We start from the raw sequence: 55,884 nt of genomic DNA, 5'->3' as shown, positions 1-55,884 counted from the left end.
GATGTCCCGTTCCACGACGTGCGCGGGCACCCCGCTCACCTCGATGAGCAGGTCGACCAGGGACCGCACGGGGACGGCCTCGCCGCGGCCGATGCCGATGATCTCGGCGGAGACACCGGAGTGCGCGGCGGCGACGGCAGCGGACGCCACGTCGCGCACGTCGACGTAGTCGCGAAAAGCCGACAGGGGCGCCAGTTCGACGTCGCGGCCTGCCAGCAGCGCGGAGGCGACCTGGCCGAGCAGGCTCGTCTCGGGCAGACCCGGTCCGACCGCGTTCGCCACCCGCAACACGACGCCGCCGGAGGCGACCACAAGGCGGGCGGCGGCGAGTTTCGCGACGCCGTAGGAGGTGTCGGGCCGCTCCGGCGTCGAACGGCCAGCGGACTCCCCGTGCGGAATCGGGCCGTACTCCAGCACGGAGCCGAGGTGCACCAGCCGTGGCCGCACGGGCAGCAGCGACAGGGCGGCCTGGAGGTTCTCGGTCAGCGCGAGACAGCGGGTCGCCATGTCCTCTTCGGACAGTCCCCAGCTGCTCCCCGTCGCGTCCACGACCACCGCGCACGAACCGAGGACCCCGGCGAGTGTCTCCGCCGAGGTCCTGGACAGGTCGAGCGCGCGAAAACGAGGTGCCGGCGGTGGCTTTCGCGCCACCGCCAGCACCTCGTGTCCCGCGGCCGTGAACGCATCGCACACATGGCGGCCCACGAAACCCGTGCCGCCGAGCACGATCACGTCCGGCATGGTCAGCCCGCCGCGCGGGCGACCCAGAGACCCCACGGGAAGCCGTCGATCTCCTGGTGTTCCGCGACCGCACCCGCCGCCGCGAACCCCGCGGCCAGCTGCTCGCGGGTGAACAGGGTCAGCTGGACCTTCTCGGTGAAGTCGCGCAGGCCGGCGCCGGAGTCGGCGACGGCGTAGTGCACGACCATCTCGATGCGGTCGTCGGCGATGCGGCGGGCGTGCGACAGGCGGACGATCGCGCCGTCCTCCTTCGTCATCAGGTCGCTCGCCACGTGGCCGTCGTTGAACCCGTCACCGTCGTACCAGGGTTCGATCACGAGCACGCCGCCGGGGTTGAGGTGCTTGAGCAGACCCCTGATCAGCGCCTCGAACTCGTCCGCCGACTCCAGGTGCGGGATCGCGCACAGGCTGGTGATCGCGTCGAACTTGCGGCCGAGATCGATCTCCTCGCGGAAGTCGACCCGCAGCGTTTTCAGGCCCTCGATGCGGCCGGCGGCGAAGGCGAGCATCTCCTCCGAGTAGTCCGCGCCGACCACGTCGTCGAACTGCTCGGCCAGGAACTGCAGGTGCAGTCCGGTTCCCGTGCCGAGGTCCAGCAGGGACTCCGCGTCCGGCGCGTGCTCGCGGACCACCCGCGCCACGTCGAGCGCCTGCGTCTTGAAGTCCTTGCCCCTGCTCTGCATGAGCAGGTCGTAGGTCTCGACGTAGTCGTCCTTGTACATGTGTCACACCGCTTTCGTTGGGTTCGGCTTCGTTTTCGTCACGCCGCCGCGCGTGCGACCCAGAGGCCCCAGGCGAAGCTGTCGCGCTCGACGTGCTCGGCCACGGCGCCCGCGGACGCGAAGCAGGCAGCCAGCTGCTCGCGGGTGAAGAGCGACAACCGGACCTGTTCGGTGAACTCGCGCAGGCCCTCGCCGGGGTCGGCGACGGCGTGGTGCACGACCATCTCGATGCGGGCGGCACCGATCCGGCGCGCGTGGGACAACCGGACGATCGCGCCGCCGTTCTCCTTGCTCATCCGGTCGCCGGCCACGTAGCCGTCGTGGAACTCGTCCGGCCCGTACCAGGGTTCGATCACCAGCACGCCGCCGGGGTTGAGGTGCTTGAGCAGTCCTGCGATCAGCGCCTCGAACTCGTCGGCCGACTCCAGGTGCGGGATGACCCACAGGCAGGAGATGGCGTCGAACGTGCGGCCCAGGTCGATCTCCGCGCGAGCGTCCACGCGCAACGTCGCCATCCCGGGAACACGCTTGGCCGCCAAGGCCATCATGTCCGCGGAGATGTCCGCGCCCACCAGGTCGTCGAACTCCTCGGCGAAGAACTGCGCGTGCAGGCCGGTTCCGGTGCCGAGGTCCAGCAACGACGCCGCCTCCGGCAACCGTTCGCGGATCTCCCGCACCACACCGAGCGCCTGGGTCCGGTAGGCCTTGCCCCGGCTGCGCATCAGCAGGTCGTACGTCTCGACGTAGTCGTCGTTGTACATGTCTCACACCGCTTTCAGACGACGTGGACCTCGGGCACGTACAGGATCCACTTGCCGCCGTTGGCGCGGAACTCCTTCTCCTTGGCCATGATCTCCTCGGCGTGGTTCCACGCGAAGAGCAGCGCGTAGTCCGGATAGGACCGTGCGAACACCTCGGCGGGCTCGACCGGGATGTGCGTGCCCGGCGAGAGCCGGTGCTGCTTGGCGGGCGTCGTGTCGCACACGTACGAGACGAGCTCGGGGCCGATGCCGCAGAAGTTCGTGACGGTGGCGCTCTTGGCCGTGGCACCGTAGGCGGCGACGGTCTTGCCCTCGTCCTTCAGCTTGCGCAGCAACGCGATCAGGTCGGTCCGGATCTTCGCGACGTTCGCCGCGAACCGTTCCAGCGTCGCGAGGTCCGACAGGCCGTCCTCCTCCGCGACCAGCGCGGCGACGGCGGGGCTCGGCGTGCGGGCACCGGCGCGGGCGAGGGTGTAGCGCACCTCGCCGCCGTGCACGGGCAGCCGGGTGACGTCGACCAGCTCCAGCCCGAACCGCTCGGCCATCGCCTGCACCGACCGCGCGGTGAAGAAGAAAAAGTGCTCGTCGTAGATCTGGTCGAACGACGTCTTCGCGACGATGTCACCGAGGTACGGGTCCTCGAACACGAACACGCCGTTCGGGCCGAGCAACGCGTCGACACCGCGCAGGATCGAGTCCATGTAAGGGATGTGGCACAGCGTGTTCGCCGCGTAGATCACGTCCGCGGGCCCGTCCGCCTCGTGGATCCCGATCGCGGTCTCCTCCTCGAAGAACGCGTTGAGCACCCGGATACCCTGCGCCGCCGCGATCTTCGCCACGCCACCGGACGGCTCGACGCCGAGGTGACGCACGCCAGCGTCCTTGACGGTGCCGAGCATGATGCCGTCGTTGCAGCCGAGTTCGACGACGAACGGGTCGGCGGAGGTCAGCTCGCGCTCCAGGAAACCGCGTGCGGTGGCGGCGAAGTGCTCGCGCATCACCGACGAACCCGAGGAGTGGTACGGGTAGTCCTCGTGGAACATGCGGTCGCGCGGCACCTCCTCGACCAGCTGCACCATCGTGCACGACTCGCACACGCCGACGGCGAGCCGGTAGAAGAACTCCCCGTCGGTGTCCTGCGGCCTGAGGAAGGCGTCGGACAGCGGCTGCCTGCCGAGGTCGAGGAACTCCGTCACGGCGCTCTCGCAGATCCGGCACTTGCTCATCGTCGTGCTCCTTCGCATTCCCCTGACAACTTCGCAGGTGGCACCGTGTCACCGTGCGCTTGAACCAGGCTCGTGCCGCGACCGCCGGCGCTCGCGATGAACGGCGCATTTGTTCACCTCAGGTGGACGAATGCGCCGTTCATCGGGTGCTCGTGCGCCACGACACCCGCGCTGGAGACCGGTGCAGCGAGGTTTGAGCGAGTCGCGATCGCGGCCCGACAGCATGAGGTCCATGACCACGTATGTCTGGGACTATCTGCGGGAGTACGAGAGCGAGCGCAAAGACCTGCTCGACGCCGTCGAGACGGTCTTCGGTTCCGGGCAGCTGGTGCTCGGTGACAGCGTTCGCGGCTTCGAGGAGGAGTACGCCGCCTGGCACGGCGTGCGGCACTGCACCGGTGTCGACAACGGCACGAACGCGCTCAAGCTCGCACTGGAGGCGCTCGGCGTGGGACCGGGCGACGAGGTGATCACCGTGTCCAACACGGCGGCGCCGACCGTGCTCGCCATCGTCGGCGCCGGTGCCACACCGGTGTTCGTCGACGTGCGCGAGTCGGACTTCCTGATGGACACCGACCAGGTCGCGGCCGCGATCACGCCGCGCACCAAGGCGTTGCTGCCGGTGCATCTGTACGGCCAGTGCGTCGACATGACGCCGTTGCAGCGGCTGGCGAGCAAGCACGGCCTGAAGATCCTCGAGGACTGCGCACAGGCGCACGGCGCACGCCACCACGGCGAGCTCGCCGGCACGATCGGGGACGCGGCCGCGTTCTCCTTCTACCCCACCAAGGTGCTCGGCGCGTACGGCGACGGCGGTGCCGTCATCACCGACGACGCGCAGGTCGACGCGAACATGCGCAGGCTGCGCTACTACGGCATGGACAAGGTCTACTACGTCGTGCAGACGCCCGGCCACAACAGCAGGCTGGACGAGGTGCAGGCGGAGATCCTGCGCCGCAAGCTCGTCCGGCTCGACGAGTACGTCGCGGGCAGGCAGCGCATCGCGCAGCGGTACGCCGAGGCGTTGGGCGACGTCCTCACGCTGCCGCAGGTGACGCCGGGCAACGAGCACGTCTACTACGTCTACGTCGCGCGCCACCCCGACCGGGACCGGATCATCGAGGAGCTGAAGAAGCACGACATCGCGCTCAACATCAGCTACCCGTGGCCGGTGCACACGATGACCGGGTTCGCGCACCTCGGCTGGGCCGAGGGCTCGCTGCCGGTGACCGAGAAGCTCGCCGGGGAGATCTTCTCCCTGCCCATGTACCCGTCGCTGCCGACCGACGTGCAGGACAGGGTGATCGACGCGGTGCGGAAGGTGCTCGCATGAGTCTGTTGTGGACGGTCATCGACGGCGTCGAGCACACGACGCTCCAGGTGCCCCTGGACTACGCCGAGCCACACGGCGAGCAGATCACCCTCGCACTCACCCGGCGGCGCGCCGCGGACCCGGCCCGTCGGCGCGGCGTCCTGCTGTCGGTCAACGGCGGTCCCGGCGGCGACTCCGGTCTCGGCCGCGACCTGCCGTCGGTGTTCGAGGGCACGCCGGTGCACGAGGTCTACGACCTGATCGGCTTCGACCCCCGCGGCACGGGCGCCTCCACACGGCTGTACGCCGACGTCGTGATCCCCAAGGCGCCCTTCGACTCCCGGCCGCCGGACAGCGCGTTCCCCGTGCTGGCCGAGGACATGCGCGTGCGCGAGCTCGCCTGCCAGCGGGCCGGTGCGGACATGCGGCCGCACGTCAGCACCCGCAACACCGCTCGGGACATGGGCTCGATCCGCGTCGCGCTCGGCGAGGAGAAGATCTCCTTCGTCGGCTACGCCTACGGTTCCTACGTCGGCGCCGTGTACGGCAGCATGTTCCCGTCCGGCCTCGACCGCAGCGTGCTGGACTCGTGCGTCAACCCCGAGTGGACGTGGCACGAACAGTTCCTCTCGCAGGGCGATGCGATCCAGCGCAACGTGGACCAGTGGGCGGCCTGGACCTCGCAGCGCCACCGGCACTTCGGCCTCGGCACGTCACCGGCCCAGGTGCTCACGCGCGTCGAGGAAGCCGTCACGAACCTGGAGTCGTACGGCATCCGCCTGCGCACCCTGTTCGACGGCGCGGTCGGTGTTCAGGCCGGCGACCGCAGCAGGTGGGAGAACCTCGCGGTCCTGGTGAAGGAGCTGCGGAACGCGACGGAGGACCAGGCCCAGCGGCTGCTGGCCGCTCAGGGCACCTGGCGCTCCTTCGACGCGGAGGGCGAGCTGCGCATTGCCGTGCTGGAGGCCGTCACGCTGGAACACGCGTGGCCGTCGGACATCGAGGTCTACTACGCGCAGATGCGCGACTTCCGCAAACGCTTCCCCTACGGCTACGGCGTCCTGCGCGCACAACCGTGGGTCGGGGCCTTCCGCACGTTCGAGCTGCGGGAAGACCCCGCCGAGATCACCCGCGACGGCTACCCGGTCGGCCTGGTCGTCCAGGCCGACGGCGACGCGATGGACCACTACGAGGGCGGCGTCGCCATGGCGGAACGCCTCGGCAGCCACCTGATCACCGTCGAGGACTCCGGCGACCACGAGGTCTACGCGTTGTGCGCCAACCCTCACGTGGACACGCTGGTGAACCGCTACCTGGTCGACGGTGAGCTGCCGGCGCCGCGCACGGTCGTGCCCGGCACAACGCCCCGGCCGGACGTCCCCGCCGACGCCTGAACCCCCTCCCCCGCCGGGCGCCGCCTACCCCTCAGGCGGCGCCCGGCATCTTTTCAGGCCTGGCGGTAGCGCTTGAGGTGCTTGCCGGTCAACGAGGTGCGCGACTTGAGCAGCTGGGCGGGCGTGCCCGTGAACACGACCTCACCACCGTCACGACCACCGCCGGGACCGAGGTCGACGACCCAGTCGGCCTGCTGCACGACGTCCAGGTTGTGCTCGATCACGATCACCGTGTTGCCCTTGTCCACCAGCCCGTTCAACAGACCGAGCAGAGTGTCCACATCGGACATGTGCAGGCCGGTGGTCGGCTCGTCCAGCACGTAGATTCCCGCCGTCCGGTTGAGCTGGATGGCGAGCTTGATGCGCTGGCGCTCACCGCCGGACAGCGTGCTGAGCGGCTGGCCGAGCGTGAGGTAGGGCAGGCCGACGGAGACGAGCGACCGCAGCTTCGCGGCGAGATCCCGTTCCGGGAAGAACTCCAGCGCCTCCTCGGCGGGCAGCTCCAGCACGTCCGCGATCGACAGCCCGCGCAACCGGTGCGCCAACACCTCCTCCTTGAACCGCCGGCCGTCACAGGTCGCGCAGTGGGTGGTCACCGGGTCCATGTAGGCGAGCTCGGTGATGATCACGCCCCGGCCCTTGCAGTCCGGGCAGGCGCCCTCGGAGTTGAAGCTGAACAACGAGGCCGGTGCGCCACTCGCCTTGGCGAACAGCTTGCGGATCGAGTCCATCATCCCGAGGTACGTCGTGGGCGTGGACCGCGAGGACGCCGTGATGGCGGACTGGTCCACGAAGATCGCGTCGGGGTAGGTGTTCATGAACACGTCACCGATGAGCGTGCTCTTGCCGGACCCCGCGACACCGGTCACCACCGTCAGCACACCGGTCGGAATGCTGACCGAGACGTTCTTCAGGTTGTGCAGGTTCGCTCCCACCACAGGCAGCTCGCCGGTGGGCTGGCGGAACGACGACTTGATCGCGGTGGACCTGCGCAGCCCTTCCCCGGTGGGCGTCTTCGCCTTGCGCAGCCCCGCGAACGTGCCCTCGAAGACGATCTGGCCGCCGTGCACGCCCGCGCCGGGACCGACGTCGACGACGTGGTCGGCGATCTCGATGACGTCCGGGTCGTGCTCGACCACCAGCACCGTGTTCCCCTTGTCCCGCAACGCGCGCAGCAGGTCGTTCAGCATGCCGACGTCACGGGGGTGCAGCCCGGTGCTGGGCTCGTCGAAGATGTAGGTGAGACCGGTGAGGCTGCTGCCGAGGTGCCGCACCATCTTCAGCCGCTGCCCCTCACCGCCGGACAGCGTGCCGGTGGACCGGTCGAGGCTCAGGTAACCGAGCCCGATCTCCTCGATCCGTTCCAGCGCGGCGCGAACGGTGTCGACGAGAGAACGCACCGCCGGGTCGGTGATGGCGGACACGGCCTTGATCAGTTCGCTGATCTCCATGCGCGACCACTCGGCGATGTTGCGGCCGTCGATCCTGGCGGCGAGCGCGGCGGCGTTGAGCCTCGCGCCCTCGCACTCCGGACAGGTGCCCTCGGTGATGAACGGCAGCACCGACTCCCGCGTCCGCTCGCTCACCTTGCTCAGGTCGCGCTTCAGGTTGAAGCGGGCGAACCGGTCGGCGACACCCTCGTAGGCCACCTCCTGCGATCCCTTGGTGGTCTTGATGCGGACCGTGCCGCCGGTGCCGTGCAGCAGGGTGCGCATCTCCTGCTTCGTGTAGTCGCGCAACCGCTTGTCCGGGTCGAACTTCCCGGAGTTGGCCCACCGCTGCCACTCGATGCTGCCGACACCGTGGGCCGGCAGCAGGATCGCGCCCTCGTTCAGCGACTTGGACAGGTCGAGGATCCGGTCCGCGGCGAGCTGCGTCGTCACGCCGAGGCCGTCGCACTCGGGGCACATGCCGCGCGGGTCGTTGAACGAGAACGACGACACGAGACCGTCGGACGGCTCGGCACAACGCGCGAACAGCACGCGGATCATGGCGTAGATGTCGGTCATCGTGCCGACCGTCGAGCGGGCGTTGCCGCCGACGGGGTTCTGGTCCACGATGACCGCCGTCGTCAGGCCTTCGATCTCGTCGACGTGCGGGCGCTCGTAGCGCGGCAGCTGGTTGCGGATGAACCAGGTGAACGTGCTGTTGAGCTGGCGCTGTGCCTCGATCGCGATCGTGTCGAACACGATCGAGGACTTGCCGGAGCCCGACACGCCGGTGAAGACCGTGATCTTGCCCTGGGGGATGGTCAGCGAGACGTCCTTGAGGTTGTGCTCACGCGCGCCGAGGATGCGGATGTCCATGCGGGCACGCTAGGGGCACGCGCTCAAGCCAGGCTCGAGAAGAACGACCGCAGCTCGCCCACCAGCACGTCCGGCTGTTCCAGTGCGGGGAAGTGCCCGCCGCGCTCGTGGTCGACGAACCGGCGCAGGTCGGTGAACCGTCCGGCGATCCACGGCTGAGGCATGCGCCCGTCCTTGGGGAAGTTGGACACCGCGGCAGGCACGGCGACCGGGCCGAGCGCGAGCTTGTTCTGGCTCTCCCAGTAGATCCGCGCCGACGACGCACCGGTCGCGGCGAACCAGCCGACGCTCACGGCGTCGAGCAGCCGGTCGCGCGGGATGACCTGTTCGACGGAACCGTCGTGGTCGCTCCACGCCCAGTACTTCTCGACCATCCACGCCAGCTGCGCGACCGGCGAGTCGGTGAGGCCGTAGCCGAGGGTCTGCGGCCGGGTGGTCTGGATGACCGAGTACCCGCCCTCCTGCTGCTGGAACTCCTTCATCGCGGCGAGCCCAGCGTAGTCCTTTTGCGACAGTTCGACCTGCTCCTCCGGCGGCCGCGCGAACGGCATCGTCAGGTGGATGCCGAGCAGCTGCCCGGTGTCGGTCTCCCCCATGATCGCCGTGATGAACGAGCCCCAGTCGACGCCGTGCGCGGCGTACCGCTCGTAGCCGAGCGAGGCCATCAACGTCTGCCACGCGGTGGCGATGCGTTCCGCGGTCCAGCCTGGGCCGGACGGCTTGTCGCTGAACCCGAAGCCGGGCAACGAGGGCGCCACGACGTGGAACGCGTCCGCCGGGTCCGGCGGGTCGACCAGCGGGCCGATGACGTCGAGGAACTCGACGACCGAACCGGGCCAGCCGTGGCTGATCAGCAACGGCGTGGCGTCCGGGTGCGGGGAGCGCACGTGCAGGTAGTGGATCCCGAGACCGTCGATCTCGGTGCGGAACTGGGGCAGGGCGTTCAGCCGCGCCTCGGTCTTGCGCCAGTCGTAGGACGTGCGCCAGTACTCGGCCAGCTCCCGGGCGTACGCGAGCGGCACGCCCTGGCCGCGCTCGGTCTCCGCCTCCGGCCAGCGCGTGCGCGCGAGCCGTTCGTGCAAGTCCACAACGGACTCTTCCGGGATCTCGACGCGGAACGGTTCGTGCGTCATGACTCACCTCCGATGTCGAGTCCACCGTCGACGGTGACGACCTGGCCGGTCACCAGCGGGCTGGCGGCCAGCTGGGTGATCCACGGCGTGATGTCCTCCGGCTCGGCCACCCGGCCGAGCGGGATCTTGTGCGCGACGCCGGCGAAGAGGCCCTCCACCTGCTCGGGGCTCAACCCGTTGGCGGCATAGGCCTCCGTGCGGACGAAGCCGGGCGCGACGGCGTTGACCCGGATGCCGAGCGGCGCGAGTTCGGCCGCCCAGCTGCGGGTGAAGCTGTGCACCGCGGCCTTGCTCGCCGAGTACAGCGAGCTCGACGGACCGGGGTTGTGGCCGCCGCGGCTCGACACCAGCACGATCGCACCGCCGGGTGAGCGCAGCTGCGGCAGCAGCCGGGAGGTCAGCAGCACCGGCCCGAGCACGTTGGTCTCCAGGACGTCCCGCGCGGTCGCGAGGTCCAGTGCGGCGAGCGGGGTGAAGCGGAAGATCCCCGCGTTGTGCACCAGCACGTCCACCTGGCCGCGCACGGCCTCGGCGACGGCGTCCGCTCCGGCCGCCGTGGTGACGTCGGCGGCGACGGGCACGATCGCGGGGTGCAGGGCGGCGACTTCTTCGAGTCGTTCCTTGCGACGGCCGGTGATGATCACGTTGGCGGCGCCGAGCCCGGCGAACGCGAGCGCTGTGGCGCGCCCGATCCCGGTGCCCGCGCCGGTCACGACGACGGTCTCCATGCGGGGAAACCTTCCAGCGGCCGCTCGACATCCGCTCGAATCCGCCGCTGGGCCAACCCGACCAGTCAGTCTCCAGTGCTGCCCAACCCCTCGACAACATGCTGGCCCCACGAGCAAAGCTGCTGAGGAGAAAGCACATGAAAGCACTCGTGTTGGCCGGAGGCCTGGGCAGCCGGCTACGTCCGTTCAGCCACACCATGCCGAAACAGCTCATCCCGATCGCCAACAAGCCGGTCATCGAGCACGTGATGGACAACCTGCGCGCGATCGGCGTCCGCGAGGTCGGGATGATCGTCGGCAACCGGCGGGAAGAGCTCGAGTCGAAGCTCGGCGACGGATCGGCGCTGGGCGTGGACATCACCTACATCCAGCAGGACGAGCCGCTCGGGCTGGCGCACTGCGTGCTGATCGCGCGTGACTTCCTCGCCGACGACGACTTCGTGATGTACCTGGGCGACAACATGCTCATCGACGGCATCGAGGAGATCGCCGACGAGTTCCGCACCACGCGGCCGACCGCGCAGGTCGTCGTGCACAAGGTCGCCGACCCGCGCGCGTTCGGCGTCGCCGAGGTCGACGAGAACGGCCGCGTGAGGCAGCTCGTGGAGAAGCCGAGCGAGCCGCGCAGCGACCTCGCCGTCATCGGCGTCTACTTCTTCACCCCCGCCGTGCACACCGCCGTCGAGCGGATCACGCCGAGCGCCCGCGGTGAGCTGGAGATCACCGACGCGATCCAGTGGCTGGTGGCCGAGGGCATGGACGTCCGCGCTCGCATCTACTCCGGCTTCTGGAAGGACACCGGGCGCGTCGAGGAGGTCCTGGACTGCAACCGGGAGTTGCTCGACCGGCTCACCGCGACGGTGCGCGGCGAGGTCGACGAGCAGAGCCAGATGGTCGGCGCCGTCGTGGTCGAGGAGGGCGCACGGGTGCTGCGCTCGCGCATCGTCGGACCGGCGATCATCGGTGCGGGGTCGCTCGTCGAGGACAGCACGGTCGGCCCGCACACCACGATCGGCGAGGACTGCCTGCTGCGCGGCGCCGGCATCGGCTACTCGATCCTGCTCGACGGCGCGTCGGTCGACAACGTGCGGGGCGTGCACGGCTCGGTCATCGGCCGGGAGGCCAGCGTGGCGTCCGCCGAGCGCAACCGGCTGGTCGTCGGCGACCACTCCAGCATCGAGGTGCCCGCGTGAAGGTCTTCGTCACCGGTGGCGCCGGCTTCATCGGTTCGCACTACGTGCGGACGCTGCTCGACGGCGGCTATCCGGGGTTCGAGAACGCCGAGGTCACCGTCCTGGACAAGCTCACCTACGCGGGCAACCGGGAGAACCTGCCCGCACAGCACCCGAGGCTGACGTTCGTGCACGGCGACGTGTGCGACCTGCCCGCGTTGCTGGAGCTGTTGCCGGGCCACGACTACGTGGTGCACTTCGCCGCCGAGTCGCATGTGGACAGGTCGCTGACGGACGCGTCGGCGTTCATCCAGGCCAACGTCGCGGGAACCCAGTCGCTGCTGGACGCGTGCGTCGCGGCCGGGGTGCGGCGGATCGTGCACGTGTCGACGGACGAGGTGTACGGGTCGATCGACTCCGGCGAGTGGACCGAGGAGTCGCCGCTGCTGCCGAACTCGCCGTACGCGGCGTCGAAGGCGTGCAGCGACCTGATCGCGCGGGCGTACTGGCGCACCCACGGCCTCGACCTCTCGATCACCCGGTGCTCCAACAACTACGGCGCGTACCAGCACGTCGAGAAGCTCATCCCGCTGTTCACCACGAACCTCCTCACGGGCGTGCCGGTGCCCCTGTACGGCGACGGCGCGAACATCCGCGAGTGGCTGCACGTCTCCGACCACTGCCGGGCGATCCAGCTGGTGCTGGAGCGGGGCCGCGCGGGCGAGGTGTACAACGTCGGCGGCGGCAACGCCCGCACCAACAAGCAGATCACCGAGCTGTTGCTGGAACTGTGCGGCGCGGACGAGAGCCTGGTGCGGCGGGTGCCCGACCGCAAGGCGCACGATCTGCGCTACGCCCTGGACGAGACGAAGATCCGCACCGAGCTGGGGTACGAGCCGCTGGTGTCGTTCGAGCAGGGCCTGGCCGAGACGGTCCGCTGGTACGTCGACAACCCGGCGTGGTGGAAGCCGGTGAAGGAACGCCAGCGCTGAACGCGCAACGGGAAGAGGGCGTGACCGCGGTGGTCACGCCCTCTTCCCGTGTGCCGTCACGCGGCCGCGGCCGGCCGGTCCCGGTGGATCGTGCGGGACCTGGTGTAGAGCTCACCGTCGAGGCGCACCAGCACGTCCTCGATCGCGAACGTCGGCTCGAACGTCACGTTGCCGTCGGCGTCGGTTCGCGTGACGAGCGAGCAGTACGACACCGCGAGGGTGTTCTCGTCCACCTCTTCGATCAGGTAGTGGTCGTTCCAGTGCCGCACGGCGGCACCCGCGTACCTCGGCAGCGCGAGCTTGGCGCCCGCGATCAGCGCGGCCCTGCCCTCGACCCGCTCACCGCGGTGGGCGTGATCGGTCACGCCGTCCTCGGTGAACGTCCCCGCGTACCCCTCGACGTCCAGCGCGTCCAGCAGCCGCATCTGGCGCGCGTAGAAGTTCAGTACCTCGACGTGCACCTGCACGCTGACTCCAGCCACGACAGCTCCTCCCGATTCGTCTGCCACCACGATGCGCGAACCGGCTGGAAACCCGCTCAAGTTCCGTTCCATTCCACGTCCACCCGCGCGGGCGAAGCTGGCTCACGAAACCGTTGACGTACAAGGAGGTCTCATGTCCGAGCAGGTGCCCGACGTCAGCAAGTCGGTCACGGTGCAGGCCTCACCGGAACAGGCCTTCAAGATCTTCACCGAACGGCCGCTCGAGTGGTGGCCCTCCTCGCACGTGTTCGTCGCGCAGCGCGAGTCGATCACCTTCGAGGGCAGGGTCGGCGGCAGGTACTTCGAGCGCGGCGCGGACGGCGAGGAGATCGCCTGGGGTGTCATCACCGAGTGGGAACCGGGCAGGCGCCTGGTGATGACCTGGCGGGTCGGCCCGAACTGGCGGCCGATCTTCGACGACGAGAAGGCGAGCTTCATCGAGGTCGACTTCACGCCGAAGGGCGACGACACCGAGGTCCGGCTCACGCACGCCCAGCTGCACCGGCACGGCGAGATCGCCTCGTTCATCCACGCGGCCCTCGACGGCCCCAGCCCCGGCGAGACCCTGGAGAAGTTCGCGAAGGTCGTCGCCCAGCACGTCTGAGAACGATGAAGGGCTCCTTCATCCACGTCAGGTGGATGAAGGAGCCCTTCATCGCTCTCAAGCCGCGGAGACCTCGCAGAGGTCGACTACGCGGCGCAGCTGGTGGACCAGCTGGTCCACCGAGCGGCCCTCGCGCAGCCGCACCTGGACGTCCAATCTGGACAGACCGTCAGCGTCGGCGGGGTTGAGGCTCAACGACTCCACGGCGACGTCGCGCGTGGAGAACAACACCACGACCCGCGCCAGCGCGCCGGGCTTGTTGCGCAGCAACAGGGACAGCCGGTGCATCAGAGGTCCTCCCCCGTGTCGGAGTCGCACAGCGGCCGCAGACCACGTGCGGTCATGATCTCGTCGTTGCCCGTGCCCGCGGCGACCATCGGCCACACCTGGGCGTCCGCGCCGACGACGAAGTCGATCACCACCGGCCGGTCGCGCACGGCCATCGCCTCGCGCACCACGTCGTCCACCCCCGGCCGCGACGAGCACCGCAGGCCGACGCAGCCCATCGCCTCCGCCAGCAGCGCGAAGTCCGGTGTCGAGCCGAGCGAGGTCTGCGAGTACCTGCTGCCGTAGAACAGGTTCTGCCACTGCCTGACCATGCCGAGGTTGCCGTTGTTGATCACCGCGACCTTGATCGGCAGGCCCTCCAGCGCGCACGTCGCCAGCTCCTGGTTGGTCATCTGGAAGCAGCCGTCGCCGTCGATCGCCCACACCTGCCGGTCCGGCGCGCCGCACACGGCACCCATCGCGGCGGGCACGGCGAAGCCCATCGTGCCGAGCCCGCCGGAGTTGATGAACGACCCCGGCCGCTCGTAGCGCACGAACTGCGCCGCCCACATCTGGTGCTGGCCGACCCCGGAGGTGTAGATCGCCTCCGGCCCGACGAGCTCGCCGATCCGGGAGATCACGTACTGCGGTGCGAGCGAGCCGTCCTCCGGCCAGTCGTAACCGAGCGGGAACGTCGTCCGCAGCCCGTCCAGGTACGCCCACCACGCGCCGAGGTCGCCACCCGTGGTGACAGAAGCGTTCAACGCGCGCAACACGTCACGGCAGTCGCCGACCAGCGGCACGTCGGCCCTGCGGTTCTTGGAGATCTCCGCGGGGTCGATGTCCGCGTGCACGACGAGCGCCTCCGGTGCGAACCGCGCGAGCGACCCGGTCACCCGGTCGTCGAACCGCGCTCCCAGTGCCACCAGCAGGTCCGCCTTCTGCATCGCCGCCACGGCCGCGACCGTGCCGTGCATGCCCGGCATGCCGAGGTGCTGCGGGTGCGAGTCGGGGAAGGCCCCGCGCGCCATCAGCGTCGTCACGACGGGCACGCCGGTGCGTTCCGCGAGCTCCAGCAGAAGAGCCGCGGCACCGGCACGCACCACTCCGCCGCCGACGTAGAACACCGGCCGCTCGGCGCGGGCCAGCAGGTCCGCCGCCTGGCGCACCCCAGCGGGATCGAGCCGTGGCCGCACGACGACGGGCGGCTCGGGCTCCGTCCACGCGGCGGGTGCGGCGAGGACGTCCTTGGGCAGGTCGACCAGCACCGGACCTGGTCTGCCGGACGCGGCGAGGGTGAACGCCTCGGCGATCACGTGCGGGATGTCGTCCGGATCGGTCACCTGGTAGCTGTGCTTGGTGATCGGCAGCGTGATGCTGCGGATGTCCGCCTCCTGGAAGGCATCCGTCCCGATCACCGGTCTGGCCACCTGGCCGGTGATCGCCACCACCGGCAACGAGTCCAGGTAGGCGTCGGCGAGCGGCGTCACCAGGTTCGTCGCGCCCGGCCCCGACGTCGCCATGCACACGCCGACCCTGCCGGTCGCCTGCGCGTAGCCGGAGGCCGCGTGCCCGGCGCCCTGTTCGTGCCTCGTCAGCACGTGCCGGATCTTCGCCGAGTCGAACAACGGGTCGTAGGCGGGCAGGATCGCCCCGCCGGGAATGCCGAACACCGTCTCGCACCCGACGGCCTCGAGTGCCTTGATCAATGCCAGCGCACCGTTCATGACGTCGGCGGGCTAACCGGCGAGCTGACGTTCCAGCGACTTCACGGACATCGACGTGTCCAGCGCCGGATCCGAGCTGAGGATCGCGCGCTGCAACTGCCGCAGCCGCATCGACGGTTCGAGGCCCAGCTCCTCGATCAACGTGTCGCGCAGCGCCTGGAAGGCCTCCAGCGCCCGCCACTGCCTGCCGGAGCGGTACAGGGAGAGCATGTACTGCGCGCAGAGGTTCTCGTGCATCGGGTGCTGCGCCGTGAGCATCGACAGCTCGCTGATCATCGACTGGTGCCTGCCCAGCCGGAGATCGGCGTCGATGCGCGACTCCAGCACGCCGAGCCGGCTCTCCTGCAGCCGGGTGACCTCCATGGCGAGCTTCGTGCCGACCTGGACGTCGACCAGCACCGGTCCGCGCCACACCTCGAGCGCCTGGCCGAGCAGCCGGGACGCGGACTCGAGGTCACCGGTCTCCATCGCGCGCTGGCCCGCCGTGGCGAGCCGCTCGTAGCTGCGGACGTCGACGTTCTCCGGCGCCACGTTGAGCAGGTAGCCGCCGTAGCGGGTGACCAGCACGTCCTTCGCCGCCGCGACGTCCTCTCCCGGCATCGCCGCGTTGATCTTGCGGCGCACCTGGAGCACGTAGGTCTGCAACGTCGTGAGCGCACTGCGCGGCGGGGCCATCCCCCACAGCTCTTCGATGAGCGTGGGCACGGTGACGACGTGACCGGCCTGCAGCGCGAGCAGTGCGAGCAGCTGCCGCGGCTTGCTCGCGGTCGGCGTGATGGACACGCCGTTCTCACGGGCTTCCAGCGGTCCCAAAACCTTGATCTCCATCGGTCCTTCCCCCTGTCGACCAGTACGGGATCTGCACTTCAAGTGCACCCGAGCAGCGCTTGTGCACGCCACGGAGCACGGCACGAGTCCTCAGTGGCGTGGTCCTGTGCGACCACGTGAGAAATTCACGCAGTGATCATGTGAACGCGCTCCGTGTTCACCGCTACGACGGCCGTTGTTCCGCCGTAGGATCACGTTCATCGACAACGGGCACCTGTGGGGGTGAGGCATCCGTGGGTCGTTCAGGTGGCATGGCCGCTGTCACTACGCCGACGGCATCGCATGTCACGCGGACAACCGTGCTGATCGTGTGCGGCCTCGCACTGGTCGACGCGGCCCTCGTCTTCACGCGGGACCTCGATCCGCTCCGGTCGACGTTCGAGATCGCGGCCGTTGGCGCCGTGACGGCGCTTCAGCTCGCGTACTTCAGCCGCCCGTTCGTCACGGTGCGCCCACCGCTGGGGCACGTCCTGCTGGCGGTGCAGGCCGCTCTGGTGATCGGGCCGGTGCTGGCGTTCGGCCACCCGCCCGCCGGCACGACCGGCTTCGTCGCGGCCAGCGCGCTGGTCGTGTGGCCCAAGGCGGCGGGGCTGGGGATCGTCGCGGCGACGGTCGTGTTCGGCGCACTCATGCAGCCCTCGCCGGCGCAGATGGCGCTGTCCGCGGTCGCGACGACGACGGTGGCACTGCTGTTGTACGGCCTGCCGTGGTTCGCGGAGCTGGTGCAGAACGTCAGGAACGCGCACCGGGCGGAACGCGCCCGCGTCTCCCGCGACCTGCACGACCTGCTCGGCTACAGCCTCTCGGCGATCAAGCTGAAGAGCGAGCTGAGCCACCGGCTGCTGCTCGACGACCCCGACCAGGCACGGGGCCAGCTGGAGGAGATCGTCGACGTCGCGGGCCACGCGCTGGCCGACGTGCGCGCCGTCGCGCACGGGTACCGGCCGATGTCGTTCGAGGAGGCGTCCACCTCGGCCCAGGCGCTGCTCGCGGCGGCCGGCGTGGACGTGCGGGCGTCCGTCGAGCACGACTCGCTGCCGGACGAGGTGGAGACCGTGCTCGCCACCGTGCTGCGCGAAGGCGTGACGAACGTGTTGCGGCACAGCAAGGCCGAGGAGTGCCACATCAACGTCCGGCAGACCACGAACGTCGTCGTGCTGGACATCATCAACGACGGCGTGCGCGAGGACGAGGCCGACCCGACCAGCAGCGGCCTGCAGAACCTCGCGGAGCGGGTGGACCAGGTGAGCGGCGAACTCGTCGCCCGGCGCACCGACGACGGCCGTTTCCACCTGCGCAGCACGATCCCCCTGGTGCGCGACTGAGCGGTGGCGCCTCAGAGCCAGCCGGAGGTGCGGGCGATGCGCACCGCGTCGATGCGGTTGCGGGCGTCCAGCTTGGCCGACGCCGTCGTGAGGTAGTTGCGCACGGTGCCCACGGACAGGAACAACACCTCGGCGATCTCGGTGGCGCTGGCGCCGTCCGCGGCGTGCCGCAGCACCTCCAGCTCGCGCGGGGTGAGCGGGCACTCGTCACCGTCCCACGCGGCGAGCGCCAGCTGGGTGTCGATCACCCGGCGACCGACGGCGACCCCGCGAATCGCGTCGGCGAGCTCGTTCACCGGTGAGTCCTTGAGGATGAAGCCGTTCACCCGTGCGTTCAGCGCCCTGCGCAGGGTGCCCGGTCTGCCGAGGCTGGTGAGGATCAGCGTGCGCGTGGCCGGGGAGCTCTCGTGAATCATCATGGCGGCGGAAAGCCCGTCCATGCCGGGCAGGTCGATGTCGAGCACCGCCACATCCGGCCTATTCTTGTTAACCGCCGGCACGATTTCGCCACCGGTTGCGACGGACGCAACGACTTCTATATCCGGCTCCAGGTTCAAGAGGGTTTCGAGCGCACCCCTGACCATTTGCACGTCCTCGGCGAGCAACACGCTAATCATCGAGCTTCCCCCAAGCCGTCAGACGCTTGTCCTAAAAGGGTTTCTACACTCGGTCACCGGGTCCGACAAGCAGTTGGGCCGAATGCCCTAACGCGATCACGAATCCGTGATCGCGCGATGACTTTCCGTCAGCGGGGGATGCTGCAAATGGAACAGTCACCGGCATCGGAGCGTGATCGGCGGCCGTGACGATTGCGGCCGTTTCCGGCCAGGGACCGGTCTAGCCCGCGCGTCGCAGCCCGAGTCCGCCGTCGACGGTGATCACCTCGCCCTGGATCCACGCCGCCTCGTCCGTGCACAGCAACGCCACCGCGTCCGCGACGTCGCCGGGCACCGTGAGGCGGCCGGACGGGCAGCGGATGGCGAGGCGTGCCATCAGTTCGGGATCGGTGTTCATCGGCCCGTGGTCGACCACCGGCGTGACGACGGCGTTGACCGCGACCCGGTGCTGCGCCAGGCCCAGCGCCAGCTCCCGCACCGCGTCCCCGACCGGCGTCACGGTGTACCCGGCGACCACCACGCGCCCGCCGCCGTCGAACGCCTTGGCGAGCCCGTCGGCCGCGCCCACCAGCGGCCAGAGGTCCGGCGAGGTGACCAGGTGGACGTACAGGTCCAGCCGTTCCCAGGTCTGGGTGACTTCGGTGAGCACCGCGCGGATGCCGGCCTCGTCCGCGGCGTCGGCGGCGAGGAACGTCACCGGTCCCGGCCGCCCGCTCAGGACGATCTGCGCGCGCTCGGCGTCAGGATCCTCGGCAGGGCACGGCAGGACGACGTGGACGCCGTTGTCGCACAGCTTGGTCGCGACGGCCAGCCCGAGACCTCGGGTGCCGCCGGCGACGATCGCGATCTTGCCGTCGAGGCCGAGCCGGGTGGGCGCTGGTTCGAGCATTCTGATCACCTCGGCGTCGAGGGTCCGCCCCACCCCTGGAGGGCTGCTCGAAGGCGGTCAGAACCAGCCGGACTTGCGGGCGATGCGGACCGCGTCGACGCGGTTGCGGGCGTCGAGCTTGGCCGTCGCGGCGGTCAGGTAGTTGCGCACGGTGCCGACGGACAGGAACAGGGTGGTCGCGATCTCCGTCGCGTCGGCCCCGTCGGACGCGAGCCGCAGCACCTCGAGCTCGCGCGGCGTCAGCACGCAGTCGTCGGTGTCCCACGCCGACAGCGCGAGCTGGGAGTCGATCACTCGTCGCCCGACGGACACACCGCGGATCGCGGCCGCGAGCTCGCCGATCGGGGCGTCCTTGAGGATGAAGCCGTTGACCCTGGCGTTGAGCGCCCGGCGCAGGGTGCCCGGCCTGCCGAGGCTCGTGAGGATCAACGTGCGCGTCGCCGGGGCGGTGTCGTGGATCGCGGTGGCGGCGGACAGCCCGTCCATGCCGGGCAGGTCGATGTCGAGCACCGCCACGTCCGGCTTGTTCGCCACCACCGCGGGAAGAATTTCATCGCCCTTCGCCACGGAGGCGACGACGTCGATATCCGGTTCAAGGTTCAACAACGCGACCAAAGCACCGCGGACCATTTGCACGTCCTCGGCGAGTAACACTTTGATCATCCGTCCACCTGCCTCCCCCCTCAGGTCACCATTTCGAGTTTTACACTCGGTCACCAGACAGGACAAGGATCGGCGCCAACACCACCGAGCATTACTCCGAATGAGCCAAAGTCTTCAGAAATGGAAAACGGCACATTACCTTGTGTCATCGGTCGATCACGGCACGCGAATGGCCGAACCGGAAACCACGTGCACGATTCGGCCACAAAAGACCGGCCGGGCTACTTCGTGCGCAAACCCTCCAGCACGCGCAGGATCGCGCGTTCCACCTCGCGCCCGGTGCGCTTCGGGTCGGACGAGCTCGCGATCGTGCTGGCACCCGCGGACAACGCGCCGAACAGCAACCTGGCCATGATCTCCACGGGCGCTTCCTCGATCTCCCCCGCGTCGACGAGCAGCTGAACGGCCGTGCGGAGCAGACCGAAGCTGAAGTGCTCCTCCGCCTCACGCCAGCGTTCCCAGCCCATCACGACCGGCGCCTCGTGGATGATGATCCGCTGGTACTCGGGGTCCAGGCACTTGCGGACGTACGCCCGCAGGCCGGCGACCGCGGTGTCCCACGCGTCACCGTCCGCCGTGACCACCGCGGTGAGCGACTCGATCGCCCGCGTCTCGACCTGCGCGAACGCCGCCTCGAACAACGCCTGCTTGCCGCTGAAGTGGTGGTAGAGCGCGCCTTTGGTCACGCGGGCGCGTTTGACGACCTCGTCGAGCGAGGTCCCGGCGTACCCGCGCTTGGTGAACAGGTCGACGGCGCTGTCCACGAGCGCCTGCCTGGTCGACTCCGAGTACTCCGCCCGTCGTGTTCGCACGGCCGCAACGTATCTCACATACCGACGGTACGTACCGGTGGTATGGTCGTGTCATACCAGGAGTATGCGAGAGACCGGGGGTACGAGACATGGGCTGGGCAGACCACTACCGCCGCCGTGACGCACTCGACGCCGTGCTGCGCGACGCCCGGCGCGACCCGTCCGCACCGCTGATCGTGGATCCGGACGTCTTCTCCTCACTGAACGAACTGCTGCTGGCGCTCGATCACCGCTGGCAGAACAAGCTGACCGCGCGCATGGAGGCCGCCGCGCTGGACGGGCCGGTCGACGAGCACCTCGTCACCGCCGAACTGGCCGCGGACGAGCCGGTGTTGCGCGCCGTGCTCGATGCACACCTTTCGCTCAGCAGTTACCGGACGGTAGGAATGACTCCATGAGTCGTTGGAGCGAAGCCGACATCCCCGACCAGACCGGCCGCACCGTCCTGGTGACCGGCGCGAACTCCGGTCTCGGCCTGCGCACCGCCCAGGTGCTCGCGGCCAAGGGGGCCCACGTGATCATGGGCTGTCGCTCCGTCCAACGAGGTGAAGCGGCACGGCGAACGGTGCAGGGCTCCGCCGAGGTTCTCGAACTCGACCTCGCCGACCTCGGCTCCGTTCGCTCCGCCGCCGAGCAGGTCGCCACGCTCGACGTCCTCATCAACAACGCGGGCATCATGGCCGTCCCGTACGGCAAGACGGTCGACGGTTTCGAGCGCCAGTTCGGCACCAACCACCTGGGCCACGCGGCCCTGACGTGGCTGCTGCTGCCCGCGCTGAGGCAACGTCCAGGCGCGCGCGTGGTGACCGTGTCGTCGCTCATGCACCAATACGGCCGCATGAACTTCGACGACCCGAACTGGGAGCGCCGCTCGTACAGCTCCAGCGGTGCCTACAGCCAGTCCAAACTGGCCAACATCCTGTTCGCACGCGAGCTGGAACGTCGCGCATCGGACGTGACGTCCATTGCGGCCCATCCCGGCATGACGGCCACCGAACTGACCAACAACATGGCCGACGCGCACAAGTCGTCGATCATGCGGATCGGCGGCAGGATCAGCCACCTGTTCTCCCAGTCCGTGGAGATGGGCGCACTGCCGCAGCTCTACGCGGCGACGTCTCCCGAGGCGCGCGGCGGCGAGTACTACGGCCCGGACGGCTTCCGGGGTCTGCGCGGCCACCCCACCAAGGCGGGGATGACCTCTGCCGCCCGCGACGACCTCGCCGCGAGCCGGCTGTGGGACCTCACCGTGAAACTGACGGGCATCACGCCAGATCTGCCCTGACCAGACGGCACGTGACGCCGGACACGCCAGGTCGCAGCGTAGGGTGAGGTCGTGACTGTGGTACCGGAGGGTCGGAAGCTGCTGCGGCTCGAGGTCCGCAACAGCCAGACGCCGATCGAGAAGAAGCCCTCGTGGATCAAGACGCGGGCGAAGATGGGCCCCGAGTACCGGGAGCTCAAGGGTCTGGTCAAGCGCGAGGGCCTGCACACGGTCTGCGAAGAGGCCGGCTGTCCCAACATCTACGAGTGCTGGGAAGACCGCGAGGCCACGTTCCTGATCGGCGGCGAGCAGTGCACCAGGCGCTGCGACTTCTGCCAGATCGACACGGGCAAGCCCGCCGACCTCGACCGCGACGAACCCCGCCGCGTCGCCGAGAGTGTCCAGGCGATGGGCCTGCGCTACTCCACGGTCACGGGTGTCGCTCGTGACGACCTCGAGGACGGCGGCGCGTGGCTGTACGCGGAGACCGTCCGCCAGATCCACGAGCTGAACCCCGGCACCGGCGTCGAGCTGCTCATCCCGGACTTCAACGCGATCCCCGAGCAGCTGAACGAGGTCTTCGAGTCGCGTCCCGAGGTCCTCGCGCACAACCTGGAGACCGTCCCGCGGATCTTCAAGCGCATCCGCCCCGCGTTCCGCTACGAGCGCTCCCTCGAGGTGATCACCAAGGCCCGCGAGTTCGGCCTGGTCACCAAGTCGAACCTGATCCTCGGCATGGGCGAGACCCCCGAGGAGGTCACCGAGGCGCTGGCCGACCTCTACGACGCGGGCTGCGACATCATCACCATCACCCAGTACCTGCGCCCGTCGCCGCGGCACCACCCGGTCGAGCGCTGGGTGAAGCCGGAGGAGTTCGTCGAGCACAAGGAGATGGCCGAGAAGATCGGCTTCCTCGGTGTGATGGCGGGCCCGCTGGTCCGCTCCTCCTACCGCGCCGGCCGCCTCTACGCGCAGGCGAAGCAGAAGCGCGGCGAGGAGCTCCCGGAGAACCTCCAGCACCTGCTCACCGTCTCCGCGTCGCAGGAGATCACGAGCCTGCTCGCCCCGCGCTGAGCCCCGCCGAGGAAGCAGGCCGGGTGGCCTGCTTCCTCAGTACAGCTCGTCCAGCAGTGCGAGATCCGGCGGCACCAGCGTGGTCGACAGCACCAGCTCCTTGAGCAGGTTGTCGTTGAGCGAGTTGCCGACGGGCTCGCCGACCTCCTCGCGCCGCAGGCCCGTCACCCCTGCCTTGGACAACCGCGCCCGCACGTCGGCGATCACGCGGTCCACCCGTTTGACGTTCCAGTCCTGGCCTGCCCGCAGCTCCGCCATGGCGGCCGCGACCTCACTTCGTTGCACGGGCTGAGGGTTCGCCTCGTGCAGCAGGTACCGCTGTCCCAAAAGGACGAGCAGGAGCCGTTCGTCCTCGGTGAGCCGCCACCGCTTCGGCTGCTGGGTCGCCGCGCTGTGCAGCGTCGCGGGCTGGCCGCCGTCCTCACCGGCGACGTACACCTCCAGCAGGTGTTCGCGCACACCGCGGACGAACAGCGGCGTGTACCCGTCCGACAGCGGGAGCGGGTCCTCGTCCTTGAACAGCAACCGCGTTCCCGGCAGCCGGATGGGCAGCTGACCGGTGTTGCTCACCCACCACCGGCCGCTGTCGTGGGTCAGCACCCCGTGCAGGCGGCTCACCCGCAGATCGGTCTCACCGACGCAGACGTCGACCGCGGGACGGTTGCGGCCGAACCGGATCGACGCACCGCCCACGGGTGCGGCGCTCACCTTGCCGCTGACGGTGAGTGCGACGACCGCGCCGGGAGCCGCACCGGCCACCCCGCGCGCCAGACTGTCGTGTTTCATGGCCGGCTCCTCGAAAGTCGCGTACATCCCAGGAGTGTGGACGTTGCCGCGCGGGACCCCTCCCGGTCAGCGGTTCATGTTGTCGGCCGCGATCTTGGTCAGCCGTTCGGCCATGGCGCACCGCTGGTCCTTCGGCCCGTCCGACACGGTCAGCATCAACACGTCGACGAGAGCGACCTTCGGCTGGTTCGACGGGTGGTAGGGCACCCGGTACGTGCACTCGTCGTCGGACTCCTGGAGGTAGGCCTCATGGCCGCCCACGGGCTTCAGCGTTCCCTTGATCGGCCACCTGGCCTCGTGCTGGTCATAACGCACGTGCACACCGGTCTGGGTGGTCGCCGTGTACCACTTGCAGGACCAGCCACCGAACACGTTCACGCCGGCGGTGAAGCTCGGCAGCGCGTCGGCGGGCAGCAGACCGCACGTGTCGATGCGCGCGGCCGATCCGGGCGGGAATTCTTCGGTGCGACGGGGAATCGGACCCGCGCGCAGCACCTGCCGCACCCGCTCCACCGCGACGTCGGCGATCTTGCACAGGTCTTTCGGGGAGTCTTCCAGTCCCGCGGTCAACCGCACCCCGTACCTGTCGTCGATGATCACCAGCCGGTTGCACTCCGGCTCGTCGCCCGACGGGACGTCGAGGACCTCGAACGGCGGGGCGGCGATCGTGCGCCACGTCGCGTTGCGCAGCTGGGACGCCATGGTGGCGAGCTGCAGCTCGACCCGGAGCTTCTCCTCCCGCCCCACGTCGATCAGCACGTCGCAGCGGTTGAAGTTGCCCCACTTGGGTTTCAGCTCCGGCGGGCCGAACTCCGTGAAGTCGCTCGCCTGAAGCAGCGCGCACGGTTCGGCCGTGCGCTCGTCCCCGACCAGGTCGGCGCGGCTCGATCCGGGTTGTGCCAACGCGACCACCGCCGCCGTCAGCGCCACCACGACCACGCCGGCACCGGCGGCCTGGAAAGTCCTGCGCCGCCACCACGGCGGTCCGGCGGGCGGCGCGGCGGACGGTTCCCAGTCGCCGACGATCTCGCGCAGCCGTTGCCGCACCTTCTCCGCCGACGGACGCCGGCCCGGCTTGCGCTGCAGCATCTCGGCGAGCAGGTCCGCGAGCGGACCCTCGTGCCGCATCGGGGGAATCTCACCGGCGCGGGCCCGTTCGAGCACCACGGCCGGCTCGTCCGTGCCGAACGGCGGTGTCCCCTCCAGCGCCGCGTAGAGCGTCGCGCCGAGCGAGAACACGTCCGACTCGCGGCCGGCGGGATGCCCGGCCGCCACCTCCGGCGCGGTGTACGCGGGCGTGCCGCTGACCCGCGCGTCGTCGAACCCGGTGACCTCGCGCCAGACGGAGATGCCGAAGTCCGTCAGCTTGGTGAGGTCGTCGGCGGCGACGAGAACGTTGCCCGGCTTGACGTCGCGGTGGACGATGCCGCGCGCGTGGACGGCGGCCAGCGCCGCCGCGGTCTGCACGCCGATCCGCGCGACCCGGTCCGCCGGCAGCGGGCCGTCGGCCAGGATCAGATCCAGGCTTCTCGACTCCAGGTGCTCCATCACGAGCCAGCCGTCCACGGCGTCGAAGACCGCGATCAGGTTCGGGTGGTGCACCTGTGCCGCGATCTCGGCCTCGCGCCGGAACTGCTCGCGGTCGGCCGCGCTCACCGCGCCGTGCGGGCGTTTGAGCGCGACCGTCCGCTTGAGCTTCGTGTCGAACGCGGTCCAGACGATTCCCCCGGAGCCGGATCCCTTCGCGTCTTCGAGCCGATAGCGCCCGTCGACCAAATCCCCCGTACGCACGCACCGCAGCTTAGTGATTCCGCTCCGTCACCACCATAGGGTGCGAATCGAAGCGTTTCTCACAAATGCGCGCGCACGTGGAAAAGCGCCTGTCAGCGATGGGTGACCGTGAGCTTGTAGATCGTGACCTGCCCGAAATTGCTCGCGTCGCACGGCGCGGAGTTCCCGCAGTTGGCCTGCGTGTAGGCACCGGCCTTGAAGTAGCCGCCGGAGAACGACGTCGCGATGGTGCCGACCAGCTGGTCGTTGTAATACGCCCTGACCTTGCCGTCGCTGACCTCGAACTTCGCCTGGAACCGGGTCCCGAGCCGGTAGTCGTCGTCAATCAGTTTGTACCGACTGTTGTCCCCATTCGTGAGATAGAGCTTGGTGCCTTCGAGGCGGAACACGGTGACGTCGTCACTCGAGTCGTGGATCTGCCCGACGACCACGTAGGGCCTTTCCTTCGGCAATGCCGTGACGGCCTGCTCGACGACCATGGTGTGCTTGCCGGAGGTCGAGGACCAGCTCGCGAGCTTCGTGCCGTCGTCGGTCATCTCCCGCAGTTCGGATCGCGGATTCTTGCTGTTCTGAGTGGTGACTCCGTTGACGGGCGCGCGGAACCGCACGCCCTTGCAGCCGGAGTCGGTGACGAACCACGGGTCCTGCGCGAAGCCGTCCAGCTTCGGCTGGGTGATCTCGCGCGGCTGCGTGCCGTCCTTGTCCGGGTCGTCGACCGGCAGCGTGATCTTCCAGTTCCGCAGGTCGAGCACCTGCGCCGGCCGTTCGCACGGAGCGGGATCACCGCCGCCAGGCCCGAGCACGTCGACCTCGGTGATCGAGTTCCACCCGTTGCCCGACGAGTTGCCGTGGCCGACGATCCGCACGTACCGCGCTTCGGCGTCGGGGATGTCGTACACCTCCTGGGCGAGCGTCCTGCGGCTGGTCAGTCCCTCCGCCGCCGGTGCCCACGTGCTGCCGTCGGCGGACGTCAGCAGGTCGAACGTCGCCGTGCGCTGATCGCCCTGGTGCCACGCGATGCTCACCGCGGACACCGGCTGGGCCGCGCCGAGATCGAAGCTGATCCACGCGCCGTCGCCCTTCGCCGACCAGCGGGTCCCCAGGTTGCCGTCCAGGGTGTTCGCGGGCACGTTGCCGTCGTCGCCGCTGGCCACCACCGCGGTGACGGGCAGGGTCGCCGCGGCTCTCTCCGCCGCGTCCGCCGCCATCGCGGCCACCGGCAGCAATGCCACCGCGGTCGCGGCCGCGAGGCCCTTGCGCATTGCCATGAGATCTCCTTTGCAGAGTTGACGTTCGATCAGGCCGCGAGGCGGTGCAGCCATTCGCTGACGATGTGGTGGGTGGCGGGGGTGGCGTGCACCCAGCGCTCACCGCGGCCGTCGGTGTACCGGGTGACGAGCCAGCGGCCGTCCGGGCAGTCGATGGTGGTGAGGAACGACTCCGACCGCCGGCGCCGCCCGTGCCGGTCCCGCCTGGCCGCGTAGAGCTTCGCGACGCACGTTCGCGGGCGCTGCATCAGCTCGTCCAGCGCTCGTGAGTGCTGTGCCTCGCCGGCGCGCGCGTTGATCGACGCGCCCCTTCCTGGCGGCATCTCGGGAAGGTGCGCCAGAAGCGTGTCCGCCGGGTTGCCCCGCACCGCCTCGATCCGCACGTAACCGTTGTCCCGCAACGCGAAGACGCCGTGCCGTCCGGCGGTGGCCGCCACGACGGGCAGCGTGTCCTCGCGGGTGAACCCGATCCACCCGAAGCACTCGAAGTCGGCGAATGCCAGTACCCGCAAGGCATCCAGCGTGTCGTCGATCCGCACACCCTCGCGGTGCAGTGCGTGCTCGACTTCCAGTGCGTTGGCCTCGCTCGGCGACACGTGCAGCACGGTGTGGTGCTCGCCGAGGTCGTCGTGGTGCCACAGCACGTCGAACGCCGTGTCCGACAGGACCACCGGTGCGCGCAACATCAGTCCTCCCCGATCACGGGTGCCACGCTGCCGGGCAAGCTGCCGATGATCGCGTCCGCGTCCTCCTCCAGGTACACGGTCCGCTTGTGCTCCCGGTCTTCCTCCTCACGCGCATGTGCGGCGTGCGGCGCGAAGCCACCCACACCGGTCGCACCGACTTTGCCCACCGCCCCGCGCGCACCGGCCGTCACGGGAGCGTTGGTGAGCGTCTTGCCGAGAACGGCAGAGCGGTCACCTGGAGACTGGGACGTCCGCTGCCCCCTCGTTCCGGTCGGATCGCCGATGCCCATCCCGCCCGGCAGCATTCCGGCGGCGCCCGCCAGGTGGTCGCCCTTCGGAACGCCCGACGTGTGCGCCGTGTCCCTGGCCGACGGTGGCCGCGTGGCCAGCGGCACGGCCGGCACGCCACTGGGCAGGTCGGCGACCGTCGTCCGGTCACCGGGTTGCTTCGGAACGGCCGGCGCCTGGCCGGTGGGCACCCGTCCGGCAAGACCGCCACCGCCGCCGTCGCCCCCACCGGCGTTGCTCGCGGACGTCTTGCCGCCGCCACCACCGTTCGTCGACGGCGGCGCGGATGCCTTGTCACCACTGGAAGATCCGGCTGACGAGGGCGACGTCGCACCCGCGTCGCCGACCTGGGGAGGAGTGGACGTCGCGCCCTGCACGCCCGGTCCTGCCGTGGCCTGGACCGCGGTGGCCGTCGCGAGCACGCCACCGGATGCCTGAGCCATCTGCGGCAGGGTCGCCTGGTTCTGCCCGGTGGCCGCGGCGTACTCCGCGTAGACACGGCGGTTGTTCGCGTCGGCCGCGAACCACGCCTTGCGGGCGAGCTCGCTGTCGGTGTCCCACGGCGTGAGCTGGTCGAAGAGGGTCAGCTCCGGCGGCTGGGGCGTCGCCATCGGCATGACCTGCTTCTTGAACGCGGCGTACCTGTCCGCCTGCGCCCGCAACGAGACGTCGGCCTGGTCCAGGGCCTCCTGCGCCCGCTGGAGCGCCTGGTCGATCGGCTGCGCGGCCTCGGCGGCGCGGTCCGACGCCTTGCCCTGCCAGTTCGACTGGAGCTGGCCGGTGAGCCGGCGGAGCTCCGCGCTGAGGTTCTCGATCCGCGTGCGCGCGCTCTGCGACACGTCCGCTGCCTTGATGAGCACCTCGGGGCTCTCGCCCTGCGACGCCATCTGCCAGATGTCGTATCCGCTGAGCCCGGCCATCAGTCCTGCACCGCCAGCCGTCGCTGGTTGGCCCGCTCCGTCTTCTCGTACTGGTCGACCGACGCCTTCAGCGCGTCGATCCGTGCCTGCAGCTCCCGCTCGATCCTGGTGACGGCGTCGAGGTGCTGCCGGCCCGCCTGGCTGGCCGCGGTGACGTAGCCGGTGGTCGCGGGGTCCCGCATCGGAGGCCGGATCTCCGCGAGCGGCTGGCACTTCAGGTTGGCGGCGGTCAGGTCGTCGTGCACCTTGCCGTGCTCAGCGACCACCCTGTGAAGAGTGTCGATTGTCAGTTCGAAGTCGCCCATGCACACAGCGTGGCGGCAGGGCGCCGGGACCCCTCCCGGTCAGGAGAAACGCACCTCGCCCGCCACGACGCCGTCCAGCTCGCGGACGAAGTCGGCACCGAACGCGCTCGACGGCGTGTGAACGCCGGGTGCGACGCCGCCGATCTTGCCGACGGCGCGGAGCACGGAGTCGGCGGTGAGGCTGTACGCGTTGGGCGTGGTGATCGCGCACTCGACCTTGGTCTGGTCGTCCCAGGCCTCGCCGAACACCTCGGCCCTCGTGTTCGCGCGCTTGCGCTCGTCGGGGCCCTTGACCTTGCCGGCGACGCTCTTCGCGAACGTCTGCACGAGCGATGTCTGCAACACCGGGGCGAACACCTGCTGCAGCTGCCCGAGCACGCCCGGCACGACGGTGAACGTCGTGATGTTCGGGATGCCGGTCGACCGGTAGGCGGTGCTGACGTCACCCCACGGGATGCTGCCGACCTCGCGCGGGCCGGAGCGGAAGCGGGCGGTGCGGCGACGGTGGCCGATGCGGACGCCCTTCAGCTCCCCGTTCTCCCTGATCCGCCCACCGACCGCGGCGGCCTCGACCGACGTCCTGGCCGTCCCCGCGCTCGCTCCTCCCCCGACGACGAACGCGAGGTCGAGGTGGGTGGCGGTCGGCAGGGCGTTCTTGAGGATCGCGGCGACGCAGTCCGTGGGAACGACGTCGAACCCAGCACCGGGGAGCAGCGCGATGCCGGCTTCACGCGCGTCGGCGTCCCTCAGGCCAATGGACTCGAACACGTCGATCTCACCGGTGATGTCGAGGTAGTGCGTGCCGGTATCCAGGCAGGCGTCGACCATCGCCGCGGACGTGTGGGCGAACGGGCCCGCGCAGTGCACGACGGCCTCGACGTCCTTCAGGTGATCACTCGCCCGGCTCAGGTCGAACGCCCGGTGCTCCAGGCCCAGTTCGAGAGCGATCGGCTCGACCTTCTCCCGCGAGCGCCCCGCGAGGATCGGCCGTTCTCCGCGCTCGATCGCGAGCTCCGCGATGAGGCGTCCGGTGTAGCCGTTGGCGCCGTAGACCATCCACGTCATGCCGCGACCTTACCGGCGAGTAGCGTTGAGTGAAGAGACCAAAGAGCCGATCAGCAGTAGTGCGCCCACGCCCATCACCGGCAACGCCCAGAGCAGTCTGCGATGCCTCAAATCGGCGCAGATGTCCACATAGGCCTGACCGGCAGCGGCAGTCGCCGGCTCGTCGAAACCGAGGCCCAGACCGTTGCCGCAGGGGATCAGCGAGCCGCTGGGCGCCTCGACGGCCAGCATGACGAACAGGATCGCACCTCCACCGAGCAGGAACGCGAGACCGACCACGACGGCGAAGGTGCGCACTGACATGAACCAAAAGTTACGTCTCAAATGGACTCGGGGATAGCCCTGGTCAGACGCATTGGGGTTGATCCCCTAATCCCCGGCTAAACGCTCTCACGCCCCAGTTGCGCCTGCGCGAGGGAGAACGAGTAGCGCTGCTCCACCCGGCCGGTGCTCGGATGCGGCGCGGGGTCGCCGACCTTGATCCATCCGAGGCGTTCGTAGAGGCGCACGCCACGCACGTTGTCGACGAAGACCAACAGCTCCGCGCCCGTGTATCCGCGCTCTGTCAGCGCATCGGGCAGCGCGCGCAGCAACGCCTCACCGACCCGCCTGCCCCACGCGTCGGGATGCACGCCGACGTAGTTGATGAACGCGGTCCCTGTCCCCTGTGGACCTCCCGCCAGAAAGCCAACCGGCTCACCGTTTTCGAGCGCCAGCAACAACAGCGACGGCTCGTTCGCCAACGCGTTCTCGATGCCGGGCCGCGCCTCTTCGAGCGTAGGAACCTCGTCGTAGCCGTCCCGCGCGGTCACGGCGTGCGCCCAGATGAGCGCGGCCGCGTCGACGTGTTCCGGTCCCCCTTGGATGATCTCCACGCACACCAGCGTAGGTCAGGCCCTCAGCACGACGGGAAGGGTTTTCGAGCTGGCCATGATGTCGTTCCACACCACCACGGGCTGCTCGTCACCGGAGTAGGTGGTGCGCGGGAACCGGGCGGTGAGCTCACGCAGGACGATCTCGGTCTCGAGCCGGGCAAGCCCGGCACCGAGGCAGAAGTGCGGCCCGTGCCCGAACGTCACGTGGCCCGGTCGACGCGGTACCGCGCAGCGTCCTCGTGCGCAACGGGACACCGTCCGGCGGCGCCGAGGTTGATCAGCAGCAGGGTGTTCTCCGGCACCTCGACCCCGTCGATCTCGAGCGCCTCGGTCGTGATGCGGTGCGTGGAGTTGCGCACCGGCGAGTTGTGCCGCAGCGTCTCCTCGACCAGCACCGGCACCAGACCGGGGTCCGCGGCGGCCTTCTCCCACAGGCCGTTGTCCAACGCGTCATGCACGACATTCGTGATGAGACCGGCCGTGGTCTCATGGCCCGCCACGACGAGAAGGAACGCCATCGCCATGAGCTCGTCGTGGGTAAGACGGTCACCATCGTCGTCAGCCGCGACCAACGACCCGAACAACGAGCCCTCGTCGAGTTCGGCACCGGTGAGCAGGGCGTGGAAGTAACCACCCAGCGCGTCGCTCGCGGGCTGCGACACCTCGGGGTCCATCGACATCATCGTCTGGATCAACGCGCGAACCCGCGCCCGATCCCTCTCCGGCACACCGAGCACCTCACCGATGACGTGCAACGGCATCGGCACGGCCAGCGCCTCGACGAGGTCGACTTCCACACCGACCGGCAACCGGCCGATCAGCTCCGCGGTGATCTCCTCGATGCGAGGCGCGAGCCGCTGCACCGCCGCGGCGTTGAACGCCTTGACCGCGAGCGCCCGCAACCGCGCGTGCTTCGGGTTGTCGCTGTTGAGCATGCTCGGCCCGAAAAGCCCGGCAAGCTCGCTCTGCGTGCTGCCGAGCTCCGCGAGCTGACGCTTGATCTCCTTCTGCAACGCGTCGCTGTCCTTGGAGAGCCGCCTGTCGGCGAGAAGCTTGCGAGCGAGCTCCAGCCCAACCGTGACGACCTTCACCCGCACCCCGTCGGGCCGCGTGGCGTCGTGCAGCGGCCCTGCCGCCCGCGCGTCGTCCTCGATCCGATGGTGCTCACGCGCCCGCAATTCACCACCGGTCAACAGGTTCGACATGAGCTTCGCTCCCCCGGAAGAGTTGGCGTCGCCACCGTTCTACCGTGCCGGGCCGAGATGTCCACCGACCGTTCCGGTCACTGGAGCGCGTCGAGCACCCTGATCGTCTCCACCGCCGGCAACCGAGGCGGCGGCGCGGCAATGGCCTTGCGCCCCAACACCCATCCGGGCAGGTGGTGCTGCAACGCCGCCCGCCCTTCTGGCGTGATGTCGACGGGCGCGGCCATCCCGTGGTCCATGGCCCGATCCGGCCGCTCCCACGTGATCCAGCGACGCAGCTGGAGAATCTCCAGGTCCTCCGCGTCCCACTGCTTGGCCGGCCGGTGCTCCAGGTACCAGCTGGTGGCCCCGCGGTGCACGCCCCCTTGCTCCACCAGCGCGAGCAGCTTGATCTGCTCCTGCGTGACGGTGGCCGGGACGGGCTTCGCGACCTTGCCCTTGCGCTTCACAGGTAGTCGTCCTTCGGAGGAGGCGGGCCCAAACGTCCCCGACAACCCGTACAAAATACGGCACGACCGCGTCCCGTTCCAGATAGTGACCGGTGTTCCCCCAGCCACTCACCGTGATCACCGGAGGTGAGCCATGAGCCCAATTCCCGGAGGCCATCACAGCGGGCCACGCCGCAGTGTGGTGCACGAGCACACCGACGCATGGCGAGCCGGACCAGCCGCACGCCCAGCCGGCCAAGCGAAGCAAGGCCGAACCAACGCGACCACGCTGGGTCGGGACCAACCGCACCGTGGGGGGCTTGGGGGCTCGGCCACCCAAAATCATCCACAGCCGACATTCGCGAAAGTGGCGAAGCCACTGAGCAAGGCCGGCCTTCGGCCGTGGGCGCGACAGGGATCGAACCTGCGACCGCTCGGAGGTAATCGCAGGGTTCGCCGCGCTGACGTGGCGGTTTCCGAGACGTACGTCTCGGGGAGGTTCGCTTCACACCAGGGCCAGTCCATAGCCGGCCACCACCGTCGATGTCACACATTGATGTCAGCAGTCGGCTGAAGTTGCAGCTATAGCACGTTCGCACCGAGGCGTTGGTCGACGTTCGCCCCAGGCGTCCAAAGCGTTCAGTCAGTACGCGACTCGTCGGGTTTCTCTGCTGCCACATCGTCGATCGGGACTAGGGCCTCCCCAGCTTCTTGGAGGAGGCTTTGCAGCATGGCCAGGATCTGTGCGGCCTTCATGTGGCCTGCGTCAGCAGCGCTGCGGAGGTAGCCCATGGCTTCCTCCTCACGCCCCCGCTTGGCCAGCAGACCCCCCAGAGCGGCCATAGCGTTGACATCGCCTGCGTCAGCAGCGCTGCGGAAGTAGTCCATGGCTTCCTCCTCACGCCCCCGCTTGGCCAGCAGGCCCCCCAGAGCGCCTACGTTCTCGGTTTCGCCTGCGTCGACAGCGCGGCGGAGGTATTCAATGGCTTCGTCCTCACGCCCCTGTCTGACCAACATCTTGCTCATAAAGTTCAGAACTTTGGTATCACCTGCATCGACAGCACGACGGTAGAACTCCGCGGCCTCGTCGTAATGGCCTTGCCTCTCCAGCGTGATACCCAGAGTGCCCAATACGTTGGTTTCTCCTGCATCAGCAGCTCGGCGGAGGTAGCCCAGAGCTTCGTCGTCACGCCTCTGCTTGGCCAACATCATACCCAATAGGCCGGTGGCCTTAGTCTCACCCGCCTCGACGGCACGACGGAGATAGTCCAGGCTTTCGTCATCACGACCCCGCTCCATCAGCAACATGCCGACGAGACCCATAGCGATGGTGTCGCCTGCGTCGGCGGCAGCGTGATAGAGCTTTTCAGCTTCGTCTTCACACCCCTTCTCCTTCATCAGAATTCCGAGGTTAACCAAAGCGCGGACGTTGGCGGTGGACGCCTTTTCCCAGGCTGCTTGAGCGATATCGACCAGATCCGCATGGTAGGCGGCGTTACCAATGGATATAGCGTCTACGGCGGCGGAAGAATCAAGCAATCTGAGCCATAAAATATCATTGACTCGCTCGGGCAGAGGGGACTGGCCACTCCGTGAACGGTCCAGCAGGTAATCAGAAGCGAGGGCTGTGCTCTGAGAACGAGGTTGCAGGCAGGAACTGGCTCCCAGTACAGGCTGGTGGGTCCATCGCAGCGCTTCTGCGATCGTGGGCAGATCATCGCGATGACGCCAGGTCGGAGCCATGTAGTGACGGTGCAACTCACCTAGCAGCGTGATAGACACGGGTTTGTGGTAGCCCGCACGGCGGCAGTCCACCGCGGCGCTGATCAATGCCTGGCCGACCATAAACAGCGGGCCGTCGCCGATCGACCATCGACCCATCATCGCCGTGCCTGCCGCCAAGTACTCCGCGAACCCTTCCGGCGCCTGCACCGCACGTCGCACTCGACCGTCACGCTCACCCACTTGCTGTGCGCGTTCTCGTTCGCTGGCAGAGAGAGCGGCGGCCACCGGAATTCGGCGACGCCCTTGGACCTGGGCGATCAAATCGATCGCTGCCCGATCGATCCTCGCGTCCACTCTGTCAAATTCAGTACTGGCAATGGTGTGGCGGGCCAATTCTTCGTCGCGCATCGTCGCCACCACGACGGTCCTGCTCAGCCTGCCGGCCGGGCACAGCTGTTGCAGCAACGCTAGGTCCAGGCCGTCCGCAGCGAGGTAGAGCTCCAAGTCATCCAGCCACACCACAGCGCCGTCCGGCACCGCGCCTGCTGCAACCAATTCCCGTAAGGCTGGGCCGTCGCGCGGTATCAGCAGCGGATCGTGCTGACGGAGCCGCCGGAGTGCCTCAATCCCGGCACGCGACTTCCCTACGGCAGCCCGCCCATGTAGCAACACCATGCCACCGGTCGCGATTGCCCATTCCAGGTCCTCATCCAGATCACGCCCCACGTACGGGGGCAGGTCCGAGCCGTCCTCGCTGTGAGTATCGATGGCGGGTTTGACTCGCACTTGCAGCAACCCGACTTGCCCTACTTCAGGCAGATGTCCATCCACCAAGTGCAACGCCCGTCCCACCAGGTGATTCGCTCGGTCCAGTGTCGCCACTTGGTCGTGCACGATCGCGGCGGTGCCTTGGGATACCCGTGAGTCCGGCACAATCCACCGCCAGACTGGTGGGCCCACAGCCCACAGCAGTGCCACCACGGCAGCAAGCCAGCTCAAGCCCTCCATAACGTTGCGCACCGTGCCGCCATCGGCTACCAGCCAGTCAAACTGCCCGAAACGCACCGACAACGCCGCAGCAACCGGCGCCACTACAGCCAGAGCGACCCGCCACCATCGGCGTTTCACAGCACCTCCAAGTGCCCAATGCCCTACCCGCCACAGTCGCAGGTACCAAGAACTGTCGCGAAATCGGTCCCAGTCGCTACAGCGGCTGGCTCAGTTCGTCTCCAAGGCTGGCTTGGCTAGCGTTCATCTGGTGCACGCGTACCAGACCGGTTGGTGAGGTCAGCGTCGCGGATACCCTGGTGAGCAGGCGTATCCCGCAATCAATGCCAGTGACCGGGGTGCTGCTGTGACGAACCCAATGGACGGGGCAGGTCATCAACTGCGGCTGATCCGCCATGCCCGAAAGAAGTCGCTGACGGTCATCGCTCAACGCGCCCGGCATCTCAGCCTCCTACCTGTCGCGGCTGGAGAACGGCGAACGGGCGCTTGATAGCCGCTCGCTCGTTTCGGCGCTCGCGAACGCGTTGGAGGTGGCTCCGAGCGAGATCACGGGTGCCGCGCTGGCAACTCCGGGCACCTCGGACGAGGACCGCTCCCTGAACGGTGTCCGGCTCGCGCTGCTCGCAGTGACCATGGGTGAGCCTGAGGGCAACGTCGTGCCGGTCGAAAGGCCTGCGAGTTCGCGTGACGGATCTGCTGAACGATCAGAAGGACTGCAAGGTCGTCGAGGTCGGGCAGGCGTTGCCGAGCCTGATCAGGGACCTGCACACCACCCTTGGCGCTGGTCACGACGTCGCGGTGGTGCTCAGGCTCTTGGCCCTCGCGCACGTGCAGGGAACGCAGGCGTGGCTGATGGATGTCGGGGCCAACTTGATCTCGCCCGGCAGGCTGCTGCGCTGGCAAAGAGTGCCGCCGAACAGGTGGACGATCCGCTGACTCACGCCGTGAGTGCTTTCGGCACCGGCTCTCAGAGCCCGACTGATACCACCAGACAAAGGCAACGGCGCCTCCCAATTCACGGAGGCGCCGTTGCGACTGATCGAGTTTGCCCGCCGTTACTCGCCACCCATAACCAGGTCGTCGCTATGCTGATGGCGAAGCTGCGTAAGGACCAGGCTCCCTAGGCCCAGTACACCGAACGCATAGCGCTTTGCGTCAGTTCGCTTCTGAATGTTGTGCCGATCAACGTTGCTGAGCGCCTGAGCGAACCCGATACCTAGCGCTCGCCAGCCCTCCCATTCGCCCGGCTGCTTGCCGAGGCGATACTGACCGCTGTCCGCAAAGATGGTGGAGAACAGCCTCTTGCCTATAAGTGCTTCGCCGGTAGGAGCCGTAGGATTCCCGCACCACTGACGAACTCGATCCTCAACAAAAATTGCAGTCTGACTTGCAACCTTTTGCCATTCTTCATTTTGGACGTGGCTTTGAACGTGCGCCCAAAGATCAGGGTCGAAGGCAGTTTCATCCACAGCGTCATCACTGGTGCCCGCAAGCTCAAGCTCGAAGATGGCAGCTTCTATTACACCTACGGCTTTCGCCAGGCCGCCAAGAAAGGCGTTGTCATAGTAGCTTTGAGCCGCGCCAGAAATAACCATGGCCCTGTACTTGACGTCCATGAAAGCCTTGGTCGCGTGGTGATCCGCCCCCAAGGCACGCGTCAGTACCGTCTGCACGCGGCCCTGCCAGGATGCAAACTTCGTCGGCGGCTTGAGCTGGATCTTCTGCTGCTCCGCCTCCTCCTTGAGCGACCTCAAGTTCTCCAGGGCGGCACGCGTCTGCACGGACGGCATCGTATGACTGCGTCACCGGGTCACACCACGGTATTAGCAAAGCATCGACGATCCTCGTGCTGGACGAGGCAGGCCGGCGGGTGACAGCGGGGCAGGACCTGCTTCCAGAGCCCAACGGATGTCAACCGGTGATATCAACGGCGCCTTCAGGCCTATCGGAGGAGCCGTTTTGGCTGGTGGGCGCGACAGGGATCGAACCTGCGACCGCTCGGGTGTAAACCGAGTGCTCTTCCGCTGAGCTACACGCCCCGACCCCAGCACCCGAGAGCGCCAGGGGTACAGCTACATCATGCCTTGAGAGAGGCTACGGCCTTCTTCCAGGCGTCCTGGTCCCGGGCCTCACCCGGCGCGTTCACCTCGGCGAACCGCACCACACCGGCCACATCGACCAGGAACGTGCCCCGGAGCGCCATGCCCACCGTGTCGTTGAACACGCCGTAGGACTGCGCGACGGCGCCGTGCGGCCAGAAGTCGGACAGCAGCGGGAACTGGTAGCCCTCCTGGTTCGCCCACGCCTTCAGCGCGAACGGGGAGTCCACGGACACGCCGAGCACCTGGACGTTCTCGTCCTCGTAGGTCGCGAGTTCGTCGCGCAGCTGGCAGAGCTCGCCGTTGCAGATGCCGCTGAACGCGAACGGGTAGAAGACCAGGAGCACGTTCTTCTTGCCGCGGAACGACGACAGCGTCACAGGCTGCTTGTTGTAGTCGTTGAGCGTGAAGTCCGGGGCTTCCGAACCGACCTCGACCGCCATGAAAACAGACCCCTCCGGTTGACGAAGACGAACCACGGACGTCGCAGCGTCCGTGGATCAACCCTATGTCAGCCGTGGAGCGCTCAGCGCTTGGCCTTGGTGGACTTCGGCCACACCAGGCGGGTGCCCGCCCAGTCGTCGGCCACGCTGATGTTCGAGGTCTGCGACAGGCCGGCGGTGGGGACGGCCTCGGCGATGTCCGAGGGCTCCACGTGGCCGGGGCGGCCGGTCTTCGGGGTGAGAACCCAGATCACGCCGTCCTCGGCGAGCACACCGGTGGCCTCGAGCAGAGCGTCGACCAGGTCGCCGTCGTCCTCTCGCCACCAGAGCAGAACCACGCTCACGGTCTCGTCGGCGTCCTCGTCGAGGAGGTCGCCTCCGATCTGCTCCTCGACGGCGGCACGGAGGTTGTCGTCGACATCCTCGTCCCAGCCGAGCTCTTGGACGACCATGCCCGGTTCGATCCCGAGCTTCTCGGCGACGCCGATCTTGCCGGCGTCTTCCGCGGCGACCACGGTTTTCACTCCTCCAACTACGCAAGAGCGACAGCCCTAAGACTGCCGCCAGAGTCCGTTACTCGCGCTAGCGAACACTGTCAGCTACCTCCGGCGCAACTGTTGACCACGTGACACGCCGTAACAGGGACCCCTGTGAAGATCCCTAGACTGGCATGAGGCACGCTCTACACACCTCTTATCGCGCGCGCGTGAGAGACACGATCCAGAACTACCGATCAGTAGCGGTGACGAAGTCGACGCGCAAGGACAACGATAGGAACGCGGGGCACGGTTTCCGGGCCCCCGCACGAACCGCCAACGAAGCCGAGGAGACACCTTGAGCCCGCAGAACACCGGCCCCGAGCGGGTGCGTGTCATTCGTGACGGTCTGGCCGCACACCTGCCGGACATCGACCCAGAAGAGACGTCCGAGTGGCTCGAATCGTTCGACGAGGTGCTCAAGGGCGGGGGTCAGCAGCGGGCCCGCTACCTGATGCTGCGTCTGCTGGAGCGTGCGCGTGAGAACCACGTCGGCATGCCCTCGCTGACCAGCACGGACTACGTCAACACCATCCCCACCGAGCGCGAGCCGTGGTTCCCCGGCGACGAAGAGGTGGAGCGCCGCTACCGCGCCTGGATCCGGTGGAACGCCGCGATGACGGTGCACCGCTCGCAGCGGCCCGGCGTGGGTGTCGGCGGCCACATCTCGACGTACGCGTCCAGCGCGTCGCTGTACGAGGTCGGCTTCAACCACTTCTTCCGCGGCAAGAACCACCCCGGTGGCGGCGACCAGGTCTTCATCCAGGGCCACGCCTCCCCCGGTGTGTACGCCCGCGCGTTCCTCGAGGGGCGCCTCTCCGAGCACCAGCTCGACGGCTTCCGCCAGGAGTACTCGCACGCCGGTCCGGGTGGCGGCCTGCCGTCGTACCCGCACCCGCGCCTGATGCCGGACTTCTGGGAGTTCCCCACGGTCTCCATGGGCCTCGGCCCGATGAACGCGATCTACCAGGCGCGGTTCAACCGCTACCTGCACGACCGCGGCTTCAAGGACACGTCCGACCAGCACGTGTGGGCGTTCCTCGGCGACGGCGAGATGGACGAGCCGGAGTCGCGCGGCCTGCTGCAGCTCGCCGCGAACGAGCACCTCGACAACCTGACGTTCGTGGTCAACTGCAACCTGCAGCGCCTCGACGGCCCTGTGCGCGGCAACGGCAAGATCATCCAGGAGCTGGAGTCGTTCTTCCGCGGCGCCGGCTGGAACGTCATCAAGGTCATCTGGGGCCGCGAGTGGGACGCGCTGCTGCACGCCGACCGCGACGGCGCGCTCGTGAACCTGATGAACTCGACGCCCGACGGTGACTACCAGACCTACAAGGCGAACGACGGCGCGTACATCAAGGAGCACTTCTTCGGCCGCGACCCGCGGACGAAGGCGCTCGTCGAGCAGATGAGCGACGACGAGGTGTGGAACCTCAAGCGCGGTGGCCACGACTACCGCAAGGTCTACGCGGCCTACAAGGCGGCCACCGAGACCGTCGGCCAGCCGACCGTCATCCTCGCCAAGACCATCAAGGGCTACTCGCTCGGCCCGCACTTCGCGGCCCGCAACGCGACGCACCAGATGAAGAAGATGACCCTCGACGACCTCAAGGGCTTCCGGGACAGCCTGCGCATCCCGATCTCGGACGAGCAGCTCGAGGCCGACCCGTACCTGCCGCCGTACTACCACCCCGGCCAGGACGCGCCGGAGATCCAGTACATGCTGGAGCGCCGCCGTCAGCTGGGCGGTTTCGTGCCGGAGCGCCGCACGAAGTCCAAGGCTCTGGTGCTGCCCGGCGACAAGGTCTACGACGGCATCCGCCGCGGTTCCGGCAAGCAGGAGGTCGCCACGACGATGGCGTTCGTCCGGCTCGTCCGCGACCTCGCGAAGGACCCGGAGATCGGCCCGCGCATCGTCCCGATCATCCCGGACGAGGCGCGCACGTTCGGCATGGACTCCATGTTCCCGACGCAGAAGATCTACAACCCGAACGGCCAGGCGTACACCTCGGTGGACGCCAACCTGATGCTCGCCTACAAGGAGTCCGAGCAGGGCCAGATCCTGCACGAGGGCATCAACGAGGCGGGTTCCACGGCGTCGTTCACGGCGGTCGGCACGTCCTACGCGACGCAGGGCGAGCCGATGATCCCGATCTACATCTTCTACTCGATGTTCGGCTTCCAGCGCACGGGCGACGGCCTGTGGGCGGCGGCGGACCAGATGGCGCGCGGCTTCGTGCTCGGCGCCACCGCGGGCCGCACGACGCTGACCGGTGAGGGCCTGCAGCATGCCGACGGCCACTCGCTGCTGCTGGCGCACACGAACCCGGCCGTGGTCGCCTACGACCCGGCGTGGTCGTTCGAGGTGGCGCACATCGTCAAGGACGGTCTGCGCAGGATGTACGGCGAGAACGCCGAGAACATCTTCTACTACATCACGGTCTACAACGAGCCGTACGTGCAGCCGGCCGAGCCGGAGAACCTGGACGTGGAAGGCCTCCTGCGCGGCCTCTACAAGTACCAGGACGGCCCGCAGACCGGCGGTCCGCGGGCCCAGATCCTCGGCTCCGGCGTGGGTCTCCCGTGGGCGCTCAAGGCCCAGCAGCTGCTGGCCGACGAGTGGGGCGTCTCCGCCGACGTGTGGTCCGCCACGTCGTACTCGGAGCTGCGCCGCGACGCCGTCGACACCGACCGCCACAACCTGCTGCACCCGGACGCCGAACCGCGCGTGCCGTACGTGACGCAGGTGCTGCAGAACGTCCAGGGCCCGGTCGTCGCCGTCTCCGACTGGATGTCGGCGATCCCGGACCTGATCCGCCCGTACGTCCCGACCGACATGACGACCCTGGGCACAGACGGCTTCGGCTTCTCCGACACCCGCCCGGCCGCCCGCCGCCACTTCCTGGTGGACGCGGAGTCCGTCGTCGTCGCCACGCTGGCCGCACTGGCCAAGCGCGGCGAGATCGGCCAGGACAAGGTCATCGAGGCGGCCCGCAAGTACCGCATCGACGACGTGCAGGCGGCCGGTCCGTCCACGTCGGACGCGGGCCTCGCGTAACCGTTCGTCCCGAAGGGCCGCTCCGCACGCGCGGGGCGGCCCTTTTCACGCCCTGAGCGCGTACTCCGTGAACTGACCGGCGATGGTGAACCCGAGACGCCGGTACACGGGCTCACCCTCCTCAGAGGCCTGCAGAACCGCGATCCGGTAACCCTCGGCCCGTGCGGCCCGCAAGGCCGCCAAGGTGATCGCGCCACCAAAACCGCGCCGCCGATGCTCCGCGAGCGTCGCGATGTTGTAGATCCCGGCGACCCCCGCGTGCAGGAACACCTCCGCTGTGCACACCGCGCGCCCGTCCACGTACCCGACGAGGTAGCGCGCCGGGCTGTCCAACGCGTACGGCCCCGCGTCGGCGTAGAACCGGCGGACCGTCGCGGCGGGCGGATCCCAGTTCGAGGCCAGGACCGCCGCGTGGTCCGCGAGGTCGGCCTCGGTGGTGACGCGACGGATGTCCAGCTCGGCGACCTGCCGTCCAGCCAGCGCCGCATCAGCGAGATCCAGCCACATCACCGCCTCGGTCTCGGCCGCCGCGATCCCGGCCTGCACGAGCAGGGGACCGAGGTCCGCCGGGGTCGACGCGGGCCCCACCCACCACGAGAAAGGCCGGCCGGTCGCCTTCACCGCGTCCACCGTCTCCGCGACGCGAACTCCGACCGTCTCCGCGGTGAACCTGGCCGCGGCAACGATGTTGAACGTGTCGTCGTCCAGCCCGCTGTCCGCGATCAGGAGGTCACCGCTCTCCACCACGGTCGCGTGCTCAAGCTTCCGATGCAGGTGGCAGGCGTGCTCGGCGAGATTCCGCTCCACGCTCTCCAGCAAACCGGTGCTGACCTCGCGCAACCGCTCATCAGCCGGATACACGTAGTCGTACTCGTCGGCGTCGATCCAGGCACGCACATCGGCGAGGAACGCGACCGTCTCCGGTGAGAGCGTCCAGCCGACCGGCGCCTTCTCCGCGTCCGCCTCGCCGTCGTCGTGGAAGTAACGCACCAGCTGCACGACCGCGCTGATCTCGGGGTCGGCGGTGAGGCGCACGAGCTCGTCACGGACAGGCAGCAGCCGATCGACGAGCTGCCGAACCTGGACGTCGACCGCCTCTGCACCGCGCCGGACGATCTTCCACGCGTGCACCCGCGGCACGTCCCGCTCGAGACTCCTGCTGCCGCGCACGAGGACCTCGTCCGGTTCCATCCCGAGCCGCCGCGTCATCTCGGCCGCCGAAATCGTGAGGCTCTTCAGAGCGAAGTAGCTGTACTGCTCGACCCGCATCGGCCCATCGGAGCACGCTCCCAAGATCGTCTGCGACCGATATATCAGCCCACCGATATATCAGTTATGCAAAAGACGTTTGCGGACGTCCGCAAACGTCTTTTGCATAAGGACGATAAGCGCAGGTCAGAGCAACTGATATATCGGTTGGTGGCAGCCGATCAGCCGCACTGGGCGACGGGCTGGGCCTTCAGCAGAGGCTCGTCGGCGCGGCCGTCCAGCAGGAGCGGGATGATCGAACGCGCCTCCTGCTTCATCGGCACGATGCGGTCGCCGCCGCGCAGGTACTGGGACTTGATGCCGTGCAGGTCGAGTTCGTCCCGCGCCTCGACGTACTGGGCGCCGGTCAGCACGTAGCCGCACGGTGGCGTCGAGAGCACGTCCTCGGGAGCCGGAGCCTGGTTGTCGGCGCCGCCGAAGTAGACGGGCCCGGACCGGACGGCACGGGAGGCGGCGTTCGCGGCTTCGATGGCCGGCCGGTTCTCGCGGACGAACGCCTGCGTGCCGTCCAGGGCGAGCAGGTGGGACTCGACGCGGAAGGCCGGAGTGCCCGTGTCGTTGGTCTCGACGAGCAGCCCCATGCCGTGCTTGAGGCCCCCGGTGTTGCGCAGGATGCGTTCCTGGTGATCACCGGCCACCTGGCGGATCGGCTCACCGGTCACCGGGTCGACGTAAATGCCGTAGACGCCGGAGGTGCGGCCGGCGGCCTCCACGGCCGGGCGCACGTAGGACCGCGACAACGTCTCGGAGAGCGAGTGGACGCCGGGTGCGACGTTCAGGTTGCGGGGCCACAGCCAGAGGACGTCCTTCACGTAGTAGGGCGCTGACGGGCCGAATTCGTGGAGGTCGTGGATGACGTCGGGCTTCCAGTCGCGGAAGACGGCGGCCATGGCGCGGGCCTCGGCGGTGCGCAGCAGGAGGTGGTCCCGGTTGATGTCGATGCCCTGGGAGTTGCCGCGGGTGTTCGCGGCGCGGCCGTCGGGGTTGGCGGTCGGCACGAACAGGTACGTCACGTCGGAGTTGCGCGGCAGGGAACGCATGCGGATCAGGCACGCCTCGCGACCCGCCGGCTCGTCGCCGTGCTGGGAACAGATGAACACCACGACCGTGCGGGCGGAACGCGGGCCGACGCGCACGAGCTGGATGGGGCGGCCTTGGGCCGTGACGCCGATCTGCGTCAGAGGAAGGCCCACCTCACGCAGGTAGGCCTGTTCCTCGGCCTCGGTGGTCCACCTGCTGGTCTTCTCGAATCCGGTCCGCGGCGATGCGGCAGCCGCCGGAACGGGAACCAGCAACGAAGCAGCAGCCAGTAAAGCGATCAGTCCCCTCATACGGGAGACTTTGCCGCCTGTGTCAACCGGCGGGCGGTGCGGTTCCAGTCCCAGAAACCGTGGATCACCAGGCCCGCGAAGATCAGGTACACGAAGGCGCTGAAGTACAGGCCCGACTGGATCTGCAGCGGCACGCCGACGGCGTCGACCACCAGCCAGACCAGCCAGAACTCCACCAGTCCCAAGCCCTGCAGGGCGAACGCCAGCACGGTGCCGACGAAGATCGCGGCGTCCGGCCACGGCGCCCACGAGGCGTCCAGCCAGTCCAGTACCAGCGCGAACGCGACGGTCCCCACGACGAAAACGCCGGCCACCGCAAAGCGTTCACGCCATGAACCCTTGCGCACCACCACGCCGAAGACCGGGTCGCGGCGGCGCACCCACGCGTACCAGCCGTAGACGGCGATCAGGCCAACGACGACCTGACGGGTCGCGAGCCCGCCGAGGTGCGAGGACAGATAGACGGTGAACAGCAGAGCAACGGACACCAGCTGAACAGGCCAGGTCAAGAGTGAACGGCGCTGCGCCAGAAAGACCACAGCGAGCGCCAGCACCTGCCCGACCAGCTCCGTGTACGCGATCTTCTGGCCGAAGATCGTCAGTCCCAGCTCGTACCACACGGCTTGTTCCCCCGGGGTTCAGTCGCCGTACACCGGTGTTTCCTACGGTCCCACCATGTCATCTCCCTTAGCGCTGGCGCTCGTCCCTTTGTTCCTCACCACGCCTGCGACGCCCGTCATCACACCGACTGTGATCACGCAGACGTTCGAGGAGCCCGCGGACGCCGACGATCCGGCCATCTGGGTGAACCCGCGCAACACCGAACGCAGTGTGGTCCTGGGCACGCTCAAGGAAGGCGGTCTGGCCGCGTTCGACCTGAACGGCCGCACGATCAGCGTCCTGCCGGCGCCGCAGCCGCCCACCCCTGATGCCAAGCCGGGGCGCTACAACAACGTCGACGTCCTCGGCGACCTGGCGTTCGTCAGCGACCGCGGCCGTGACCGCGTCCGAGTGTTCAAAGTGGACGAACACGGCGTGAAGGACGTCACGAACCCCGCCACCAAGCCGGTGTTCTCCCAGACCGAGCAGGAGGTCGACGAGCAGCGCACCGTCTACGGGCTCGCCGCCGGGCACGTCGGCGGCAAGGACGTCGTCGTCACGAGCCGGCGCAACGAGACCAGCATCGCGCTCCTGCAGGTCCAGAAGGGCACCACCTACGACACTAAGAAGGTGTCCACTCTGGACCTCCCGAGCACCTTCACCCTGCCGAACGGCCAGAGCTGGACGGTGTGCGGCGAGCCCGGCGAGGGTCCGCAGGTCGAGGGTATGGTGATCGACGAACGCACGAGCACCCTCTACGCGGCACAGGAGGACGTCGGCATCTGGCGCATCCCCTTGCGCGCCAACGGCTTCGGCCGGCCGCAGCTCGTCGACAAGGTCCGCTCGTTCGGCGCACCGCAGAAGTACAACCCCGAGACCGAGGAGTGCGAGGCCGACGGCGAGAACCCCGGCTTCGGCGGCAAGTGGCTCGAAGCCGACGCGGAGGGCCTCACGCTCACGGACGACGTGCTGATCGCGTCCAGCCAGGGCGACTCGCGGTTCGTCGCCTACCGCAAGGCCGACATGAAGCCGCTCAGGGACTTCCGGATCAAGGACGTCGAGCACTCCGACGGCGCCGACATCGTCACCGGCAAGCTCAACCTCCTGGTCGTCCACGACGGCGAACGTCCGAACGGCACCGGGTTCGCGTTCATCAGGTTCTAGTGCCGCGGCACTAGCCTGTCCCGATGGGGACCACACTGAGTCGGGACGCCCTCAACCGGGCACTGATCGAACGCCAGCTGCTGCGCGAGCGCGCCGACCTGAGCGCGCTCGCCACCATCGAGCACCTCTTCGGCATGCAGGCGCAGGAACCGAAGTCGCCGTACGTGGGCCTTTGGAGCCGGTTGAGCAATTTCCGGCCGGAGGACCTCGAAGAACTCCTCATCAGCCGCCAGGCCGTCCGCATCCTGCTCATGCGCGGCACGATCCACCTGGTCAGCGCGAACGACGCACTCGGCCTGCGACCCCACACCCAGCTCAAGCTCGACCGCGAGGTCACCAGCGGCCCGTTCGCGAAACGCCTGCAGGGCCTCGACTTCGACGAGGTCGCCGAGGCCGGGCGCAAGATCGTCGAGGACACCCCGCTGGGCACCGCGGACGCCGGCAAGCTGCTCCAGCAGCGCTGGCCCGACCGCGAGCACACGGTTCTCGGCAACGCCCTGCGCAACAAGCTCCCCCTCGTCCAGATCCCGCCACGAGGCCTGTGGCACAAGAGCGGCCGCGCCATCTGCACGACGGTCGAGCACTGGCTCGGAAGGCCCCAGCAGGCCATGCCCAGGGAGGAGATCGTTCTCCGCTACCTCAGGGCGTTCGGCCCGTCGACCGTGATGGACGCCCAGCAGTGGTCCGGCCTCACCCGGCTCGGCGAGGTCTTCGAGAAGCTCAGGCCGGAACTCGTGACCTTCCGCACCGAGGCTGGCAAGGAGCTCTTCGACCTCCCGGACGCCCCGCGCCCCGACCCGGACACCCCGCTCCCGGTCAGGCTGCTGCCCGAGTTCGACAACATCCTGCTCGCCCACGCCGACCGCAGGAGGGTCATCGCGGACGACCGGCTCGGCGTGGTCATCGGCGGCAAGCCCACCGTCCTCGTCGACGGCTACGTCGTCGCCACGTGGTCGATCACCAAGGAGCGCACCATCTCCGTCGACTACCTCGACAAGCTGCCGAAGAGCAGGCAGAAGGCGGTCGCCGACGAGTGCGACCGCCTTCGGGACTGGATCGGCTAGGCCGCGGCCTGGAACCGGACCCGAGCCCGGCTGCCGATCACCGACTTCTCGATGCCGGACACGTCGTGCACGGAGGCCTCGTTCAGCACGACCGAGTCGGCCACCCCGGACGTGGTGATCCGGCAGTCCGCGCCGATCGACGTGTAGGGCCCGACGATCGACTCCTCGACCAGCGTGCCGGGGCCGATGATCGCGGGCCCCACCACGCACGACCGCACCACGCGGGCGCCTTCCTCGACGACGACCTCGCCGATCAGCCGCGACTCGGAGTCCACGAGGCCCCGGATGTCCGTCCGCAGTCCCATCAGCAGCTCGCGGTTGCACTCCAGCAGGTCCTCGACCGTCCCGGTGTGCTTCCAGAACCCGGAACAGACGTGCGCCCGCACGTCCCGCTCGTGCGTCACGAGCCACTGCACCGCGTCGATGATCTCGAACGACGGCTCGACCGCGTCAACGGCCGCGTGGATCGCGGGCGTGAAGAAGTAGACGCCGATCAACGCGAGGTCGGTGCCCGACTCCCGCGGCCGCTCGACCAGCCGCGTCACGCGGGAGTTCTCGTCGACCTCGGCGACGCCGTGCAGCCGCGGGTCCTCCACCTTGCCCACGAGCACGTGCGCGGACGGCCGCAGCCGCGCGAACTCGTCCGCGATGTGCCCGATGCCTTCGGCGATCACGTTGTCGCACAGGTACAGCACGAAGTCGTCGTCGCCGAGGAACGGCCGGGCGATCCGCACGGAGTGCGCGAGACCGAGCGACGCGTCGTGGCGGAGGTAGGTGATCGAGACGCCGAGGCGCGTCCCGTCACCGAGCACCTCGGCGATCTCGTGCTCGGCCTCGCCGACCACGACGCCGATCTCGGTGATCCCGATGTCCCGCAGGTTCTCCACGCCGTGTTCGAGCACAGGCTTGTTCGCGACCGGGACGAGTTCCTCCGGCAGCGATGATCCGCGCAGTCGTGTTCCCGCGCCTCTGGACAGCACAAGGGCTTTCATGGGTCCTCCACCGCGACAGCGGACAGTTCGGTGGACCCGAGCCTGGTTCCACGCGCTGGACGGAGCCTGGAGAACCGCCGAACAACGAAAAAGGGGCCCCGACGCGCGGGGCCCCTTCTCCGAGATGAGAACTCAGGGCATCGGCGTGCCCGACGGCGGCGTCGGAGCGTCACCCGGACGACCGCCCACCGAGGCCGGCATCTCCTGGGACGCACGCGGCATCGGCGACACGGCCTGCGCCTCGTCCTGCATGCGGTTCAGCCAGCCCTCCCACCGCTGCTGCATCGGGCGCACCAGGCCGCCACCGACACCGATGACGATCACGCCAGCCACCGTGGCGAGCACGGCGATCAGCACCGGCATGGTCACCGAGATCGCGATGCCGAGCTGGTTGAGCGCCGCGATGATGCCGAGCGCCATCACGAAGCCGTAGGTGATGTTGCCCATGATCCGGGTGTAGGAGCGCTGGCCGAGCGCACCGGTCACGAGGCCCTTCAACGCGGTGCCGATGGCCGACGCGACGATCACGAGCACCATCGCCACGACGATGCGCGGCAGGTACGCGATGACCTCGTTCAGCAGCGTGCTGACCGGGTTCGACGCACCGAAGACGCCGAACGCCAGCTGCAGCGCGATGAGCAGCACGAAGTAGTAGACGATCTTGGCGATCAGGCCGGTGGCGTCCATCGACGACTGCCGCATGGCGCTGTTCAGGCCGGACTTGTCGACGAGCTTCTCGAAGCCGAGGCGCTTGAGCAGGAACTGGACACCCTTGGCGAGGGCCTTGGCGATGAACCAGCCGATGACCAGAACGAGCAGGAAGCCGAGCAGCTTCGGCACGAACGTGGCCACCATCGCCCACGCCTGGCCCAGGCCCTCGGTGATTTGCGAGCCCACGGGCCCTCCTAGAACGAAGTTGCGGTGAGTGAAGATCCGACCAGTTGATCGTTTCGCGGATCACACCGCCCGGCAACTTCGACACTGTGACACGAAAGGGTGGCTGACGTGGATTTTTGTCTCAATACAGTCCAGAGTGGAGCTACCGGTGGGGACCGGGGAGAGGGAAGCGCCCGCCACGCTCCGTGGCGGGCGCTTCCACATTTCTACGGTCGTCCCGCGCTCAGGCCGCGCCCGTCGAGGTACCCCTGGATCCGCTCGGGCGACAACGCCGGTGCCGCGCCGCCCTGACCGTCCTTCGGCACGTCCGGCCGCGGGTCGCCGGCGCATTCGGAGCTGCTGCCCGGCAGCGCCCCGTCGATCAGGTACCGGTTGACCTTCGTGTCGACGCAGGAGTTGCCGCCGTTGTAGAGGCCGTGCTTGCCCTCGTCGACGACGGTGATCAGGTTGTGCCCCAGCCGCGCCGCCATCGCCGGGCCGCTCGCGTACTGGGTCTGCGTGTCGCCCTCGGACTGCACGACCACGCCGACGGGGTAGCCGTTGCGGCTGATCCGCACCGGCGGCTCCGGCGGGGTGAACGAGCGGAACGTGCACGTCATCGGCGCCGCCCTGACGATGCCGAACCCGAACGGGTAGCGCTCGCGGAACGTCCGCATGTCCTCGTAGTAGAGGTGCAGGTCGGTCGGCCAGTCCGACTCGCAGGTGACCGTGTCGAACACGCCGGACCGCAGCTCCTGCAGACCGGTCTTCGCGAGCACCTGCCCTGCCTTGGCGCCCTCGGTGTTCTCCGGCTTCTCGCCCGACCGCAGCTTGATCACGATCGACGCCAGGTCCGACCACAGTGGACGGTAGCGCGACCCCACTCCCACGGCGCCGTCGAAGGAAGACCTGTTGTGCTCACCGATCGGCGCGCCGTGCAGCTTGGCCGCGACCTTCTCGACCTCGGCCAGCACCTCGTCCCGCGACTTGCCGAGCGCGAACTTCTCGTTGCGCTCCCCCACCCACGTCGCCCACATCTCGACGTCGTGGCGGTACGCGACGGCCTGCTGGCGGAACTGCTCGTGCCAGATCCACTCCGGGTGCACCGCCGAGTCGAGCACGCTGCGGTCCAGCCGGTTCGGGAACAGCGTCCCGTACACCGCGCCCAGGTACGTGCCGTAGGAGTAACCCAGGTAGTTGATCTTCGCTTCGCCCAGCACGGCACGGACGATGTCCATGTCCCGCGCGGTGTTCGCGGTGCTGATGAACTGCCGGATCCCGCCCGCCGACTTCTGGCAGGCCTCCTCCGCCTCCCGCGCCTCGGCCGCCCACTTGCCGAACTCGCTGTCAGCCGGCCGGGAGTCCGGTGCGGCGATCGCGGGCGCCGTGCGGCAGTTCAGCGCCGTCGAACCGCCGACACCGCGCGGGTCGATTCCGATCACGTCGTAAACCCCGACGAGCTCGGACTTCGCGAGGAACAGCGGCAGGCCGAGCCCGGAGCCACCAGGTCCACCCGGATTGGTGAACAGCACGCCGCGCCTGCGGTCGGGCGCCGTGGCCTTCTTGCGGCTGATGGTCAGGTTGATCCGGTCGCCGGCCGGTTTGGTGTAGTCGAGCGGCGCGACGAGCGTGGCGCACTCCAGCTCGCTGAGCTTTCCGGTGCACGCCGCCCACTTGACCGGCTGGGCGTGGTACTCGGCCAGAGGATCGGGTGGGTCGGCGGAGGTGGTCACGCCCGTGGCGGTGAGCGCGACCACGCCGAGGACGAAAGCCGGGAACCTGCGCAAGACGAAACCTCCACGCCGAACGAAATGACCTCTGCTGCCCGAAGGTATGGCCGCGCAAACGCAGGAGAGGGTTCTGTCACCCGTCCCGGTGATGTCACCCTCAGGGCCTTAAGCTGCGGGTATGACCAAGGCAGCCGAGGCGAAGGAGGAGCGTCCGCCCACCCTCTCCGCCCGCACGATGCGCAAGATCGAGCGCGCGTCCGGAACGCTCGCCACCGCGAGCGTGGCCGAGATGGAACAGCGGCTGCCGTGGTTCGCGCGGATGCCGGCGGACCAGCGCGCGAGCGTGCTGCTGCTGATCCAGAACGGCGTGGCGGGCTTCGTCGAGTGGCTGCACGACCGGCAGCAGGCGATCCGCCTCACCGCGGACGCGTTCCGGTCGGCGCCGAAGGACATCTCCCGCTGGGTGAGCCTGCGGCAGACCGTCGAGCTGGTCCGGATAGCGCTGGAGCACTTCGAGGAGCAGATGCCGCAGATGGCCGCCAACGAGGCCGAACGCGCGCTGCTCATGGAGGGCGTGCTGCGGTACGGGCGGGAGATCGCCTTCTCCGCCGCCACCTCCTACGCGGCGGCCGCCGAGGCGCGCGGCGCGTGGGACGCCCGGCTGGAAGCGCTGGTCGTGGACGGCATCGTGCGCGGCGATCCCGAGGAGTCGTTGCTCAGCAGGGCCGCCGCGCTCGGCTGGGACCCGGCGCTCGAGGCGACGGTGCTGGTCGGCAATCCCGGCAGCGACGACCCGCAGGGAACGAACTACCTGGTGCGCAGCAAGGCCACCCGCGCGGGACGGCCGGTGCTGCTGTCGATCCAGGGCTCCCGGCTGGTGGTCGTGCTCGGCGGACCGACGGAGACCGGTGAGGACGTGCTGGGCCGCATCGCCGAGGGCTTCGGCGAGGGCCCCGTCGTGGCGGGGCCGACGATGGCGACGCTCTCGGAGGCCCACCGCAGCGCCAGCGACGCGTTGAGCGGGCTGCGGGCGGTCGTGGGCTGGCCTGCCGCACCGCGGCCGGTCCGCTCGGTCGACCTGCTGCCGGAACGGGCGCTCGCGGGCGATCCGGAGGCCGAGTGGCAGCTCGTCGACAGGGTCGCGCGACCGCTGGAGGACGCGGGCGGCGCCCTGCTGGAGACCGTGGACGCGTTCCTGGAGGTCGGCGGCGTGCTGGAGACGTGCGCGAAAAGACTGTTCGTGCACCCGAACACGGTCAGATATCGCCTTCGGCGCGTTCAGGAAATGACCGGAAGAAATGCACATGACGCTCGGGACGCACTTGTGCTCCGCGTCGCTTTGTCTGTAGGACGCCTTGCTCGGGCACGGGGCCTGTGGTAGCGAACGGCCTGTGACGGACTTCGCACACATCCGTTAGGGTGATGGCCAAACGACCTGTCCACGCCCTGAGCTGGGCATACGTCGCGAGCGGTTCACCTGGCCGACACTTTTGTAGGGTCTCTACAAACACGATCGCCGTACTTCGTTCTTTACGGCATGGGGTACCGGTGGGTTCACCAGCTTTAGTAATCGGCGTGATCGCACTCCTCGCCCCCGGACAGGGGTCCCAGACGCCCGGCATGCTCGCCCCCTGGCTCGAACTGGAGGGGACCGAGAAGCAGGTGCGCGCCTGGTCGGAGATCACGGGCCTCGACCTCGTGCGGCTCGGCACCACGGCGGAGGCCGAGGAGATCGTCGACACCGCCATCACCCAGCCGCTGGTCGTGGCACTCGCGCTGCTCGCGTTCGGCGAGCTGCGCCGCCGCGTCGAGCTGCCCGCCGGCGTGATCGTCGCGGGCCACTCGGTCGGTGAGCTGGCCGCCGCGTCGATCGCGGGCGTCATCAGCGCCGACGACGCGGTCGCCCTGGCCGCCGTGCGCGGCGCCGCCATGGCGGAGGCGTGCGCACTCGAGCCGACCGGCATGGCCGCGGTGCTCGGCGGCGACGAGCAGGAGGTGCTCGCGCGCCTGGAGGAGCTCGGTCTCGTGCCCGCCAACCGCAACGGCGCCGGCCAGATCGTCGCGGCAGGCCCGCGTCCCGCCCTCGACGAGCTCGCGGAGAACCCGCCGGGCACGGCGAAGGTCCGCAAGCTGGCCGTCGCGGGCGCGTTCCACACGAAGTACATGGCGCCCGCAGAAGACGCCGTCCGCGCGCGTGCCGCGGAAGTCACCACGCACGACCCGTTGATGCCGTTGCTGTCCAACAAGGACGGTCAGGCCGTCACCGAGGGCACCGAGGTGCTGCGCCGCCTGGTCTCCCAGGTCACCAGCCCGGTGCGCTGGGACGTCTGCCAGGCGACGCTCGTCGAGAAGGGCGTGTCCGGCTCCGTCGAGCTGCCGCCCGCCGGCGCACTCACGGGTCTCGCCAAGCGTGCGATGAAGGGCACCGCCACCCTCGCCCTGAAGACGCCCGACCAGCTCGAGAAGGTCGCGGAGCTCTTCGACACCGTTGGAGCCACTCAGTGACGACCTTCCAGGCCGCGCAAGCCTCTGCGGGTAGCCGCATCATCGGCCTCGGCAGCTACCAGCCCGAGACGGTGGTGAGCAACCACGACCTCGCCGCTCGCATGGACACGTCCGACGAGTGGATCCGCGAGCGCGTCGGCATCGTGAACCGGCGCATCGCGAACAAGGACGAGGGCGTCGTGGACATGGCTGTCACGGCGGGCACCAGGGCGATCGCGGACGCGGGCCTGACCCCGTCCGACATCGGCGCCGTCATCGTGGCGACGTGCACCATGCCGTCGACGATCCCGAACGCCGCCGCGCAGGTCGCCGACCGCATCGGCGTGAAGGCAGCGCCGGCGTTCGACCTCAACGCCGCGTGCGCCGGCTTCTGCTACGCCGTCGCGACCGGCGCGGACCTGGTCCGCGCGGGCACGGCCAAGCACGTGCTGGTGATCGGCGCGGAGAAGCTCACCGACTGGACCGACCAGGACGACCGCTCGACCGCGATCATCTTCGCGGACGGCGCGGGTGCCGTCGTCATCGGTGCCAGCGAGGAGAACCAGATCGGCCCCGTGGCGTGGGGCTCGGCCGGTGACCTCGCCGAGACGATCGTCATCGCCGACCGCGACTCGTTCATCCACCAGGAGGGCCAGTCGGTCTTCCGCTGGGCGACGACCCAGATCGCGCCCGTGGCGATCCGCGCGGCCGAACTCGCGGGCGTCGCACTGTCCGATGTGGACGTGTTCGCCCCGCACCAGGCGAACTTGCGGATCATCGAAGCGATCGCCAAGCGCCTGCGCAACAATGGTGCGCGGGAGGACCTGAAGGTCGCGCGAGACATCGTCGAATCCGGCAACACCTCCTCGGCCTCGATCCCCATGGCGCTGGACCACATGCGGGCGGCGGGCGAGATCTCCAGCGGAGATGTGGTGCTGATGGTCGGTTTCGGCGCAGGTCTGTCCTACGCGGGACAGGTGGTCCGGTGCCCGTGAGTACCCAAGGTTTTTTCATCGTTTCAATCGAAAGGGAACTTCAGTGAGCGACAACGTCCTGTCCGGTCTTGCCGAGATCGTCGAAGAGGTCGCCGGTGTGGCCGCCGACGACGTCACCGCTGAGAAGTCCTTCGTGGACGACCTCGACATCGACTCGCTGTCGATGGTCGAGATCGCCGTCCAGGCGGAGGACAAGTTCGGCGTGAAGATCCCGGACGACGAGCTGGCGAACCTCAAGACCGTTGGTGACGCGGTGAACTACATCACCAGCAACAAGTGAGTTCGGACATCGACGTCGTCATCACCGGGCTGGGTGCCACCACCCCGCTCGGCGGTGACGTCACGTCCACCTGGGACGCACTGCTCGCGGGCAAGAGCGGGGTTCGCCCCCTCACCCACGACTGGGTGGAGAAGTACGACCTGCCGGTGAAAATCGCCTCGCAGCTGGTCGTCGACCCCACCGAGGTGCTCCCCCGCGTCGAGGCAAGGCGCCTGGACCGCTCCGAGCAGGTCGCCATCGTGGCGTCCCGCCAGGCGTGGCAGGACGCCGGCCACAGCGACGACACCGTCGACCGCCAGCGCCTGGCCGTGATCATCGGCACGGGCATCGGCGGCGCGATCACCCTCCTGACCCAGGACGACCTCCTGGAACAGCAGGGCCTGCGCAAGGTGTCCCCGCTGACCGTCCCGATGCTGATGCCGAACGGCCCGGCAGCCCACGTGGGCCTCGAACTCAAGGCCCAGGCAGGCGTCCACGCCCCGGTTTCGGCCTGCGCCTCCGGCGCGGAAGCCATCGCGTGGGCCTACCGCATGATCAAGTCCGGCGAAGCCGACGTGGTCGTGGCAGGCGGCGCCGAAGCGTGCATCACGGCAATCCCGGTGGCAGGCTTCTCCCAGGCCCGCACCATGAGCACCCGCAACGACGAGCCGGAAAAGGCCTCGCGCCCGTTCGACACGGCCCGCGACGGCTTCGTCCTGGGCGAGGGCGCAGGCGTCATGGTCCTGGAACGCCGCGAGTTCGCCGAGGCCCGCGGAGCCAAGATCTACGGCCGCCTGGCAGGCATCGGCACCTCCGCCGACGGCTACCACATCACCGCCCCGGACCCCGAGGGCGTCGGTCAGTCCCGTGCCATCGCCGCATCCCTGCGGTCCGGCGGCATCGACCCGTCCGACGTGGGCCACGTGAACTGCCACGCCACCTCCACCCCGGTGGGCGACGTCGCGGAAACCGTGGCCATCCGCAAGGCAATCGGCGACCACCCGGTCCTGACGGCCCCCAAGGGCGCCCTGGGCCACCTCCTGGGCGCAGCCGGCGCAGTAGAGGCCATCGTCACGGTCCTCTCGATCCGCGACGGCGTGGTTCCCCAAACGCTCAACCTGGAGAACCTCGACCCGGCGGTCTCCCTGGACGTGGTGGCAGGCGAGCCACGCAAGATCAAGCTGGACGCCGCAGTGAACGACTCGTTCGGCTTCGGCGGCCACAACGTGGCCCTGGCCTTCACCCCGGCCTAACCGTTCAGCACGCCCACTTCGCCCCGGTCCGCCACAGCGGCCCGGGGCGAAGTGCTTTCCCCCTCACGGCACCGCAACCGCACGCGTGGCATCCCAGCTCTCTCGCGAGGCCGGAGGCGGCGGCGAGGGCCAGCGGCGAGGCACGCGAGGGCGAGCGGCGAGGCCGAGGGCGAGCGGCGAGGCACGCGAGGCCGCAGGCGAGCCCACCGCGAGGCCGGAGGCGAGCCGTTCCGAAGCCGCAGGCGAGGCACGCGAAGGCGGAGCCGAGCCCAAGCGATGGCGAAGCCGAGCAGTCCTTGGCATACCGGGCTGGTGGGGTGGGTCCCGTCACGAGTCGTGCCT

54 protein-coding genes, 1 tRNA gene and 1 pseudogene (1 of these 56 only partly in view) are annotated in these 55,884 nt (G+C 68.8%); 18 read left to right on the top strand and 38 right to left on the bottom strand.

Translation table 11 applies throughout. From position 1 onward, the window contains the following. The 4 genes in view from IEZ09_RS36980 to IEZ09_RS36965 are tightly spaced (at most 38 nt apart) and all read right to left on the bottom strand, a layout consistent with a single transcriptional unit that may run on beyond the window. On the bottom strand, positions 1-777 hold the 5' portion of the coding sequence (locus IEZ09_RS36980) for an NAD-dependent epimerase/dehydratase family protein (RefSeq protein ID WP_229813293.1). The gene continues 129 nt to the left of window position 1, outside the view; the window shows 777 of its 906 coding nt (coding positions 1-777); its start codon is at positions 775-777; the stop codon falls past the left edge of the window. Next, positions 744-1,463, bottom strand: coding sequence for a class I SAM-dependent DNA methyltransferase (locus IEZ09_RS36975; RefSeq protein ID WP_189258482.1), 720 nt, complete (start codon positions 1,461-1,463; stop codon positions 744-746). The genes IEZ09_RS36980 and IEZ09_RS36975 overlap by 34 nt, the downstream gene beginning before the upstream one ends. A gap of 38 nt (positions 1,464-1,501) precedes the next feature. Continuing rightward, positions 1,502-2,224, bottom strand: a complete 723-nt coding sequence (locus IEZ09_RS36970; RefSeq protein WP_189258481.1) for a class I SAM-dependent DNA methyltransferase — start codon at positions 2,222-2,224, stop codon at positions 1,502-1,504. A gap of 14 nt (positions 2,225-2,238) precedes the next feature. Then, positions 2,239-3,450, bottom strand: coding sequence for a class I SAM-dependent methyltransferase (locus IEZ09_RS36965; RefSeq protein ID WP_189258480.1), 1,212 nt, complete (start codon positions 3,448-3,450; stop codon positions 2,239-2,241). Between the two features lie 232 nt (positions 3,451-3,682). Between IEZ09_RS36965 and IEZ09_RS36960 the strand changes: the two genes are divergently transcribed. Then, positions 3,683-4,783, top strand: coding sequence for a DegT/DnrJ/EryC1/StrS family aminotransferase (locus IEZ09_RS36960; protein WP_189258479.1), 1,101 nt, complete (start codon positions 3,683-3,685; stop codon positions 4,781-4,783). Further along, positions 4,780-6,156, top strand: a complete 1,377-nt coding sequence (locus tag IEZ09_RS36955; protein ID WP_189258478.1) for an alpha/beta fold hydrolase — start codon at positions 4,780-4,782, stop codon at positions 6,154-6,156. Before IEZ09_RS36960 ends, IEZ09_RS36955 begins: the two co-directional genes overlap by 4 nt. A 53-nt stretch (positions 6,157-6,209) precedes the next feature. On the opposite strand, the gene IEZ09_RS36950 is transcribed toward IEZ09_RS36955, so the two are convergent. Genes IEZ09_RS36950 through IEZ09_RS36940 form a run of 3 tightly spaced genes read right to left on the bottom strand, consistent with a single transcriptional unit; the run spans position 6,210 to position 10,323 of the window. Then, complete coding sequence (locus IEZ09_RS36950; RefSeq protein WP_189258477.1) at positions 6,210-8,462, bottom strand: ATP-binding cassette domain-containing protein; 2,253 nt, start codon at positions 8,460-8,462, stop codon at positions 6,210-6,212. Between the two features lie 23 nt (positions 8,463-8,485). After that, positions 8,486-9,595: an epoxide hydrolase family protein gene (locus tag IEZ09_RS36945; RefSeq protein ID WP_189258476.1), complete on the bottom strand. Its 1,110-nt coding sequence runs from the start codon at positions 9,593-9,595 to the stop codon at positions 8,486-8,488. Beyond that, a complete protein-coding gene (locus tag IEZ09_RS36940) occupies positions 9,592-10,323 on the bottom strand; it encodes an SDR family NAD(P)-dependent oxidoreductase (RefSeq protein WP_189258475.1) in 732 nt (243 codons plus the stop codon). Before IEZ09_RS36940 ends, IEZ09_RS36945 begins: the two co-directional genes overlap by 4 nt. Positions 10,324-10,460: 137 nt before the next feature. Here IEZ09_RS36940 and IEZ09_RS36935 point away from each other — a divergent pair, with 137 nt between their 5' ends. Further along, positions 10,461-11,516 carry a glucose-1-phosphate thymidylyltransferase gene (locus IEZ09_RS36935; RefSeq protein ID WP_189258474.1) on the top strand — a complete coding sequence of 352 codons (1,056 nt, stop codon included), beginning with the start codon at positions 10,461-10,463 and terminating at the stop codon, positions 11,514-11,516. Beyond that, positions 11,513-12,487: a dTDP-glucose 4,6-dehydratase gene (gene rfbB / locus IEZ09_RS36930; protein WP_189258473.1), complete on the top strand. Its 975-nt coding sequence runs from the start codon at positions 11,513-11,515 to the stop codon at positions 12,485-12,487. The genes IEZ09_RS36935 and rfbB overlap by 4 nt, the downstream gene beginning before the upstream one ends. 56 nt (positions 12,488-12,543) lie before the next feature. Here the strand turns inward: rfbB and IEZ09_RS36925 are convergent, their stop codons facing one another. After that, positions 12,544-12,969 (bottom strand): nuclear transport factor 2 family protein, encoded by a 426-nt coding sequence (locus IEZ09_RS36925; RefSeq protein ID WP_229813292.1) that lies wholly within the window; start codon positions 12,967-12,969, stop codon positions 12,544-12,546. A gap of 133 nt (positions 12,970-13,102) precedes the next feature. Between IEZ09_RS36925 and IEZ09_RS36920 the strand changes: the two genes are divergently transcribed. Continuing rightward, on the top strand, positions 13,103-13,573 hold the full coding sequence (locus tag IEZ09_RS36920) for an SRPBCC domain-containing protein (protein WP_189258471.1): 471 nt from the start codon (positions 13,103-13,105) through the stop codon (positions 13,571-13,573). Positions 13,574-13,630: 57 nt separating this feature from the next. Here the strand turns inward: IEZ09_RS36920 and IEZ09_RS36915 are convergent, their stop codons facing one another. The 3 genes from IEZ09_RS36915 to IEZ09_RS36905 are packed head-to-tail and all read right to left on the bottom strand — an operon-like array spanning position 13,631 to position 16,395. Continuing rightward, complete coding sequence (locus IEZ09_RS36915) at positions 13,631-13,861, bottom strand: ACT domain-containing protein (protein ID WP_189258470.1); 231 nt, start codon at positions 13,859-13,861, stop codon at positions 13,631-13,633. After that, the gene (locus IEZ09_RS36910; RefSeq protein WP_189258469.1) at positions 13,861-15,567 is read right to left on the bottom strand and encodes an acetolactate synthase large subunit; all 1,707 of its coding nucleotides are present in this window, start codon (positions 15,565-15,567) and stop codon (positions 13,861-13,863) included. The genes IEZ09_RS36915 and IEZ09_RS36910 overlap by 1 nt, the downstream gene beginning before the upstream one ends. A gap of 12 nt (positions 15,568-15,579) precedes the next feature. Next, complete coding sequence (locus tag IEZ09_RS36905; RefSeq protein WP_189258468.1) at positions 15,580-16,395, bottom strand: AfsR/SARP family transcriptional regulator; 816 nt, start codon at positions 16,393-16,395, stop codon at positions 15,580-15,582. A 251-nt stretch (positions 16,396-16,646) separates the two neighbouring features. Between IEZ09_RS36905 and IEZ09_RS36900 the strand changes: the two genes are divergently transcribed. After that, positions 16,647-17,720, top strand: coding sequence for a sensor histidine kinase (locus IEZ09_RS36900; RefSeq protein ID WP_189258467.1), 1,074 nt, complete (start codon positions 16,647-16,649; stop codon positions 17,718-17,720). Between the two features lie 11 nt (positions 17,721-17,731). Here IEZ09_RS36900 and IEZ09_RS36895 read toward each other — a convergent pair whose 3' ends face one another. From IEZ09_RS36895 to IEZ09_RS36880, 4 genes are all read right to left on the bottom strand, one after another. After that, positions 17,732-18,337 carry a response regulator transcription factor gene (locus tag IEZ09_RS36895; protein WP_189258466.1) on the bottom strand — a complete coding sequence of 202 codons (606 nt, stop codon included), beginning with the start codon at positions 18,335-18,337 and terminating at the stop codon, positions 17,732-17,734. A 220-nt stretch (positions 18,338-18,557) separates the two neighbouring features. After that, positions 18,558-19,226, bottom strand: coding sequence for an SDR family NAD(P)-dependent oxidoreductase (locus IEZ09_RS36890; protein WP_189258465.1), 669 nt, complete (start codon positions 19,224-19,226; stop codon positions 18,558-18,560). 57 nt (positions 19,227-19,283) lie between these two features. Then, the gene (locus IEZ09_RS36885; RefSeq protein WP_189258464.1) at positions 19,284-19,889 is read right to left on the bottom strand and encodes a response regulator transcription factor; all 606 of its coding nucleotides are present in this window, start codon (positions 19,887-19,889) and stop codon (positions 19,284-19,286) included. Between the two features lie 221 nt (positions 19,890-20,110). Next, positions 20,111-20,701: a TetR/AcrR family transcriptional regulator gene (locus IEZ09_RS36880; protein ID WP_189258463.1), complete on the bottom strand. Its 591-nt coding sequence runs from the start codon at positions 20,699-20,701 to the stop codon at positions 20,111-20,113. Positions 20,702-20,790: 89 nt separating this feature from the next. Between IEZ09_RS36880 and IEZ09_RS36875 the strand changes: the two genes are divergently transcribed. Genes IEZ09_RS36875 through lipA form a run of 3 tightly spaced genes read left to right on the top strand, consistent with a single transcriptional unit; the run spans position 20,791 to position 23,039 of the window. Further along, complete coding sequence (locus IEZ09_RS36875) at positions 20,791-21,099, top strand: hypothetical protein (RefSeq protein WP_189258462.1); 309 nt, start codon at positions 20,791-20,793, stop codon at positions 21,097-21,099. Beyond that, positions 21,096-21,986 carry an oxidoreductase gene (locus tag IEZ09_RS36870; RefSeq protein ID WP_189258461.1) on the top strand — a complete coding sequence of 297 codons (891 nt, stop codon included), beginning with the start codon at positions 21,096-21,098 and terminating at the stop codon, positions 21,984-21,986. The genes IEZ09_RS36875 and IEZ09_RS36870 overlap by 4 nt, the downstream gene beginning before the upstream one ends. Positions 21,987-22,037: 51 nt before the next feature. Continuing rightward, positions 22,038-23,039, top strand: a complete 1,002-nt coding sequence (lipA, locus tag IEZ09_RS36865; protein ID WP_189258460.1) for a lipoyl synthase — start codon at positions 22,038-22,040, stop codon at positions 23,037-23,039. A gap of 36 nt (positions 23,040-23,075) precedes the next feature. Here lipA and IEZ09_RS36860 read toward each other — a convergent pair whose 3' ends face one another. The 13 genes and pseudogenes from IEZ09_RS36860 to IEZ09_RS36795 all read right to left on the bottom strand — a co-directional run bounded on the left by IEZ09_RS36860 (position 23,076) and on the right by IEZ09_RS36795 (position 35,831). Beyond that, positions 23,076-23,825, bottom strand: coding sequence for an FHA domain-containing protein (locus tag IEZ09_RS36860; RefSeq protein WP_189258459.1), 750 nt, complete (start codon positions 23,823-23,825; stop codon positions 23,076-23,078). A gap of 66 nt (positions 23,826-23,891) precedes the next feature. Beyond that, positions 23,892-25,616, bottom strand: a complete 1,725-nt coding sequence (locus IEZ09_RS36855) for a serine/threonine-protein kinase (protein WP_189258458.1) — start codon at positions 25,614-25,616, stop codon at positions 23,892-23,894. Between the two features lie 92 nt (positions 25,617-25,708). Next, on the bottom strand, positions 25,709-26,884 hold the full coding sequence (locus tag IEZ09_RS36850; RefSeq protein ID WP_229813291.1) for a polysaccharide lyase family 7 protein: 1,176 nt from the start codon (positions 26,882-26,884) through the stop codon (positions 25,709-25,711). A 29-nt stretch (positions 26,885-26,913) separates the two neighbouring features. After that, complete coding sequence (locus IEZ09_RS36845) at positions 26,914-27,570, bottom strand: ESX secretion-associated protein EspG (protein ID WP_189258457.1); 657 nt, start codon at positions 27,568-27,570, stop codon at positions 26,914-26,916. Continuing rightward, a complete protein-coding gene (locus tag IEZ09_RS36840) occupies positions 27,570-28,778 on the bottom strand; it encodes a WXG100 family type VII secretion target (RefSeq protein WP_189258456.1) in 1,209 nt (402 codons plus the stop codon). Before IEZ09_RS36840 ends, IEZ09_RS36845 begins: the two co-directional genes overlap by 1 nt. Then, positions 28,778-29,044 carry a hypothetical protein gene (locus tag IEZ09_RS36835; protein ID WP_189258455.1) on the bottom strand — a complete coding sequence of 89 codons (267 nt, stop codon included), beginning with the start codon at positions 29,042-29,044 and terminating at the stop codon, positions 28,778-28,780. Before IEZ09_RS36835 ends, IEZ09_RS36840 begins: the two co-directional genes overlap by 1 nt. Before the next feature lie 78 nt (positions 29,045-29,122). Continuing rightward, entirely contained in the window at positions 29,123-30,148 is a 1,026-nt protein-coding gene (locus tag IEZ09_RS36830; RefSeq protein WP_189258454.1) for a saccharopine dehydrogenase family protein, read from the bottom strand. A gap of 9 nt (positions 30,149-30,157) precedes the next feature. Continuing rightward, the gene (locus IEZ09_RS36825) at positions 30,158-30,451 is read right to left on the bottom strand and encodes a hypothetical protein (protein ID WP_189258453.1); all 294 of its coding nucleotides are present in this window, start codon (positions 30,449-30,451) and stop codon (positions 30,158-30,160) included. Positions 30,452-30,528: 77 nt separating this feature from the next. After that, on the bottom strand, positions 30,529-31,023 hold the full coding sequence (locus IEZ09_RS36820; RefSeq protein WP_189258452.1) for a GNAT family N-acetyltransferase: 495 nt from the start codon (positions 31,021-31,023) through the stop codon (positions 30,529-30,531). Between the two features lie 15 nt (positions 31,024-31,038). Next, positions 31,039-31,541: pseudogene (locus IEZ09_RS46975) on the bottom strand (cytochrome P450). A gap of 764 nt (positions 31,542-32,305) precedes the next feature. After that, complete coding sequence (locus IEZ09_RS36805) at positions 32,306-32,677, bottom strand: hypothetical protein (protein ID WP_189258449.1); 372 nt, start codon at positions 32,675-32,677, stop codon at positions 32,306-32,308. Positions 32,678-33,295: 618 nt separating this feature from the next. Beyond that, the gene (locus tag IEZ09_RS36800; protein ID WP_189258448.1) at positions 33,296-35,509 is read right to left on the bottom strand and encodes a tetratricopeptide repeat protein; all 2,214 of its coding nucleotides are present in this window, start codon (positions 35,507-35,509) and stop codon (positions 33,296-33,298) included. Between the two features lie 76 nt (positions 35,510-35,585). Next, positions 35,586-35,831 carry a hypothetical protein gene (locus tag IEZ09_RS36795; RefSeq protein ID WP_189258447.1) on the bottom strand — a complete coding sequence of 82 codons (246 nt, stop codon included), beginning with the start codon at positions 35,829-35,831 and terminating at the stop codon, positions 35,586-35,588. A 242-nt stretch (positions 35,832-36,073) separates the two neighbouring features. Here IEZ09_RS36795 and IEZ09_RS46970 point away from each other — a divergent pair, with 242 nt between their 5' ends. Next, positions 36,074-36,325 carry a hypothetical protein gene (locus tag IEZ09_RS46970; RefSeq protein WP_229813290.1) on the top strand — a complete coding sequence of 84 codons (252 nt, stop codon included), beginning with the start codon at positions 36,074-36,076 and terminating at the stop codon, positions 36,323-36,325. A 119-nt stretch (positions 36,326-36,444) separates the two neighbouring features. Here IEZ09_RS46970 and IEZ09_RS36785 read toward each other — a convergent pair whose 3' ends face one another. From IEZ09_RS36785 to IEZ09_RS36770, 4 genes are all read right to left on the bottom strand, one after another. Beyond that, a complete protein-coding gene (locus tag IEZ09_RS36785) occupies positions 36,445-37,170 on the bottom strand; it encodes a TIGR02391 family protein (protein ID WP_229813289.1) in 726 nt (241 codons plus the stop codon). A 183-nt stretch (positions 37,171-37,353) separates the two neighbouring features. Further along, a tRNA-Val gene (locus tag IEZ09_RS36780) sits at positions 37,354-37,428 on the bottom strand. Between the two features lie 38 nt (positions 37,429-37,466). Then, a complete protein-coding gene (locus tag IEZ09_RS36775) occupies positions 37,467-37,931 on the bottom strand; it encodes a peroxiredoxin (RefSeq protein WP_189258446.1) in 465 nt (154 codons plus the stop codon). Between the two features lie 83 nt (positions 37,932-38,014). Then, entirely contained in the window at positions 38,015-38,446 is a 432-nt protein-coding gene (locus IEZ09_RS36770) for a DUF3052 domain-containing protein (protein ID WP_189258445.1), read from the bottom strand. 319 nt (positions 38,447-38,765) lie between these two features. Between IEZ09_RS36770 and aceE the strand changes: the two genes are divergently transcribed. Then, entirely contained in the window at positions 38,766-41,525 is a 2,760-nt protein-coding gene (gene aceE, locus IEZ09_RS36765; RefSeq protein ID WP_189258444.1) for a pyruvate dehydrogenase (acetyl-transferring), homodimeric type, read from the top strand. 45 nt (positions 41,526-41,570) lie between these two features. Here aceE and IEZ09_RS46965 read toward each other — a convergent pair whose 3' ends face one another. The 3 genes from IEZ09_RS46965 to pnuC all read right to left on the bottom strand — a co-directional run bounded on the left by IEZ09_RS46965 (position 41,571) and on the right by pnuC (position 44,745). Further along, positions 41,571-42,794: a GNAT family N-acetyltransferase gene (locus IEZ09_RS46965; RefSeq protein ID WP_229813288.1), complete on the bottom strand. Its 1,224-nt coding sequence runs from the start codon at positions 42,792-42,794 to the stop codon at positions 41,571-41,573. A 161-nt stretch (positions 42,795-42,955) separates the two neighbouring features. Then, positions 42,956-44,125, bottom strand: a complete 1,170-nt coding sequence (locus IEZ09_RS36750) for a M14 family metallopeptidase (RefSeq protein WP_189258443.1) — start codon at positions 44,123-44,125, stop codon at positions 42,956-42,958. Further along, positions 44,122-44,745, bottom strand: a complete 624-nt coding sequence (gene pnuC, locus IEZ09_RS36745) for a nicotinamide riboside transporter PnuC (protein WP_189258442.1) — start codon at positions 44,743-44,745, stop codon at positions 44,122-44,124. Before pnuC ends, IEZ09_RS36750 begins: the two co-directional genes overlap by 4 nt. 55 nt (positions 44,746-44,800) lie before the next feature. On the opposite strand from pnuC, the gene IEZ09_RS36740 reads away from it, so the two are divergent. Continuing rightward, a complete protein-coding gene (locus tag IEZ09_RS36740; protein ID WP_189258441.1) occupies positions 44,801-45,889 on the top strand; it encodes a phytase in 1,089 nt (362 codons plus the stop codon). A gap of 23 nt (positions 45,890-45,912) precedes the next feature. After that, entirely contained in the window at positions 45,913-46,953 is a 1,041-nt protein-coding gene (locus tag IEZ09_RS36735) for a winged helix DNA-binding domain-containing protein (RefSeq protein ID WP_189258440.1), read from the top strand. Here the strand turns inward: IEZ09_RS36735 and IEZ09_RS36730 are convergent. The 3 genes from IEZ09_RS36730 to IEZ09_RS36720 form a co-directional block, all read right to left on the bottom strand. After that, positions 46,950-47,945 carry a glucose-1-phosphate thymidylyltransferase gene (locus IEZ09_RS36730; RefSeq protein WP_189258439.1) on the bottom strand — a complete coding sequence of 332 codons (996 nt, stop codon included), beginning with the start codon at positions 47,943-47,945 and terminating at the stop codon, positions 46,950-46,952. The genes IEZ09_RS36735 and IEZ09_RS36730 overlap by 4 nt on opposite strands. Positions 47,946-48,077: 132 nt before the next feature. Then, a complete protein-coding gene (locus IEZ09_RS36725; protein ID WP_189258438.1) occupies positions 48,078-48,842 on the bottom strand; it encodes a mechanosensitive ion channel family protein in 765 nt (254 codons plus the stop codon). A 206-nt stretch (positions 48,843-49,048) separates the two neighbouring features. Continuing rightward, on the bottom strand, positions 49,049-50,608 hold the full coding sequence (locus tag IEZ09_RS36720) for an alpha/beta fold hydrolase (RefSeq protein WP_229813287.1): 1,560 nt from the start codon (positions 50,606-50,608) through the stop codon (positions 49,049-49,051). 121 nt (positions 50,609-50,729) lie between these two features. Here IEZ09_RS36720 and IEZ09_RS36715 point away from each other — a divergent pair, with 121 nt between their 5' ends. The 5 genes from IEZ09_RS36715 to fabF all read left to right on the top strand — a co-directional run bounded on the left by IEZ09_RS36715 (position 50,730) and on the right by fabF (position 55,542). After that, entirely contained in the window at positions 50,730-51,932 is a 1,203-nt protein-coding gene (locus tag IEZ09_RS36715; protein ID WP_189258437.1) for a PucR family transcriptional regulator, read from the top strand. Between the two features lie 194 nt (positions 51,933-52,126). Then, positions 52,127-53,056: an ACP S-malonyltransferase gene (locus IEZ09_RS36710; protein ID WP_189258436.1), complete on the top strand. Its 930-nt coding sequence runs from the start codon at positions 52,127-52,129 to the stop codon at positions 53,054-53,056. Then, a complete protein-coding gene (locus tag IEZ09_RS36705) occupies positions 53,053-54,030 on the top strand; it encodes a beta-ketoacyl-ACP synthase III (RefSeq protein WP_189258435.1) in 978 nt (325 codons plus the stop codon). The genes IEZ09_RS36710 and IEZ09_RS36705 overlap by 4 nt, the downstream gene beginning before the upstream one ends. Before the next feature lie 43 nt (positions 54,031-54,073). After that, on the top strand, positions 54,074-54,310 hold the full coding sequence (locus IEZ09_RS36700) for an acyl carrier protein (RefSeq protein ID WP_030465146.1): 237 nt from the start codon (positions 54,074-54,076) through the stop codon (positions 54,308-54,310). Further along, entirely contained in the window at positions 54,307-55,542 is a 1,236-nt protein-coding gene (fabF, locus tag IEZ09_RS36695; RefSeq protein ID WP_189258434.1) for a beta-ketoacyl-ACP synthase II, read from the top strand. Before IEZ09_RS36700 ends, fabF begins: the two co-directional genes overlap by 4 nt. Positions 55,543-55,884 lie beyond the last annotated feature (342 nt).

Source organism: Lentzea flava (assembly GCF_014648475.1).
Lineage (GTDB): Bacteria > Actinomycetota > Actinomycetes > Mycobacteriales > Pseudonocardiaceae > Lentzea > Lentzea flava.
The sequence above is the reverse complement of the archived record's forward strand: the minus strand, read 5'-3'. Positions and strand labels throughout refer to the sequence as shown.

What these genes read in the sequence shown, in the direction of transcription:
- IEZ09_RS36975 (WP_189258482.1), bottom strand. Translation starts at nt 1,463, where the DNA reads ATGTACAAGGACGACTACGTCGAGACCTACGACCTGCTCATGCAGAGC.
- IEZ09_RS36795 (WP_189258447.1), bottom strand. Translation starts at nt 35,831, where the DNA reads ATGCCGGGCGCGTTGAGCGATGACCGTCAGCGACTTCTTTCGGGCATG.
- IEZ09_RS36970 (WP_189258481.1), bottom strand. Translation starts at nt 2,224, where the DNA reads ATGTACAACGACGACTACGTCGAGACGTACGACCTGCTGATGCGCAGC.
- IEZ09_RS36900 (WP_189258467.1), top strand. Translation starts at nt 16,647, where the DNA reads ATGGCCGCTGTCACTACGCCGACGGCATCGCATGTCACGCGGACAACC.
- IEZ09_RS36860 (WP_189258459.1), bottom strand. Translation starts at nt 23,825, where the DNA reads ATGAAACACGACAGTCTGGCGCGCGGGGTGGCCGGTGCGGCTCCCGGC.
- IEZ09_RS36840 (WP_189258456.1), bottom strand. Translation starts at nt 28,778, where the DNA reads ATGGCCGGGCTCAGCGGATACGACATCTGGCAGATGGCGTCGCAGGGC.
- IEZ09_RS36825 (WP_189258453.1), bottom strand. Translation starts at nt 30,451, where the DNA reads ATGTCAGTGCGCACCTTCGCCGTCGTGGTCGGTCTCGCGTTCCTGCTC.
- IEZ09_RS36735 (WP_189258440.1), top strand. Translation starts at nt 45,913, where the DNA reads ATGGGGACCACACTGAGTCGGGACGCCCTCAACCGGGCACTGATCGAA.
- IEZ09_RS36750 (WP_189258443.1), bottom strand. Translation starts at nt 44,125, where the DNA reads ATGAGGGGACTGATCGCTTTACTGGCTGCTGCTTCGTTGCTGGTTCCC.
- IEZ09_RS36920 (WP_189258471.1), top strand. Translation starts at nt 13,103, where the DNA reads ATGTCCGAGCAGGTGCCCGACGTCAGCAAGTCGGTCACGGTGCAGGCC.
- IEZ09_RS36905 (WP_189258468.1), bottom strand. Translation starts at nt 16,395, where the DNA reads ATGGAGATCAAGGTTTTGGGACCGCTGGAAGCCCGTGAGAACGGCGTG.
- IEZ09_RS36895 (WP_189258466.1), bottom strand. Translation starts at nt 18,337, where the DNA reads ATGATTAGCGTGTTGCTCGCCGAGGACGTGCAAATGGTCAGGGGTGCG.
- IEZ09_RS46965 (WP_229813288.1), bottom strand. Translation starts at nt 42,794, where the DNA reads ATGCGGGTCGAGCAGTACAGCTACTTCGCTCTGAAGAGCCTCACGATT.
- IEZ09_RS36730 (WP_189258439.1), bottom strand. Translation starts at nt 47,945, where the DNA reads ATGAAAGCCCTTGTGCTGTCCAGAGGCGCGGGAACACGACTGCGCGGA.
- IEZ09_RS36955 (WP_189258478.1), top strand. Translation starts at nt 4,780, where the DNA reads ATGAGTCTGTTGTGGACGGTCATCGACGGCGTCGAGCACACGACGCTC.
- IEZ09_RS36830 (WP_189258454.1), bottom strand. Translation starts at nt 30,148, where the DNA reads ATGACGTGGATGGTCTACGGCGCCAACGGCTACACCGGACGCCTCATC.
- IEZ09_RS36965 (WP_189258480.1), bottom strand. Translation starts at nt 3,450, where the DNA reads ATGAGCAAGTGCCGGATCTGCGAGAGCGCCGTGACGGAGTTCCTCGAC.
- IEZ09_RS36910 (WP_189258469.1), bottom strand. Translation starts at nt 15,567, where the DNA reads ATGAACGGTGCGCTGGCATTGATCAAGGCACTCGAGGCCGTCGGGTGC.
- IEZ09_RS36890 (WP_189258465.1), bottom strand. Translation starts at nt 19,226, where the DNA reads ATGCTCGAACCAGCGCCCACCCGGCTCGGCCTCGACGGCAAGATCGCG.
- IEZ09_RS36850 (WP_229813291.1), bottom strand. Translation starts at nt 26,884, where the DNA reads ATGGCAATGCGCAAGGGCCTCGCGGCCGCGACCGCGGTGGCATTGCTG.
- IEZ09_RS36935 (WP_189258474.1), top strand. Translation starts at nt 10,461, where the DNA reads ATGAAAGCACTCGTGTTGGCCGGAGGCCTGGGCAGCCGGCTACGTCCG.
- IEZ09_RS36945 (WP_189258476.1), bottom strand. Translation starts at nt 9,595, where the DNA reads ATGACGCACGAACCGTTCCGCGTCGAGATCCCGGAAGAGTCCGTTGTG.
- IEZ09_RS36915 (WP_189258470.1), bottom strand. Translation starts at nt 13,861, where the DNA reads ATGCACCGGCTGTCCCTGTTGCTGCGCAACAAGCCCGGCGCGCTGGCG.
- IEZ09_RS36960 (WP_189258479.1), top strand. Translation starts at nt 3,683, where the DNA reads ATGACCACGTATGTCTGGGACTATCTGCGGGAGTACGAGAGCGAGCGC.
- IEZ09_RS36885 (WP_189258464.1), bottom strand. Translation starts at nt 19,889, where the DNA reads ATGATCAAAGTGTTACTCGCCGAGGACGTGCAAATGGTCCGCGGTGCT.
- IEZ09_RS36950 (WP_189258477.1), bottom strand. Translation starts at nt 8,462, where the DNA reads ATGGACATCCGCATCCTCGGCGCGCGTGAGCACAACCTCAAGGACGTC.
- IEZ09_RS36715 (WP_189258437.1), top strand. Translation starts at nt 50,730, where the DNA reads ATGACCAAGGCAGCCGAGGCGAAGGAGGAGCGTCCGCCCACCCTCTCC.
- IEZ09_RS36870 (WP_189258461.1), top strand. Translation starts at nt 21,096, where the DNA reads ATGAGTCGTTGGAGCGAAGCCGACATCCCCGACCAGACCGGCCGCACC.
- IEZ09_RS36740 (WP_189258441.1), top strand. Translation starts at nt 44,801, where the DNA reads ATGTCATCTCCCTTAGCGCTGGCGCTCGTCCCTTTGTTCCTCACCACG.
- IEZ09_RS36875 (WP_189258462.1), top strand. Translation starts at nt 20,791, where the DNA reads ATGGGCTGGGCAGACCACTACCGCCGCCGTGACGCACTCGACGCCGTG.
- IEZ09_RS36775 (WP_189258446.1), bottom strand. Translation starts at nt 37,931, where the DNA reads ATGGCGGTCGAGGTCGGTTCGGAAGCCCCGGACTTCACGCTCAACGAC.
- IEZ09_RS36845 (WP_189258457.1), bottom strand. Translation starts at nt 27,570, where the DNA reads ATGTTGCGCGCACCGGTGGTCCTGTCGGACACGGCGTTCGACGTGCTG.
- IEZ09_RS36940 (WP_189258475.1), bottom strand. Translation starts at nt 10,323, where the DNA reads ATGGAGACCGTCGTCGTGACCGGCGCGGGCACCGGGATCGGGCGCGCC.